General features: G+C 60.2%; 51 protein-coding genes and 2 tRNA genes (2 of these 53 cut by a window edge). 26 read left to right on the plus strand and 27 right to left on the minus strand.

Going from position 1 to position 57,671, the window contains the following annotated elements; all coding sequences use genetic code 11:
- From EET67_RS08960 to EET67_RS08970, 3 genes are all read left to right on the plus strand, one after another.
- On the plus strand, positions 1–1,141 hold the end of the coding sequence (locus EET67_RS08960; protein ID WP_128625801.1) for a hybrid non-ribosomal peptide synthetase/type I polyketide synthase. Its footprint begins 6,920 nt before the window's first position; 1,141 of the gene's 8,061 nt are visible here — the last part of the coding sequence; its start codon lies off the left edge, out of view; its stop codon occupies positions 1,139–1,141.
- Complete coding sequence (locus tag EET67_RS08965; protein ID WP_128625802.1) at positions 1,138–3,897, plus strand: condensation domain-containing protein; 2,760 nt, start codon at positions 1,138–1,140, stop codon at positions 3,895–3,897. The genes EET67_RS08960 and EET67_RS08965 overlap by 4 nt, the downstream gene beginning before the upstream one ends.
- A gap of 61 nt (positions 3,898–3,958) precedes the next feature.
- Positions 3,959–5,542 (plus strand): glucosamine inositolphosphorylceramide transferase family protein, encoded by a 1,584-nt coding sequence (locus EET67_RS08970; RefSeq protein ID WP_128625803.1) that lies wholly within the window; start codon positions 3,959–3,961, stop codon positions 5,540–5,542.
- On the opposite strand, the gene EET67_RS08975 is transcribed toward EET67_RS08970, so the two are convergent.
- Both EET67_RS08975 and EET67_RS08980 read right to left on the minus strand, forming a co-directional pair.
- Positions 5,543–6,286 carry a 4'-phosphopantetheinyl transferase family protein gene (locus EET67_RS08975; protein WP_128626147.1) on the minus strand — a complete coding sequence of 248 codons (744 nt, stop codon included), beginning with the start codon at positions 6,284–6,286 and terminating at the stop codon, positions 5,543–5,545.
- A 5-nt stretch (positions 6,287–6,291) separates the two neighbouring features.
- The gene (locus EET67_RS08980) at positions 6,292–7,452 is read right to left on the minus strand and encodes a DegT/DnrJ/EryC1/StrS family aminotransferase (RefSeq protein WP_128625804.1); all 1,161 of its coding nucleotides are present in this window, start codon (positions 7,450–7,452) and stop codon (positions 6,292–6,294) included.
- A 224-nt stretch (positions 7,453–7,676) separates the two neighbouring features.
- On the opposite strand from EET67_RS08980, the gene EET67_RS08985 reads away from it, so the two are divergent.
- Positions 7,677–9,338, plus strand: a complete 1,662-nt coding sequence (locus EET67_RS08985) for a GMC oxidoreductase (RefSeq protein WP_128625805.1) — start codon at positions 7,677–7,679, stop codon at positions 9,336–9,338.
- A 7-nt stretch (positions 9,339–9,345) separates the two neighbouring features.
- Here EET67_RS08985 and EET67_RS08990 read toward each other — a convergent pair whose 3' ends face one another.
- Entirely contained in the window at positions 9,346–10,197 is an 852-nt protein-coding gene (locus EET67_RS08990) for a TIGR04325 family methyltransferase (RefSeq protein WP_245450816.1), read from the minus strand.
- A gap of 3 nt (positions 10,198–10,200) precedes the next feature.
- Positions 10,201–11,709 (minus strand): oligosaccharide flippase family protein, encoded by a 1,509-nt coding sequence (locus EET67_RS08995; protein ID WP_128625806.1) that lies wholly within the window; start codon positions 11,707–11,709, stop codon positions 10,201–10,203.
- Between EET67_RS08995 and EET67_RS09000 the strand changes: the two genes are divergently transcribed.
- Entirely contained in the window at positions 11,699–12,088 is a 390-nt protein-coding gene (locus tag EET67_RS09000; RefSeq protein ID WP_128625807.1) for a hypothetical protein, read from the plus strand. The two genes, EET67_RS08995 and EET67_RS09000, sit on opposite strands and share 11 nt — an antisense overlap.
- A gap of 9 nt (positions 12,089–12,097) precedes the next feature.
- Here the strand turns inward: EET67_RS09000 and EET67_RS09005 are convergent, their stop codons facing one another.
- From EET67_RS09005 to EET67_RS09025, 5 genes are all read right to left on the minus strand, one after another.
- Positions 12,098–12,685 (minus strand): sugar transferase, encoded by a 588-nt coding sequence (locus tag EET67_RS09005; RefSeq protein WP_245450818.1) that lies wholly within the window; start codon positions 12,683–12,685, stop codon positions 12,098–12,100.
- A 257-nt stretch (positions 12,686–12,942) separates the two neighbouring features.
- Complete coding sequence (locus EET67_RS09010; RefSeq protein WP_128625809.1) at positions 12,943–14,256, minus strand: glycosyltransferase family 4 protein; 1,314 nt, start codon at positions 14,254–14,256, stop codon at positions 12,943–12,945.
- 3 nt (positions 14,257–14,259) lie between these two features.
- A complete protein-coding gene (locus tag EET67_RS09015; RefSeq protein WP_128625810.1) occupies positions 14,260–15,195 on the minus strand; it encodes a glycosyltransferase family 2 protein in 936 nt (311 codons plus the stop codon).
- Positions 15,192–17,585: a GumC family protein gene (locus EET67_RS09020; protein ID WP_165899844.1), complete on the minus strand. Its 2,394-nt coding sequence runs from the start codon at positions 17,583–17,585 to the stop codon at positions 15,192–15,194. The genes EET67_RS09015 and EET67_RS09020 overlap by 4 nt, the downstream gene beginning before the upstream one ends.
- A 64-nt stretch (positions 17,586–17,649) precedes the next feature.
- A complete protein-coding gene (locus tag EET67_RS09025; RefSeq protein WP_165899845.1) occupies positions 17,650–18,960 on the minus strand; it encodes a polysaccharide biosynthesis/export family protein in 1,311 nt (436 codons plus the stop codon).
- Between the two features lie 445 nt (positions 18,961–19,405).
- Here EET67_RS09025 and EET67_RS09030 point away from each other — a divergent pair, with 445 nt between their 5' ends.
- The 3 genes from EET67_RS09030 (at position 19,406) to EET67_RS09040 (ending at position 23,631) form a co-directional block, all read left to right on the plus strand.
- A complete protein-coding gene (locus tag EET67_RS09030) occupies positions 19,406–20,596 on the plus strand; it encodes a glycosyltransferase (RefSeq protein ID WP_128625813.1) in 1,191 nt (396 codons plus the stop codon).
- Positions 20,597–20,910: 314 nt separating this feature from the next.
- Entirely contained in the window at positions 20,911–22,548 is a 1,638-nt protein-coding gene (locus tag EET67_RS09035) for a GMC oxidoreductase (protein ID WP_128625814.1), read from the plus strand.
- A gap of 129 nt (positions 22,549–22,677) precedes the next feature.
- Positions 22,678–23,631 (plus strand): ring-cleaving dioxygenase, encoded by a 954-nt coding sequence (locus tag EET67_RS09040; RefSeq protein ID WP_128625815.1) that lies wholly within the window; start codon positions 22,678–22,680, stop codon positions 23,629–23,631.
- Between the two features lie 22 nt (positions 23,632–23,653).
- Here the strand turns inward: EET67_RS09040 and EET67_RS09045 are convergent, their stop codons facing one another.
- Positions 23,654–24,802 (minus strand): anhydro-N-acetylmuramic acid kinase, encoded by a 1,149-nt coding sequence (locus EET67_RS09045; RefSeq protein ID WP_128625816.1) that lies wholly within the window; start codon positions 24,800–24,802, stop codon positions 23,654–23,656.
- A gap of 99 nt (positions 24,803–24,901) precedes the next feature.
- Here EET67_RS09045 and tyrS point away from each other — a divergent pair, with 99 nt between their 5' ends.
- Positions 24,902–26,155 (plus strand): tyrosine--tRNA ligase, encoded by a 1,254-nt coding sequence (gene tyrS / locus EET67_RS09050; RefSeq protein ID WP_128625817.1) that lies wholly within the window; start codon positions 24,902–24,904, stop codon positions 26,153–26,155.
- An 11-nt stretch (positions 26,156–26,166) separates the two neighbouring features.
- Here the strand turns inward: tyrS and EET67_RS09055 are convergent, their stop codons facing one another.
- A complete protein-coding gene (locus EET67_RS09055) occupies positions 26,167–29,448 on the minus strand; it encodes a DUF3971 domain-containing protein (protein WP_245450820.1) in 3,282 nt (1,093 codons plus the stop codon).
- A gap of 218 nt (positions 29,449–29,666) precedes the next feature.
- Between EET67_RS09055 and EET67_RS09060 the strand changes: the two genes are divergently transcribed.
- Positions 29,667–30,134 (plus strand): peroxiredoxin, encoded by a 468-nt coding sequence (locus EET67_RS09060; protein WP_128625819.1) that lies wholly within the window; start codon positions 29,667–29,669, stop codon positions 30,132–30,134.
- A gap of 322 nt (positions 30,135–30,456) precedes the next feature.
- Positions 30,457–31,749 carry a M23 family metallopeptidase gene (locus tag EET67_RS09065; RefSeq protein WP_128625820.1) on the plus strand — a complete coding sequence of 431 codons (1,293 nt, stop codon included), beginning with the start codon at positions 30,457–30,459 and terminating at the stop codon, positions 31,747–31,749.
- A 36-nt stretch (positions 31,750–31,785) separates the two neighbouring features.
- Here the strand turns inward: EET67_RS09065 and EET67_RS09070 are convergent, their stop codons facing one another.
- Complete coding sequence (locus EET67_RS09070) at positions 31,786–32,643, minus strand: D-amino-acid transaminase (RefSeq protein WP_128625821.1); 858 nt, start codon at positions 32,641–32,643, stop codon at positions 31,786–31,788.
- Between the two features lie 203 nt (positions 32,644–32,846).
- Positions 32,847–32,923 (minus strand) — tRNA-Asp (locus EET67_RS09075).
- 195 nt (positions 32,924–33,118) lie between these two features.
- Between EET67_RS09075 and EET67_RS09080 the strand changes: the two genes are divergently transcribed.
- Positions 33,119–33,194 (plus strand) — tRNA-Val (locus tag EET67_RS09080).
- A gap of 189 nt (positions 33,195–33,383) precedes the next feature.
- On the opposite strand, the gene EET67_RS09085 is transcribed toward EET67_RS09080, so the two are convergent.
- Complete coding sequence (locus EET67_RS09085; RefSeq protein ID WP_128626149.1) at positions 33,384–35,258, minus strand: L,D-transpeptidase family protein; 1,875 nt, start codon at positions 35,256–35,258, stop codon at positions 33,384–33,386.
- A 239-nt stretch (positions 35,259–35,497) separates the two neighbouring features.
- Between EET67_RS09085 and EET67_RS09090 the strand changes: the two genes are divergently transcribed.
- Entirely contained in the window at positions 35,498–35,893 is a 396-nt protein-coding gene (locus EET67_RS09090) for a rhodanese-like domain-containing protein (protein WP_128625822.1), read from the plus strand.
- Positions 35,894–35,898: 5 nt separating this feature from the next.
- Here the strand turns inward: EET67_RS09090 and EET67_RS09095 are convergent, their stop codons facing one another.
- Positions 35,899–36,804: an alpha/beta hydrolase gene (locus EET67_RS09095; RefSeq protein WP_128625823.1), complete on the minus strand. Its 906-nt coding sequence runs from the start codon at positions 36,802–36,804 to the stop codon at positions 35,899–35,901.
- Positions 36,805–36,851: 47 nt separating this feature from the next.
- Between EET67_RS09095 and EET67_RS09100 the strand changes: the two genes are divergently transcribed.
- The gene (locus tag EET67_RS09100) at positions 36,852–37,304 is read left to right on the plus strand and encodes a MarR family winged helix-turn-helix transcriptional regulator (RefSeq protein ID WP_128625824.1); all 453 of its coding nucleotides are present in this window, start codon (positions 36,852–36,854) and stop codon (positions 37,302–37,304) included.
- A gap of 12 nt (positions 37,305–37,316) precedes the next feature.
- Here EET67_RS09100 and EET67_RS09105 read toward each other — a convergent pair whose 3' ends face one another.
- Together EET67_RS09105 and EET67_RS09110 are read right to left on the minus strand one after the other, a co-directional pair.
- Positions 37,317–37,928 (minus strand): pyridoxamine 5'-phosphate oxidase family protein, encoded by a 612-nt coding sequence (locus tag EET67_RS09105; protein ID WP_128625825.1) that lies wholly within the window; start codon positions 37,926–37,928, stop codon positions 37,317–37,319.
- A 51-nt stretch (positions 37,929–37,979) separates the two neighbouring features.
- Complete coding sequence (locus EET67_RS09110; protein ID WP_128625826.1) at positions 37,980–38,330, minus strand: gamma-butyrobetaine hydroxylase family protein; 351 nt, start codon at positions 38,328–38,330, stop codon at positions 37,980–37,982.
- A 234-nt stretch (positions 38,331–38,564) separates the two neighbouring features.
- Between EET67_RS09110 and moaA the strand changes: the two genes are divergently transcribed.
- The 8 genes from moaA (at position 38,565) to EET67_RS09150 (ending at position 45,907) form a co-directional block, all read left to right on the plus strand.
- Positions 38,565–39,560: a GTP 3',8-cyclase MoaA gene (moaA, locus tag EET67_RS09115; RefSeq protein WP_128625827.1), complete on the plus strand. Its 996-nt coding sequence runs from the start codon at positions 38,565–38,567 to the stop codon at positions 39,558–39,560.
- A 98-nt stretch (positions 39,561–39,658) separates the two neighbouring features.
- Positions 39,659–40,579, plus strand: coding sequence for a DMT family transporter (locus EET67_RS09120; protein ID WP_128625828.1), 921 nt, complete (start codon positions 39,659–39,661; stop codon positions 40,577–40,579).
- A gap of 3 nt (positions 40,580–40,582) precedes the next feature.
- Positions 40,583–41,791, plus strand: coding sequence for a multidrug effflux MFS transporter (locus EET67_RS09125; RefSeq protein ID WP_128625829.1), 1,209 nt, complete (start codon positions 40,583–40,585; stop codon positions 41,789–41,791).
- Positions 41,788–42,315, plus strand: coding sequence for a molybdopterin-guanine dinucleotide biosynthesis protein B (gene mobB / locus EET67_RS09130; RefSeq protein WP_245450822.1), 528 nt, complete (start codon positions 41,788–41,790; stop codon positions 42,313–42,315). Before EET67_RS09125 ends, mobB begins: the two co-directional genes overlap by 4 nt.
- A 205-nt stretch (positions 42,316–42,520) precedes the next feature.
- Positions 42,521–43,297, plus strand: a complete 777-nt coding sequence (locus tag EET67_RS09135) for an ABC transporter substrate-binding protein (protein ID WP_128625831.1) — start codon at positions 42,521–42,523, stop codon at positions 43,295–43,297.
- Positions 43,298–43,406: 109 nt separating this feature from the next.
- Positions 43,407–44,117, plus strand: coding sequence for an ABC transporter permease (locus EET67_RS09140; RefSeq protein WP_128625832.1), 711 nt, complete (start codon positions 43,407–43,409; stop codon positions 44,115–44,117).
- The gene (locus tag EET67_RS09145) at positions 44,114–44,944 is read left to right on the plus strand and encodes an ABC transporter permease (protein WP_128625833.1); all 831 of its coding nucleotides are present in this window, start codon (positions 44,114–44,116) and stop codon (positions 44,942–44,944) included. The genes EET67_RS09140 and EET67_RS09145 overlap by 4 nt, the downstream gene beginning before the upstream one ends.
- A 93-nt stretch (positions 44,945–45,037) precedes the next feature.
- Entirely contained in the window at positions 45,038–45,907 is an 870-nt protein-coding gene (locus tag EET67_RS09150) for an NAD(P)-dependent oxidoreductase (RefSeq protein ID WP_128625834.1), read from the plus strand.
- Between the two features lie 106 nt (positions 45,908–46,013).
- Here EET67_RS09150 and EET67_RS09155 read toward each other — a convergent pair whose 3' ends face one another.
- The 4 genes from EET67_RS09155 to EET67_RS09170 all read right to left on the minus strand — a co-directional run bounded on the left by EET67_RS09155 (position 46,014) and on the right by EET67_RS09170 (position 48,507).
- Entirely contained in the window at positions 46,014–46,505 is a 492-nt protein-coding gene (locus EET67_RS09155; protein ID WP_128625835.1) for an Lrp/AsnC family transcriptional regulator, read from the minus strand.
- A 108-nt stretch (positions 46,506–46,613) separates the two neighbouring features.
- Positions 46,614–47,285, minus strand: a complete 672-nt coding sequence (locus tag EET67_RS09160) for a uracil-DNA glycosylase family protein (RefSeq protein WP_128625836.1) — start codon at positions 47,283–47,285, stop codon at positions 46,614–46,616.
- Positions 47,233–47,844 (minus strand): glutathione S-transferase, encoded by a 612-nt coding sequence (locus tag EET67_RS09165; protein WP_128625837.1) that lies wholly within the window; start codon positions 47,842–47,844, stop codon positions 47,233–47,235. Before EET67_RS09165 ends, EET67_RS09160 begins: the two co-directional genes overlap by 53 nt.
- 45 nt (positions 47,845–47,889) lie before the next feature.
- Entirely contained in the window at positions 47,890–48,507 is a 618-nt protein-coding gene (locus EET67_RS09170) for a thermonuclease family protein (protein ID WP_128625838.1), read from the minus strand.
- Positions 48,508–48,583: 76 nt separating this feature from the next.
- On the opposite strand from EET67_RS09170, the gene EET67_RS09175 reads away from it, so the two are divergent.
- A complete protein-coding gene (locus EET67_RS09175) occupies positions 48,584–50,110 on the plus strand; it encodes a sensor histidine kinase (protein WP_128625839.1) in 1,527 nt (508 codons plus the stop codon).
- Positions 50,111–50,130: 20 nt separating this feature from the next.
- Here the strand turns inward: EET67_RS09175 and EET67_RS09180 are convergent, their stop codons facing one another.
- Positions 50,131–51,117, minus strand: a complete 987-nt coding sequence (locus tag EET67_RS09180; protein WP_128625840.1) for a nicotinate-nucleotide--dimethylbenzimidazole phosphoribosyltransferase — start codon at positions 51,115–51,117, stop codon at positions 50,131–50,133.
- Between the two features lie 145 nt (positions 51,118–51,262).
- Here EET67_RS09180 and EET67_RS09185 point away from each other — a divergent pair, with 145 nt between their 5' ends.
- The 3 genes from EET67_RS09185 to EET67_RS09195 are packed head-to-tail and all read left to right on the plus strand — an operon-like array spanning position 51,263 to position 52,575.
- Positions 51,263–51,496 (plus strand): DUF1289 domain-containing protein, encoded by a 234-nt coding sequence (locus EET67_RS09185; RefSeq protein ID WP_128625841.1) that lies wholly within the window; start codon positions 51,263–51,265, stop codon positions 51,494–51,496.
- Positions 51,497–51,542: 46 nt separating this feature from the next.
- A complete protein-coding gene (locus tag EET67_RS09190; RefSeq protein ID WP_128626150.1) occupies positions 51,543–52,214 on the plus strand; it encodes a TIGR02281 family clan AA aspartic protease in 672 nt (223 codons plus the stop codon).
- Positions 52,215–52,224: 10 nt separating this feature from the next.
- Positions 52,225–52,575 (plus strand): VOC family protein, encoded by a 351-nt coding sequence (locus tag EET67_RS09195; RefSeq protein WP_128625842.1) that lies wholly within the window; start codon positions 52,225–52,227, stop codon positions 52,573–52,575.
- A gap of 13 nt (positions 52,576–52,588) precedes the next feature.
- Here the strand turns inward: EET67_RS09195 and dusA are convergent, their stop codons facing one another.
- The 5 genes from dusA to EET67_RS09220 form a co-directional block, all read right to left on the minus strand.
- A complete protein-coding gene (dusA, locus tag EET67_RS09200; RefSeq protein ID WP_128625843.1) occupies positions 52,589–53,596 on the minus strand; it encodes a tRNA dihydrouridine(20/20a) synthase DusA in 1,008 nt (335 codons plus the stop codon).
- Positions 53,597–53,674: 78 nt separating this feature from the next.
- On the minus strand, positions 53,675–54,004 hold the full coding sequence (locus EET67_RS09205; RefSeq protein WP_128625844.1) for a hypothetical protein: 330 nt from the start codon (positions 54,002–54,004) through the stop codon (positions 53,675–53,677).
- 178 nt (positions 54,005–54,182) lie between these two features.
- Positions 54,183–54,980 (minus strand): FAD binding domain-containing protein, encoded by a 798-nt coding sequence (locus EET67_RS09210; protein ID WP_128625845.1) that lies wholly within the window; start codon positions 54,978–54,980, stop codon positions 54,183–54,185.
- Between the two features lie 12 nt (positions 54,981–54,992).
- Entirely contained in the window at positions 54,993–57,344 is a 2,352-nt protein-coding gene (locus EET67_RS09215) for a xanthine dehydrogenase family protein molybdopterin-binding subunit (protein ID WP_128625846.1), read from the minus strand.
- 129 nt (positions 57,345–57,473) lie between these two features.
- On the minus strand, positions 57,474–57,671 hold the 3' end of the coding sequence (locus EET67_RS09220; RefSeq protein ID WP_128625847.1) for a (2Fe-2S)-binding protein. The gene runs 312 nt beyond the window's last position; the window shows 198 of its 510 coding nt (coding positions 313–510); the start codon falls outside the window, past its right edge; its stop codon occupies positions 57,474–57,476.

A 57,671-nucleotide genomic window follows, 5' to 3' on the forward strand; every position in this document is an offset into this window, starting at 1 on the left:
GGTCAAGCGCATCGTCGAGAGCGGCGCCACCGTGGTCCAGGCCACGCCGACGCTGTGGATGATGCTGCTTGAGGCAGGGCTCAAGGACCAGCCTGGCCTCAAGATGCTGTGCGGTGGCGAGCCCCTGCCCCGCGATCTGGCAAACCGGATGCTCAAGGTCGGCGGCGAATTGTGGAATATGTACGGTCCGACCGAGACCACGATCTGGTCATCGCTGGCCCGCGTGGCGGCAGGCGATGCGCCGATCTCGATCGGAGAGCCCATCGCCAATACGCAGCTTCTCGTTCTCGATGAAGCCGGACGGCTGGCGCCGGTGGGCGTCATCGGCGAACTGCATATTGGCGGCGAGGGTCTGGCAAACGGCTATTTCGACCAGCCGGAACTGACTGCCAAGGCATTCGTCGAAATCGCCATAGGCGATGCGCCGCCGCAACGGCTCTACAAGACCGGCGATGTCGGCCGAAGGCTGGCGGATGGTTCGCTGCAATTGCTTGGCCGGCGCGACCAGCAGATCAAGCTGCGCGGCTTCCGCATCGAACTGGGCGACATCGAATCCGTTATCCAGACCGCTCCCGGCGTAAAGAACTGCGCGGTGGCACTGGCGACCGCCCGCAATGGCGACAAGCAACTCGTCTGCTACGTCGTGCCGCTGGAAGGCGCGCAGCCGACACCCGCCGATCTGGCCACCCATGCGGCTGCGAATCTGCCGACCCATATGGTTCCGGTTTCATGGGTATCGCTCGAAGCGTTGCCGCAAACCGCCAATGGCAAGTTGGACCGCAAGGCATTGACGACACGGCCTGCACCGCAAAGAGAGGCGGCCCAAGCCATCAAGATGCCGATGACGCCGATGGAAGAAAAGCTCGCCGGCATCTGGAAGGACGTGCTCAAGATCGATGATGTCGGCGTGCACGACAATCTCTATTCGCTGGGCGCGGACTCGCTGAGCATCTTCCGCATGGCGGCAAGGATGATGGATCAGGGGCTGGCGCTGGAGGCAAAGCACCTGCTGCGTTACCCGACGATCTCGGAACTGGCGGTCTATGCGCAGACGCAGAATATCGAGCTTCGCTCCGCCATGCCCTCGCTGCGGGACTTCCGTAACGGCGCACGGCGTGGCCTGGGGAGACTGCCGCAATGAAGCAGGACCAGTTCAGCAACATTGCCGGTGACACGCCGACGGTCGTGGGCGAGTTTCCCTGCACGCATACGCAGCAGCGGTGCTGGTTCCTCGACCAGCTCAATCCGGGCAATCCCGCACTTAACGTGGCCGTGCGCTGGGAAATCCGCGGCCGCTTCAAGATCAAGAGCATCGAATCCGCCTTTCAGCAGATCGTCGACCGGCATGAAATCCTGCGGACCCGCTTCATCGTCAAGGATGGCCAGCCGTTCCAGCAAGTGGTCGACAAGGTCGATTTCAAGATGTCGGTGATCGACCTGCGCAATGTGCCGGCCGAGCAGCGCGACGAGCGCGTTCAGTCGATCGGGCGGGAAACGGCAAGCATCCCGTTCGATTTGCGCAATACCGGGCTTTTCCGCATCACCTTCCTGCAGGTCGACAATGAGCGCGGCTTCATTCTGATCACAGCCCATCAGATCTGCTTCGACGGCTGGTCGATCCGCGTCCTGGGGCGTGAACTCGGAGAATTCGCTGCTGCCATCGACGAGCAGCGCCAGCCGCGGCTTGATCCGCTGCCGCTGCAATATGGCGACTACGCCATGTGGCAGGACGAATATCTGACCAGCTATGGCTTCGAGGCTGAAAAGACCTTCTGGCAAGAGCAACTCGGCGATGCGCCCTATTTCGAAGTGGCGCCGGATCATCCGCGCGGCGAACGCAAGAGCTATCGCGGCGACATCATCTCGCTGGTGCTGCCGAAGGATTTCGGCGAGCGAATGGACCGGGCGGCACGTGCGCGGCAAATGTCGATCTACGGCTATGGCAGCGGCGTCATCAGTGCCCTGCTCCATCGTTTCACCGGAGAGCGGGAAGTGCTTTTCGGCACGCAGATCGCCGGCCGTGACGATGTCGATCTGGAAAATCTCATCGGAGTCTTCATCAACAACCTCGTCCTGCGCTTCAACATCGCTGACGAAACGAGCTTTGACGCGCATATCGGACAGGCCAATGAAGTTGTCTCCAAGGCACTGAACCATCAGCGCATGCCCTTCAACAAGCTGGTAGAACTGGTCAATCCGCACCGCGATCCGTCGCGCAATCCGCTGATTTCGGTAAATTTCAACCTGCAGAAGGCATTTCTTGAAAACGCGCATTACGGCGATTTCGAACTGATTAGCGCCCCTTCGCAATCGCCGGGCGTGATCTACGATCTGAGCTTCATCATGATCGGCCGGCCGGACCACTGGCGCATGTCGATCGAATACAACACCGATCTTTTCGACAAGAGCACGGCCGAGGAATTCCTGCGGCTTTGGCAGGCGACCTATGAGCTGGCTCTGGAGAATCCGTCGGCAAAACTGTCGTCCATACCGATACGCCCCAGGCAGGCTCCCACGCCGGGCGTGGCGGAAAGCCAAGGCAGCCTTATCGAAAGACTACTTTGCCAACATCCGGCGGTGGCGGAGGCGATAACGGTTCCATTCCCAGGCAAACCCGGCGGAACCTATGCCTTCATCGTTCCCAGGAAAACTACAGCCGAGCGGCTCGAGGGCTTGCCAGCGAAGCTGCTTACCCATCTGAACGCCACCCTAGCCGGAAAGGATATGCCAATGGGCGTTAGCATAATCCTCGACTTGCCGAAAAACGAACAGGGCGAAATCGACCTTTCAAAACTGCCCATACCCGACGAACCGGCCCCTGAGGCAGCACCGATCCTGCGGGGTTCGCTGGAGGAAATCGAAAAGCAGGTGGCATCAATCTGGGCTGAAATGCTGAGCCTCGACATGGTCGGGCCCGAAGACGATTTCTTCGCTCTCGGCGGGCACTCGCTGCTCGCCCTGCGCATGCTGGCGGCAGTCAACGGGAAGTTCGGCATCCGACCGGACCTGGCGCTGCTGTTTCGTGCCTCGACCCTGCGCGACTTCGTCCAGACCGCGTTCGGCGCCGTCATGGCGCCATCGGACCCGAGCGTATCACCGTCGCACTGGGATATGAGCGTCTATCGCCCGGGAAACGACGGCACGGTGATTTACACGCTCAACCACCCGCTGCTTTATTTCCAGATGGCGCGGGAGATAGGCGGCGAGACGGGTGTCTCGAACGTCCATATGTTCAACACGACGATCACCGACGAGATGCGAAGCCTCTCTATGGAGGAAATCGCTGCCGAACTGATCCAGTCCATGCGCATCGACGAACAGGACGCTCCGATCGGACTGGTCGGCCTGTGCGTGAACGGCATCGTGGCGCTGGAAGTGGCCCATCAGCTGACAGCGCTTGGCAAGGACGTGCGCTTCGTTGCCATGATCGATAGCTGGGCGCCGGGATATGTCACCTCGCTGAACCGCTTCACGCGCTGGCGCTGGAACTTGGAAAAGCGCGTGAAGCGCGCCTTCTACTTCACCGGCAAGCTGCTGAGCGGCAGGATGCCGGTAACTGAATATTTCAAGGAGTTCCGGCTCAGCCTCAGCTTGCTCACGAAAATAGGCCTGATCGGCGCGCCTTCGCGCGAGGAGGTGCAAACCGTCGAGGTAACGGACTATCTGGTGGCGGCCTCGCGCCGGTACCATCCGAATCACTACCCCGGAAAAGGCCGGGTGCTTCTCTTCCGAAGCCAGGCAAACCATCCGCGCGCTGCCAGACTGCGCTTCGGCTGGGGCGAACTTCTGCCGAAAACCACCGAGGTGTTCGACCTGCGCGGCTGGCATGAGGATTCGTTGTCAAGCATCGGCATCAAGCGTCTTGCCGGTGTGATCTCCGAAAAGCTCGATGGCTAGGCTAGGAGTCCTCGAATAAAACCATGGGGCGGCGTCAACAAAAACCGGCAGGACAGCCACAATGCAGGATGAAACCGCTTCGCTTCGCATAGGAATACTGCTCCGCGAGCAGCGCCGCTTTGAAAATTGGGAGCTACGGCTCTTTGAAAAGCTGCTCGCGGATTCCCGCTTCGAACTGACCGCCTTCATCATAGAGGATCGGCCCCCGGCCACGCCTGAGCCAACCCGGCTCTATGATCTCGTATCTTATGTCGACAATCGCCTCTTTGCCCGACAGCCACGCGTCGAGGCTCCGCTTTTCAGGAGCCGCGAGGCACTGATCGAGCGGCTGCCGGTGACGCAGGTCGACGCGCAGGCACTGGACCGCCTGCACCTCGATTTGGTCCTGCGCCATGAGCCCGGCCTGCTGCCGGATACGATCGTTGCGGCACTTCCTTTCGGCGTCTGGGCACTGAGCTTTGCCGACACCCATTCCCGCAAGGCGGACTGGACCGCTTTTGCCGATTCGAGCAGCCACGCCCCGGTGACCAATGTCTCTTTGCGGGTGCGCTGCCGCGGACAGGCCAGACCCAAGACGATCGCTTCGGCCGCATACAACACCAAGTTCAGCGCTGCGCGCAATGCAGCCTTCGTCAAGGAAAAGGCCGTCATCCTGTTGATGCGCGAATTGCGTCGCCTTGCGGATACAAGAAGCATCCGGTCGGAAGCTATCGGCACCGTCACCCCCGGCATCGAAGCTCCGCACGCCGGCGAGATCGGCGCTTATATCCTCAAGACCAGCTGGTCGGCCGCAACCCGCCTGGCCAAGAGCGCACAGGCCAAACTGGGCCTTCGCTCGGCGATGTGGACGCTTTATAGCGGCTATGGCGGGGTGGACGATTTCGACCCGGCAAAGACGGTGGAAATTCCGCCGACGCCGGATTCGATCAAGGCCGATCCGTTCCTCTTTCAGCATGCGGGCGAAAACTACGTTTTCTACGAAAACTATACGACGCATGACAAACGGGCGCATATTGCGGTGGGCCGGCTGGAAGGCAACCGCATCGAGCCTTTGGGCAAGGCGCTTCAATGCGACTACCATCTGTCGTTCCCCTTCGTATTCTCGCATGGCGACGACATCTACATGATGCCGGAATCACACCAGGCGCGCCGCCTTGAAATCTGGCGTTGCGTCGAGTTTCCGCTGAAATGGACACTGCACGCCACCGCGCTGGACGGCCTGTCGCCCGTCGACAGCACCATGTTCCAGCATCAGGGCAAGTGGTGGCTATTGACCAACCTGTCGGACCATCACGCCTTCGAGGACCATTGCAGCGAACTCTACGTGTTCCAAGTCGATGGGCCGGCGCTGAAATCAGTCGTGCCGCACAAGACGAATCCCGTCGTCATCGGGAGCGCGATCGCCCGCAATGCCGGCCGCGTGGTCAGCCGCAATGGCAGGCTCTATCGACCCTCGCAGAACAATTCGCGCGGGATATATGGTTTCGGGCTGAACATCATGGAGATCGAACAGCTCGACCTGGAAACCTACCGCGAGCGCATGGTCCGCACATTAACACCTGACTTCAAGAAGGGCCTGTGCGGCTGCCACCACTTCGACGCCGCCGGCGGGCGTTTCATCCTCGATGCGCGCATGAACCACTGATCAGGCCGGAGCGGAATCCAGCAGCATTGCCTGATCCATGTCGCGCAGGCGGCGATACCTAAGCGAAATATCAGCCCCGCCAGTGTTTGCCACGACCGCTCCCGCAAGGTGCGGGGCGACACTCACATTCGCCATGCGCCAATGCATGGGAGCTTCGCCGTCGCCGGCCAGCCGCAGCAGGCGCGCGGCCTCGCCTTCCAACAGCGTCACATCGAAACTCGCAAGGTTCAGCGACAGGCCTTCGCCATGCGCCTTCACGAAGGCTTCCTTGCGCGTCCAGCAGCGGTAGAATGCCTCGATATAGTCCCGACCCGAAAGCTCGCGCAGTTCGCCATATTCGGCTGCCGAGAAGAAGCGGCGCGCGACGTCCTCCTTCAGCGGCTTTCTTTCCTCGATGTCTATCCCGATTTCATGAAGATGCGATACGGCCAAGGCTGCAACGCCGCCCGCATGGCTGAGATTGAAATGAAGTGACCACGCGCGCTCGCCGGTAAGCCAGGGTTTTCCAAAGCCGTTATAGGAAAATCGTAAACTTTCCGGCTCCTTTGCCAGGTAGCGGCCCAAAATCCGGCGCAAAACCGCCCTGCCGGCAATGAAACGATTGCGGTCCCTGTCGAACACAAAGCGCGCAGCGCGCGCATTCTCGTCTTCAGACAAAAGCGGCCGTAGCGATGCAAGTTCGGCTGTCGGCCGATCCAGATCCCAACGCCAGATATCCACCGGACAGGAATCGAGCGGACGCATGTCGGTCAATGCAGCCGATCGAAGCCACTGACCATACGCTTGGCCAATACCGCCATCATCGGCAGCGGATATTGTTCGCCAAGCGTGATACGGCATGTCCTGCCCAGCAGGTCGAGCGTCTTTGCGCATGAGCCTTCCGAATAGTCGATTTTGCGCGGAGCCCAGGAATAGGGGTTCATGTGCGGATGCACGCCACGCTGCTCGAGCACCGGCTGCCAATTGGTATAGACGTGCCGGCTGGAATCGAGGATGCGGTAGACGCCGCGCCGGTTCTGCTTGGCAAAGGCGATTGCCTCGTCAGCCGTGTCGAAGATGACATGCAGGCCGATGGCGTTCTCGACATCATTATGCGGCCCGACCCTGAATTTCTTCGAGGTGGAAAGGATGCTGGACATCTTGCGATAGCGCTTGCGCATGCGCTCGATCATCGGGTCGAGCTTGGCAAGCTGGACGTTGAGCATAGCGCCCTGCAACTGGCTGGCCTTGAGATTGACGCCGGGAAAATGCGGCTCGTTGTAGTTATCCAGATGACCGCGGAAGACGGCGCCGACATCGTGATACATACGTGCGCGGGCAAAATAGCGGTCGTCATTGGTCACAATGGCACCGCCCTCGCCAATATTGATGTTCTTGAACTGGTTGAAACTGAAGGCGCCGGCATTGCCGATGGCACCGACGCGCCGGCCCTTGTAAGTGGCGCCCACTGCCTGGCAGGCATCCTCGATCACGATGAGGTCATGCTCTTCAGCGATGCGCGTAATGGCATCCATGTCGCAGACCATATTGGCCATATGGACCGGGATGATCGCCTTGGTGTGCGGCGACAGCTTGCGCACGATATCGGCCGGGTCCATCGTCAGGGTCTCATCGACATCGACGAGCACCGGAACAGCGCCAACAGCCAGCGGCGCGGCAGCGGTCGCAATCCAGGTATAAGCAGGAACCAGCACCTCGTCGCCGGGGCCGACGCCAGCAGCAACCAGCGAACAGATCAGCGCGCCGGTGCCATTGCCTACGGCAAGCGTATGCTTCACGCCGAACTTGGCTGCGAAATCATGTTCGAACTTCACCAGCGGCCCGGGTTTCTGGCCGCCATAGCGTGCCAGCTGACCGCTGGCGATGACCCGGCCAAGCGCCATCCACTCCGCAAAACCCACCCTTGCCATCTATGCGCTCCAGCTTGCCCGCTCCGGACGAACCCCGCTCCTCACGAGCTGGGAAGTCGAGGGAAATTTCTTCTGCAAATGACTGATAAATAGATGAAATATAAGCCAAACTATCCACCCCAACTTAGGGGGAGGAACATTGGTGCATTTGGGTAGGCCAAAACTACCTAATCTGGGTTAGGCTTGACCTTTGACACCGGTTTACGGTTGTTCATAGTAGAATAATGAAAATTCGAGATATTCGAACGCTGCCGGCCGGCACTGTTGTCGATACTGATCTTGCTCTGATCGGTTCGGGTCCTTCGGGCATGACCATCGCGCGTGAATTCGCCGGGTCACACACGGATGTCCTCATCCTGGAAAGCGGCGGTATCGAACTTGATCCGGCAATCCAGAAATTGAACGCCGTGGAAAACATCGGCGAGCCAGGGCTGCGCAAGAATTCGCCCCCGCCCCATCGTGGCTATACGGGCGAATATGAATGGCTGAACGACATACAGGCCTTCGAATTGCGCAACCGTATCCTCGGCGGCAGCAGCCATACCTGGGTGGGGAAATGTGCCGCTTTCGATGAGATGGACTATGCCTGCCGGCCCTGGATCCCTCAGTCGGGCTGGCCGATATCGGGCAAGGAGCTTGCGCCCTATGTGGACCGCGCGGGGAACATCCTCAATCTCGGACCGAATATCTATGATGAGCGGTTGCGCAAATTCCTTCATTCTCCGCCCGAGGATTCAAAATTCGATCCCGCTCTGCTGCGGCCGTTTTTCTGGCAATTCAGCTATTCGCGCGGCTCGGCCAAGCAGCCTATGCGCTTTGCCGCCGAATACGGTCATCTCGACGCGCCCAATGTCCAGATCCTGACCTACGCCACCGTAACCGAAATCCGCACCGACGATATGGCCGGGCACATCATATCGCTGGAAGCCCGGTCCGCCGACGGTTCCAGGGTGATCGTTCGGCCCAGGCTCCTCGTCCTTTGCGCCGGCGGTATCGAAAATGCGCGTCTCCTGCTGGCATCGGACCGGCAGAACCCGCAAGGTATCGGCAACGGCCACGATGTCGTCGGGCGTTACCTTGCCGACCATCCCCGCACCGTCCTTGGCTATTTCCCTGAAGACCCCGCTGGCATGATTCAGGAGCGGTTCGGCTTTTACGGGCTCGTCGGCTCCGAAAAGCTTCACTACTACCTTCATGGCTTGGCTCTGAGCCCGCGCCTGCAGGAGGAAGAAGGCCTTTTGAACTGCGCTGCCTTCGTTGCGAAAACCCATGCGCAGGACGATCCCTGGTCAGCGCTGCGGCGGCTCGCCCACCGCTCCAGCAAATCCGCGCTTAACGATATAATGGCGATCGCCTCATCGCCGGGCATGCTCACGCGCGGCGCCTATAGCCGCCTCGTCAAGAAGCGGGGCGTGCTGCATAAATTCGACCAGATGCGGATCGAATGCATGAGCGAACAGCGCCCCGATCCAGACAGCCGGGTTTCGCTCTCAGCGAAGCGGGACAAGCTGGGCGTCCGACAGGCGCGGGTAGATTGGCGTATCTCGGCACAGGAAATCGCGAGCGCGGCCCGCCTGGCGCGGACAATCTCTTCGGAATTTGCCCGCATCGGGCTCCCCCGGCCCAATCTGGCCGATTGGATCGCAGCTGACGCCCCGGAAAATGCCAATTTCAGCGACATGGCCCACCCCGCCGGCACAACCCGCATGGGTCGCTCGCCCGAAACAAGCGTGGTTGACGAGAATGCCAAGGTCCACGGGGTGGAAGGGCTGTATATTGCCGGCAGCTCGGTGTTTCCGACTCCAGGACATGCCAATCCGACGCTGATGGTGGTGGCGCTCGCGGTCCGGCTGGCCGATCACCTGAAGTCCCGGCTTGGGCAATGAGGCTGATTCAATCCAGCCTGAGATAAAGCCCCATGCTCTGGCTGGCGCCAAGCTCCGGGTGGGTGTCGATCACATGTGAAAGCGACGGAATGGACCAGCTATCGACGACGCGGTAGCCGAGGCCGGCCAATTCCGCCATGAAATCCTGCCGGTTGCGGATCTGATACGGCACCATGGCTTTGCCGATTCGCTCCAGTGTCACCACTGTCTTGCCCTCCCGTACGGCAAGCTTGTTGATGATGAGATGACGGGGAAGCGATGGCAGGCGCCGCAACAGATCGCTCAGAGGCACATCCAGATATTGCAGTAGGCCCGAGGCAAGGAATAGATCGGCGCCTTCGACGGTCTTGAGGTCATCGGTGAAGGTGAGGCCGTTCAGCCCGTCCCTGGCTGCCTGCACGCGCCCGGCACGCACGATCGCCGGCAGATCGTAGACGATCCAGTTCACCCCGCCGTCGAGAGGCAGAAGCGGGCGGAAGGCCCGAAACTTGGTGCCCATATGGCCACCTGCATCGACAAGGCAGCCTATCTGCGGCAGCAGCCGCTCCAGCCAGAACAGAACCGGATAGTCCCAGACCATCACCTGGCACATCTTTTCGAAAGAGACCTCGGCAATCTCGTCGTGATCATATCCGGCGAGCCGGCCGGCGGCCGGTGACGACAGCGCCTGGGCGTGAGATGCATAAGCCCCGGAGAACCGCCGCGGCAAGGGCGACAGCAACTTCAACCGCCCCACGACCATGCGTGCAGGCATGAGGGCCGAGCGTGCTCCGTGCACAAGGCTTTTCACGCTTGCCATCACCTGAGGGCGGATGCCAGCGCGTGATTTGAGCACGTTCGCAGCGCTGTTGTCGCTCATCGCCTATCCTTTTCTCAGCAGCCAGAAGGAACGGAACGAAGCGGGCTTGAGCACGATCATCGCGCCGCAATAGATCACCACGCCGACGAGGATCTGCAGGGCCATCGTCGATGCCGGCTTGAATTCACGCGTCAAGGCAAAGGCGGTCAGACCGTAGACTGCAGCCACCATGGCGGCGATGGCAACGACGATGAAGGCGCTGTGGCGCAGGATCTGCGGCCAGTTCAACCGGCCGTAGCGGGTTTGAAGCCATATCGTGGTAGCCAGCGCGACCACCGCTGCGAGGCTTTGGCCAAGCGCGACCGCCAGCAGACCGAATGGCGACAGGACGACGATCAGCAGCACGGAGACCGCGCCGTTCAAAAGCGATATCGGCGGGATGTGCCGCACATTGCCGGTGACCGACAGCAGCGGCTCGGTGACATAGCTGGGGATGAGCAGCAATTGCTTGATCGAAAGGATGCAGATGACGATCACGGCCGGCTGCCATTCCGGTCCCAGCGCAAAATAGACCAGACCGTCGGCAACCAGCGGAAGGCCCAGATAAACCGGCGCGGCTATGGCCAGAAGAAGCGTCAGTATAGTGTTGCCCGCCTGGGTGAGCTGGGTCCCCTTGCCATCGGTCGTTTCGCGTTCAATGGCCCGGCGGAAGACGATCCAGCCGATCATGCGGGCGGGATCGCCCAGCAGCTCGGAAAAGGCAGCGACGATCCGTTCGGCGGCGCGGAAATAGCCCGCTTCCGCCATGCCAAGAAAGCTGCCGACGGCAAGCGTCGCCGCATAGGATCTGAAGAAGGTGACCATTCGGCTGGCAAGTATGTGGCGTGAGAATTCGAACAACTCGAAGGTGAAGGGCCGCCGGAGGTTGAAGGACGGCAGCCAGCGCAGCGCGATGGTGCAGCCGGCCAGGTTGATAAGTTGCGTCGTGAGCCGCGAGGCGACCAGCGAGAATATGCCATAGCCAAGCAGCAGGCCGCCTATCGCGACGCCTAGCCCGACGATCTCCCCCGTCATCCTGATGATCGCCTGGTCGCGCAGCCGGTTCCTGAAGACGAGAATCCCATCATAGGTGGTGACCAGCGCCGCCGGCAGAATCCATGCACTGAACATGGCAAGAAGGGTGGCCTCCATGCTCGCCTGAAAATACCAGTGCATGATGGCGGCCACGGCGAGAGCGATGAACGTGAAGGCAAGTCCTGTAACGAGCGAGGCCGATGCGACCTGATTGACCGTCTCCGGCCGGTCATCCGTCTTCATGACGAATTCGGCCCAACCGGCCTCCGCAAGCACGACAAGCAGGATGGCCACCGCAGACCCGAAGGCGAAATAGCCGAACTCGGTGGGAGACAAGATGCTCGCCGCCGCCAGGAACGCTGCGAGCTGGGAAGTCTGCGATACCACCTTCGAGGCGGCATTCCACAATCCGCTTCCGGCCAAGGCCGAAATACGCTCCCTGGACCCTTCTTTTACCGGCCGGGTTTCGTAAGCCTCGCCATCCAGCATGTCCGCCATTCTCTGTCCCGCTGCTGCCCGAACCGGGCTGGAACCGATGCCGGCCTATTGGCTCGGCAATCCGTCCCGGATGTTGCTGTTCATGAATTCCAGCCAGGAGTTAGGATCAGGACCTTCCTGGAATTGCGCTATGGTTCTTTTCCCGGAGCGGTTGGAACCACGAGAGATCGCATGTATTTTGGTTTCAACAGGTGGTGAAATGCTGGATTTGATTCGCTCGCGCAGACCCTCCGCCCCAACGAAAAAAGGTGATCCTGGTCGCATGAAGGCGCCGACGCCACCCGGCAGCATGATGTCGAAACTTATGGGCCGCTGGCTGGTCATCGTCTTTTGCCTGATCGTCTGGCTGGGCATCGTGATGGCGGTTGTAATGGCGTGAGGCGTCGCTTCACCCGACATTCCTCGCAAACAGGACGATCGCGACCGTCTGCAACATGATCTTGAGATCGAGATTGATCGAGCGGGCGCGAAAGTAATCGACATCAAAGGCCACCCGCGCCGAATAGGACGTGTCGCTGCGGCGACTGACCTGCCACAGGCCGGTGACGCCCGGAGTCATCGACAGGTAGAAAACGAAGTTCTCGCCGTAATGCGGCACCTCGTCGGTGATGATCGGACGTGGCCCGACAATGCTCATCTCGCCACGCAACACGTTGAGAAACTGGGGAATCTCGTCAAGGCTTGTGTTGCGCAGGAATTGTCCAACGCGGTGAACCCTTGGGTCCTGCTTCAATTTCTGGTTTTCGGCCCATTCCTGTCGAACGGCTTCATCGCGCTTGAGCAAGTCGGCTAGCACCGCGTCGGCATCGCGACGCATGGTGCGGAACTTCAGGCACCCGAACTCACGGCCATCGCGGCCAATACGCCTGTGCCTGTAAAAGATCGGGCGGCCGTCCTGGATCAGCAAGGCCAAGGCAATTACCGCAATCGCCGGAAGCAGGAAGACCAGAGCTGCGAACGAAAATAAAACGTCCATGAGCCGTTTAGCGGTCGCGTAGCCGGTCCGGCCTTTCTGCCGGGTCGAGCGGAGGTCTGATCCATCAACACGATCTGGAATGGCAAGCATCAAGCACCCCTGTCCAAAAAGACTCAACCCTTATCACAGATAACAAAGCGCTCTCGATGGGTAAACTTATCGTTCTGTCTATTCATTATGTCGCTAAAGCGGATAACTTATATTATTTGATTTCATAGTAATAACGAGGAATTAACTGTAATATTCATATAGGGTATTCATGTACTTCCAGATGAACTAGCACATTGCCCAAAAGGGTTAGGGCCTACCCTCGCCCTTTCAACTTCATTCGCCGGCGAAAGCTCACCCTTGCTGTCCAGTATCCGGCTATAGAGCGACAGCAGCGAATCGCCCCAACGCTGCGGGCTGTTTCCCAGCCGGGCAGCCTCCCGAAAGCCGTTTGCGCTCATCTCGCGCACCAGATCGTCGCTTGCGGCCAGCCTCGACATCGCTGCGGCGAGCGACCCGATATCGCCAGCCCGGAATGTGAGCCCGCAATGGGCGCCGATCATGTCGCTGGCAATCAGCGCTTCGGCTGGCAGGATGACCGGAATTCCGCTGCCAACAGCCTCGACCGCCGCCAGGCTGAAGGGTTCGGGCACGCGCGAGGAGACGACGACTGCACGAGCGCCGGTAACGAGGCGAGCCAGTTCGGCCTTGGATTTCCAGCCGTGAATGACAACGGACTGATATTTACGTTCAAGCAGTTCGCGGCCATCGCCGTCGCCAATTACCTGCAGGCCGACACCGGCGCGCCTTGCCGCCTCGGCGGCGTCTTCAAAGCCTTTTTCCGGTTCTAGCCGTCCGATGAAGAAGAAATCGCTGGCCAGCCAGGGGCTTGCCTGGCTCGCAAGCAATGGCTCGAACGGGTTCCGGATTGCCGTGATGTCGTTGCAAGCGACCCCCGCCCGCTCGAAATAGCGGATCATGGCCTCGTGGACGACGACGATATTGGCAGCCTTGTTGCGCAAGTCGAACAGGTTCTGGCGCAATGCGTGCCGCGCCGAACGCCACAGCTTTTGCGAATAGCCGCGCTTGTCGCATTGTGTAGCCAGGCACCTTGCCGACATCGGCACCAGCTCGCAGACATGGCGATCCGGATAATGGGCAAAGCCGCCATTGGGGCAGGCAAGGAAATAATCATGCGCATGCAGCACCACGCGCTGCCTGACACCTGCCAGCGCACGGAAGATCGACGGCGACAGGATCTTCGACCAGCCATGGACATGGTACAAGGTCGCATCGGTGTCGCGGCTGTCAATGAAGTCGGCGAGCAAGCGGAACGCCGCGCGATTGTACAGACCGTTGGAAAACGCAGAGACGCGGCTTTGCTGGAGAAGTGTCGCCCCACCGGCGCCCAGCACTTCGAAGCGATGCTGGCCCGAAACGGGCGTATCGCCGGCTATGAAGGTCACCGGCACACCCCGCTCCTCGATCAGCCTCGCGGAAAGCTGCGAAAGATGGGAAGCGCCGCCCACCGGCGCGGATCGATCATTGATGACCACGACACGATCGGGGCGCCGCGCGGTCATGTGCTATTCCAGCGTGAGGATGTTCTGTGGGGCGAGCCGCCCGCGCAGGAGATCGACAAAGGCGCGCAGATTGCCTCTCAGCCGCCCCCTTCGGTCGACCCAGGATTCCGGCTGTGCCGCCTTCACAAGATTGGCCACCACGTTGCGGAATATCTGGACCCCGGCATGGCGCGCGCTCATCGTGCGCTTGCGCATCAGATAAAGCGGATTGGCAATTTGCGAATAGCCCAGCTTGATCCCCGAGGTGCGCCCGCGCTTGGTGCCGAGATGTACCCCTCTCAACGCGCCGGAACGCACGATCTTGCCGAAACGTGCCATCTGCCGACTGAAATCGACATCTTCCAGCCATCCATAGAGCGGCAGGTTCTCGTCGAATTTCAGGCCGACATGCCGGACGATGCGCATGCGCAGGGCCATATTGCAGCCATATGCGTTGTAGATCGGCATCATCGATGGCGAACTGCCCGGCCCACGCGACGCTACATCGATGATCCTGACGCCTTCCGAAACCGGAATGCCCGGACCGGTGATGCCATCGGCCTCGACCGTTCCGGTGCAGACGACCACATCGGGCGCATCGAGGAAAACACGCTCCACTTCCATCAGATAGTTCGGCGTCAGCAGAAAATCATCGTCGAGAAAAAGCAGCACATCCGCATCCGGCACACTGCTGATGATTGCATTGCGCTGCCGGCACAGGCCGCGTTCCGCCTTGATGATGCGGATCGGCAGGTCGAGGCGCAAAACCGTCGATTTGTCGATATCGGTGTCGGCGGCAACACAGATGACGATTGCGTCTGGCGCCCGGGTTTGCGCCGCGAGATAGGGCAGCACCGCCTGAAGAATATCGCGCCGGCCGGTGGTGGCAATGCCGATCGCCAGGTTCAGCCGTGGGGCATAACCGTTTGCGCACCAATGATCGTTGGGAAGTTCGATCATCGCGACGCGCTCCGTTTCTGCTTGCCGGGCCGCATGCTCCTGTTGTGCCAGAGGCGCCTTATCGACCAGCCCCTCCGGCGGGTTGAACTTGCGTCACCGCTGCGATTGAGGATCGCACCGAGAATGCTCACCCTGGCCTTGCCATATCCGACCAGGGCATCGCTCAAGCGATCGAGCGTCATCTTCTTGGGATTACCCAAAACCAGCAGCACGGCGTCGGTGTAGGAGGCGGCGCTTTGCGCATCCGCCGACCCCTCAAAGGCGGCAAGATCAACGATGACGACCTTGTATTGGCGACGCAGGCCTTCCAGCGTGGTCTTCAGCGCCGGAAGGTGGCCGTATTTATGGTGCGGATCAGCCGCGTTCCTGATCTGCCCGACAGTCACAAGCGGCAGGAGTGCGCAGTCGGGTAGAGCCGAAGCTAAGGCAGGCTGTCCCTTGATTGTCTCCGCCTGAATTTCGGCAGTTTCGATCCCCCCACGCTCGCCATGATATTGCGGATGACGCAGGCGCCTGGTCGAGGCCTCCTGCAGGGACGGCGGTACCGGCGTAAGCGTCAGATTCAATTCATGGCTGCTACGGGTTGCAAGATTGCTCAGATGCGCGTCCTGGAAATTGGCATCGACCAGGACTGTCGGCACGCCTTCATTGAGATAAAGCTGAGCCAGATTGGTGGCGATCGTGGTCTTGCCTTCGCCGCTTGCCACCGACGTGACCCCGATCACCTTCACGTCATTCGACAAGAAGGCGGAATCAATCGCGTTCTTGATACCTCGCAGCGCTTCGGCAAAGTGTGAATAAGGCGAGTCAAGCACGCGCCGCAGAAGGCGCGTTTCCGGCATGGCGGTGTTGGCGACCGGCAGCTTGCCGACGGGCTGAAGCATTTGCGGACCCTGGTGCGGCAGCAGGTTCACCCGCGGAACATGCCCCAGAGATTGAAGGCCGAGCTCCCGGCCCAGCCGTCCACCCTCGCCGATCCGCCGGTCGGTCAGTTCGCGCGTCCCGGCCGCCAGAAGTCCGAATATCATGCCAAGGGCGAGCGAGAACGGCATGACGATGCTGCTTTTCGGCCAGGTCTTGGTGAAGGGGGTCGTGGCGGCAGTCACAATACGGGCATCGCCGACAGGAAAGGATTCCTTCTGCAACGTCGACATGAGCTGCTGCAGCACACTTTCATACATGCGCCTGTAGGTGCTGGCACGGCTTTCCAATTCGGCAAGCTCGACTCTGGCCATGTTCTTTTCGGAGCCAGATGCCACGATCATGTTGAAGTCTTGTTCCAGAAGACGCTCGCGAGTTTTCGCGGTTTCGACATTTGCCTTGTAGACTGACTGTATCCGCAAAAGCTCATTGCGGATTTCCTGCTGGAAAGCGGCAATCTCGCGCTCGGCAGCCTGAACGGCCGCACCGTCCTCTCCATAGCGGCTTTTCAAGATATTCAGCCTGGTGGTCGCTGCCAGCGCATCGTCGCGTAGCTTGTAGATCGACGTGCTTTTCAGCGCATCATCGACATAGCCATCCGGGAGGCCCCCGCTGACGAGGCGGTTGATGGTCGAAAGCTTCGCAGCTTCTGCCGCAGTGTTGGCCTTGGCGGCCAGAAGTTGCGAGTTGATCTCCGATACCTGCTGCTGTTCCAGCGACGAGGTGGCGCCAATCTGCGGAATATTGTTGCGCCCCCGGAACTCCTCGACCGCAAGTGCCGCCTTCTTCGCCTGGCGTCCGACTTCGATCAGCCGTCCTTCGAGCCAGTCAGCACCGCTTCGGGCAGCTTCCGACTTGGCGTTCATGCCGGTTTTTATATAGGCGTTGGCGATCGCATTGGCGGTACGCGCTGCCTTGGCACCGTCATTGGAGGTGTAGCCGATCTCCAGAACATAAGATTGTCCAACGCGCCGCACCGAAACCCGCGACAGAAAGCCAGCCATGGCCCGGCGCATCAGGTCCTCTTCGTCGATGGTCGTGTTGGTGTCCGCCTCCTCGCTCTCCGGTTCGAAAATGGACATGACGCCCGTCACCAATTTGCGGAGACTTGCTCGCCAAGAGGTGTTTTCGAAAATCTCTGGGTCTTCCGTCAGCTTCAACTGACGGATGACGGAAAGCGCGATCGCTTCCGACTTGACGATCTCCACCTTGCTGGCCACCTCGGCGGCCTCGATGATGATCGTTCCGGTATAGGCGTCTTGCGAAGTGATACGCGCCTGCTCGGGATCGATGACCAGACGCGCGATTGCCGTGTAGGAGGGCGGGGTCTTGAGCATATAGACCACCCCAAAACCGAGACCGGCGATGCTGACCACGCCGATCAGCACCATGTGGCGGCGCAGGAACGCCCAGATGTCGCGAAATGTCAGATATTGCCCGGCCGCGCCCGCACGATCCGCTGCCGTCATCTTGCGTATGTCCTGCACTACCATTCACACCTCGCTCGATGCGGCCGCGTATTGCCGGCCACACTCATTCCGTCGATACGGACCTTGCCGGTTCGATCGAAGACGTTTCGGCTGGCGGCGCCACCAGATCGACCTTCAGCACATCTCCAGGCAGCAACTGCGCGGCCTCCGAGGAAGGTAGCTCTTCCTTCCCGCTGTTACGGATGATGGTGAAGTTGAGCGGCACATCGTCCATGGCCGCACCCTTGGACTGCCGCAGCACTGCCGCCCCGGTCGCTATCAACACGGCCTGGGTGTTCTGGCGCTTCAATATCAGCTGCTCCATGTCGGCCTGAACCGACTGCAGATCCTTGGTGATCTCGGTCCGGCGCTGCCCCTTCAGCGTGGTGGCCTCGCGTTCCGTCTCGCTGATCTTCTGGCTTGCACGCATGGAAGCCAGCGCCAGATCCAGCCGGTCGCTTTGCAGGCCGGCCAGCAGGCGCTCCATTTCAGATTCGCGCGAGCGCGTAACGGTGCCCTTCTGGGCAAGCGCCGAGACGTCGTTCAACTCGTCTTGCGCAATCTTGATCTGGCGATCCATGCTGGCAATCTTCTCGGCCAGCACCTTCGTTTCATTGGTGAGCAGGATGCGCAGCTCATCAAGGGAGTCGAGCTGACGCTTGAACGCCTCCGCCCGCGCGACAAAGATGCTCTTTTCTTCATTGAGTATCTCTTTGACGTCGCCTTGAGCGGCAAGCAGTTCATTCGGGAACGCGATATCGGCCTGATCGTTCAGCTCCGCCTGCAGCCGTGCGCGCCGCGCCTGCATGCGCGGAAGGTCGATCTCGGTTTTCTGCAACTCGCCATAATAGCGAATCTGATCGACTTCGACGTCCAGGCCCGTGCCGTCGCGGCGTCGCGCCCGTCCACCCGCCAATGCCACGGCCTTCAAGACGGTCAAGCCGGGGGTGTAGGCATATTCGCCGGGACGTTCGACATGGCCGGTCACGAATATTGGCGGATAGGCCACGACCTGGACGGTGGCATCGGGCGCCTGCATCAGCCCGGTACGCTCCTTCAGGCCGTTGCCGATATCGGAGGCAAGTTCCGACGGCGTGCTCCCGACAGCTCTCAGCGTGCCGATCAGGGGAACAGAAATCTCGCCCGCATTGGAAACGGTGTATTCGCCGTTGAGGACGGTCCATTCCTTGTAATCGCCGGTGGAAGCGATCCACTCCAGCACGACGATACGCAGACGGGTTTGCGGCAATAGCCGGAAATCCTCATCGGCGGGAGCGGCCATTGTCACGGAGGCGAAGGCCAGCATGGCCAATGCGCATAGCATGCCAAGCCGGCGCATAAATCCAAGCGATATGTTCGTGCCTATAACCGGCATCTCGGGCGCCCCAAGGCTCACATGGCCCACAACTATACGAGCCGAGCCTAGGAGCGAGGTCGCGAACCGGTCAATACGACGCCCCGCACCCAATAAGGCGTACCGTCTACCCCTTCCAACCATGTGCCGAACATGGAGCCTGTCCATACTGGCTGGCCGTGGCCGCCGGCATACCAAGCAGGCGTTGGCAAACATGCGGGACCCAACAACGCCGAAGGAAAATCCAAAGCGATGACGCTCGTGCTACCCAGTTCGGAGCAGCAGTTGCTGCCCCCATGAGAGACCTACGACGTTAGGGGCAGATTGAGACAACTGCGGTAAGCCCTTCACCTTCGTTAGGATGAGCCGGTTCGGTCGCTTGACCTCGCAATATACTGTTTTCCCAACTTTTCCTGGCATCGACGCCGCACCTATGCTGCCCCGCACTTAATCGAGGGGTGGCACGGTGAGAGTTGCTTTTGTCCATTATTGGCTGGTGTCAATGCGCGGTGGAGAGCAGGTGCTGGAAGCGCTGAGCGATCTTTATCCGCAAGCCGACATTTTCACGCTTGTCTATGACGAGAAGAAAATCTCCGAAAAACTGAAACGTCACAAGATAACACCGTCATTCCTGCAACGGATTCCCGGTGCCGTCGCCCATTACAAGAAACTGCTGCCGCTGATGCCGTTCGCGCTCGAGAGCTTCGACCTGTCGAGCTACGATCTGGTGATCTCAAGCGAATCCGGTCCGGCAAAGGGCATCATTCCGGCACCCGACGCCGTGCATATCTGCTACTGCCACTCGCCCATGCGCTATGTGTGGGATCACTATCACACCTACCGCGCGAATTCCGGCACGGTTTCACGGGCGCTGATGCCGCTCTTTGCCCCGCGCCTGCGCCAATGGGATGTGTCGACGAGCGCGCGTGTGGACGTGTTCGTCGCCAATTCCCACCATGTGCAACATCGGATCGCAAAATATTACCGGCGCAGTTCGAAAGTCGTCAGCCCGCCTGTCCAGGTCCAGAATTTCCTGCCCGCCGAAGTAAGCGGCGACTTTTACCTCTGTGCGGGACAACTGGTTCGATACAAGCGTGTCGACCTCGCCGTCGAGGCATTCAAGCTTAACGGGAAGAAACTGGTCGTCGTCGGCGAAGGCGAGGAAATGGCACGATTGAAAGCAACGGCAACGCCCAATATCACCTTCCTGGGCCGGGTGCCGTTCAATAAGCTGAAGGAACTTTTGTCCCAATGCCGCGCCCTTGTCTTTCCGGGCGAGGAAGATTTCGGCATCACCCCGGTGGAAGCCATGGCCAGCGGCCGACCGGTTATCGCCTATGGTCGCGGCGGCGTGATGGACACGATAATACCCAACAAGACCGGAGTACTGTTCGAGGACCAGTCGACCGAAGGTCTGTTGCAGGCGATTGAATATTTCGAAGCCATGGAAGGCCAGTTCGAACCGCTGCTGATAAGACAGCATGCCCAGCAGTTCAGCGCAGAAGAGTTCAAAGGCAAGATGCGCACGATCGTGGAGGTCGAACTTGACCGGCGCGCCTCCCAAAAGGCGCACAACAGCGCATCTTTGACCGAATACTGGGCGCATGAACAATTCGAAGGCTTGTCGTCCGGGCCTAATGCAGCACTCGTTCAGTGAAACCGTTGTTAGAATTCGAGGCGCACCACGCTCCTTCCGTTGAATAGCGCGCTGCCCGTCCTGATTGCGTCGGAGAGAACCGACCCAAAATGCTCTATCTCCTCAGCCCGATTCCTACATCCGAATGAACCGGATACTCCCAACGTATAGCTCCCAAAATCTCAATCGATTTCTGGCGCGGAGCATGTATCGATGCACGGTGCTGCGCCCATGTCGCGGGCGCTGGTTGCGTTGGCCGTTATATACGGCAAGCCTTTATAATATCGTATTTTTGTCATGAGTTTCATGAATGCGCGTCGAGATGCGGACCCCCAATGACAATCGCTTCAGAGCTTCCGAAAGACGGACGATCGTTTGACGTTTGTATTGCCGGAGCAGGACCGGCTGGCCTTGCCGTGGCGCTTGAATGCGAGGCGAGAGGCCTTTCCATCATCATGATCGAGGCAGGTGGTCTCCAGCCTCGATCAACCGGACTCGTGTCGGAAGCAACCGATATTCTCGACAAGCTTCGTCACGGGCAAATGAACGTCGTCACAAGACAGGCGCTTGGGGGGACCTCCTGGGCCTGGGGCGGTGAGTGCATCCCCTTCGATCGTATCGATTTCGAGCCGCGCGACCACGTCCCGCATTCGGGATGGCCGATCGGCTACAAGGACATTGCAGCCTGGCATGGCGCTGCCGCCAAGTTCCTCGCCTGCGGCAGTCCGAATTTTTTCCGCGCCCTGTCCGGGTGGGAAGATCTCGCTTCCTGCAATGTCGACCATATAGGCCGGTTCTCCACCTCCTCGAACCTCGCCAACCGCTATCGCAACCGTCTCGAACGGTCGCCAAACATTCTGCTATGTGTCGGCAAGACCGTGACCGGCATCGAGATGGATGTGTCTGGAAGCACAGTATCCGGCCTCAATATCAGGAATTCGCTGGGCGGCGCGACGGAAACGCAGAAGGCGCGTTTTTTTGTGCTGGCAGGCGGAGGGGTGCGAACGACCCATCTCCTCTTGAACCTGCAACGGTCGTTCCCGCATTTATTGGGCGGCGATAGCGGTCCGCTCGGCCGCTATTATATGGGTCATATCGCCGGCGAAATCTCCACGATCGTCTTCAATGATCCCAAGGATTCGGTGGATTTCCTGTTCCAGCCGGATTCAAGAAAGGTGTATGCGCTACGGCGTATCAAGATCAAGGAAGGCGTCCAGAAACGGGAAGGTCTCCTCAACACCGCCTTCATGTTGCGCAACCCTGCCATCGGCGATCACCGGCACATGAACGGCGCGCTCTCGCTCATCAATCTGTGCCTGTCCAATCCATTGACCGGGCAGCGCTTCTTCTCGCGAAGGCTGTCCAGCCATTCAAACGTGCCACCGTCGCCGCAGCGATGGAAACATGTCGGCAATACGCTGCGCGCGCCTATGCGCACGGTCAAGGACATCAAGATGATCCTGCAGCAATTCCTGCAGGAGACCAAGATACCCGTCCTCATCGGCAACAATGCGGGCCGCTACACGCTGCGCTATCACGCCGAGCAGGTGCCGAACCCGGAAAGTCGCATCCGTTTGGCGGATCAGTTCGACCGCTTTGGCGAGCCGACATTGAAGATCGACTTTCGCTTTACCGATCAGGACGCCCGTTCCGTACTGCGCGCCCATGAAATTCTGGATCACGAACTGCGGATGACCGGACGCGGCTATCTCGACTATTGGTATCCGCTCAAGGAGCGCCTTGCAGCCATCATGGACATCGCCACCGACGGCTACCACCAGGCCGGAACGACGCGGATGAAAACCGATCCGCAGGAGGGCGTCGTGGATGAGTCATGCCGGGTGCATCAAATTCGCAATCTTTATATCGCGTCGAGCAGCGTCTTCCCGACCACCGGCAGCGCAAACCCGACATTTTCCATCGTCGCATTCGCATTGCGGCTCGCCGCCCATCTTTCAGGCGTGCAAGTTTAGGTCACGAACCTACAGCCCTTGATCGTTCGCGATTTGACTACAGACTGTCTTGTGGTGCTCTCTTCCATCAGACGTGTTGACTGCAGATATGCAGGGACGACACTTCTCGCATTTTTCCAGGAGGTAGCCATGAGCTTGCAACTGACAGGAATTCACCATCTCACTGCCATTACCGCCAATGCGCCCGGCAACCTTCATTTCTATACCAAGATACTGGGCATGCGCCTGGTCAAGAAAACGGTGAACCAGGACGATACCAGCGCCTATCATCTGTTCTACGCCGACGGCGAAGCCACACCCGGCAGCGACCTTACCTTCTTCGACTGGCCCGTAGCCCCAGAACGGCGCGGGACCCACAGCATTGCCCGTACCGGCCTGCGGGTTGGCAGCGAGGCGAGCCTGAAATGGTGGAATGACCACTTGACGGAAAATGGCGTCAAGACCGGCGAAATCACCGATATCGGCGGTCATAAGGCGCTGGATTTCGAGGACCCCGAAGGGCAGCGCCTGCGCCTGATCGACGATGGCGGTATCGGCCAATCCCACCCCTGGGACAAAAGCCCGATCCCGGCCGAACACCAGATCAGGGGCCTGGGGCCGATCACCATCAGCGTGCCTGATATCGCCAATACCGAGGCGGTGCTGACGCAGGTGATGAACATGCGCAAGGTGCGTGACTATTCCTCGCCCGATGGCGAAGGCCAGATCCATGTCTTCGAGATGGGCAATGGCGGGCCGGCGGCCGAGCTTCATGTTGCCGTCCAGCCAGGGTTGCCGGTTGCTGGTCAGGGTGCCGGTGCCGTGCATCATGTCGCGTTCCGCGCTCCGGATCAGGAAACGCTGCATCAGTGGACACAGCGGCTTCGCGACTTCCGCCTGCCCTCGAGCGGCGAGGTCGAACGCTACTACTTCCGCTCGCTCTATTTCCGCGAGCCGAACGGCATATTGTTCGAGATCGCAACGGACGGACCCGGCTTTGCCGTGGACGAACCGCTCGAAACCCTGGGCGAAAGCCTCTCGCTGCCGCCCTTCCTTGAAGGAAAGCGCGACTGGATCGAGCGCAATTTGAAACCCTTGTCCTGATGCAAACAGCCTGCCTGGGATTTCACCCCCCGGGCAGGCCCATTTTATCCGGCTGGGCCAGAATGCCGCCGGTCACCGCTTCGTGGCAGCCTGTGGTGGTCGGGAAAGTCAGCGGCAACCCCTTCAACGAACGAACGGCAAGGAAGGCCCAGGCTTCCGCCTCGGTCGCATCTCCGTCGAGGCCGGCGTCTTCGGCCACGATAACGGTGGCACCCATCTTTTCAGCACCTGTGCGCAGATCGCCGACGATATGAGGGTTTTTACGGCCGCCGCCGCACACGATCCACAATCGAGGCGGCTCCGGCATGTGCTCGGTAGCTTTCAGGATCGCTTTGGCCGAAACGGCGGCCAGTGTGCGTGCGCCGTCCGACAATTCCAGGCCCTCCGCGAGAGCCAGCGTGAAATCATTGCGGTCGAGCGATTTCGGCCCGGATTTAAGGAAGAAGGGGGCCGCCATATAGCGCTCGACCACTCCGGCCACGACATGGCCCTCGCTGGCGATCGCGCCATCCGCGTCGAATGGAACCCCACCCTCGCGCAACACCCATTGGTCGATAAGTGCATTGCCCGGGCCGGTATCGAAGGCGATGGGATCGCCAGCTGCCGGCACATAGGTGATGTTCGAAATCCCGCCGATATTGACGAACACGACGGGAAAGCCACCGGCATAAGGTTCGGGCAGGCAGCGCGCTAGGGCGTCATGGTAAGCCGGCACCAGCGGCGCGCCCTGCCCGCCATGCGCCATATCGTTGGCGCGCATATCGTAAACGACCGGCAGGCCGGTTTGCCGCGCCAGCAGCGCCCCGTCGCCCAATTGCACAGTGATACCGGCTTGCGGCCGGTGCAAAACCGTCTGGCCGTGAAAGCCGATGACCTCCGGCCTGCCCCAATCGCCGGCAGAGGAACTCAGGAATGCCTCGACAGCGCGTGCATGGCGGATGGTGATTTCATGTTCGAGCTCGACGAGTTCGCCCGGTCGCTCCTGCCGCTTCACGATTTGCCGGGCAGTTTCCAGCGATGCCTCGATACGCTTGCGGAATTCAGCTTCGTAAGGCACGAACAACGAGGGTCCGGCCTCGATTGCGCTCACCCCGTCCGTTTTCAGTATCGCGACGTCGATGCCGTCCATCGAGGTGCCGCTCATCAGGCCGATTGCGCAGATTGTCGCCATTTCTCGTGCCGTTCTTGTGATTCCCTGGCGGCGGATGCTAAACGGCCGGAACCACACTTACCACGGCCCGATGCGCCGCGGTGTTTCGGGAAACAGAGAATGTCCAGCTTCAAATCCGATTTCCTGCGCATCCTTTCCGAGCGCGGCTTCATTCACCAGACATCCGACGATGCCGGGCTCGACAAACTGTTCGCAACCGAAACCGTCTCGGCCTATATCGGCTTCGATCCGACGGCATCCAGCCTGCATGCCGGCGGGTTGATCCAGATCATGATGCTGCATTGGATGCAGAAGACCGGCCACCGGCCGGTCGCGCTGATGGGCGGCGGCACAGGCATGGTCGGCGATCCGTCCTTCAAGGACGAGGCGCGCAAGCTGATGACGCCAGAAACCATTCAGGCCAATATAGACGGCATCAAGAAGGTGTTTGCCAACTACCTGACCTTCGGCGACGGTCCGCGCGATGCGCTGATGGTCAATAATGCGGAGTGGCTGCTGCCACTGAACTATCTGGAATTTCTGCGCGACGTCGGCCAGCACTTCTCGGTCAACCGCATGCTGGCCTTCGATTCGGTCAAGCAGAGGCTGGATCGCGAGCAATCACTGTCGTTCCTCGAATTCAACTACATGATCCTGCAGGCCTATGACTTCGTGGAACTGAACAAGCGCTATGGCCTGCGTCTGCAAATGGGCGGTTCGGACCAGTGGGGCAACATCGTCAACGGCATCGACCTTGGCCACCGGCTGGGCACGCCGCAGCTCTATGCGCTGACCTCGCCCTTGCTCACCACCGCCTCGGGCGCCAAGATGGGCAAGTCGATGAATGGCGCGGTCTGGCTCAATGCCGACATGCTCTCGCCCTATGACTTCTGGCAATATTGGCGCAACACCGAGGACGCCGACGTCGAGCGCTTCCTGAATCTCTACACGACCTTGCCGATGGACGAGATCGCACGGCTCGGCAAGCTTGGCGGCGCCGAGATCAACGATGCCAAGAAGGTGCTCGCCACCGAGGTGACCGCGATGCTGCACGGTCGCGAGGCTGCCGAACAGGCAGCGGAAACCGCCCGCAAGACCTTCGAGGAAGGCGCGCTTGCCGATACGCTGCCGACGGTCGAGATCGGCAAGGACGATTTGCAGGCCGGCATCGGCATCCTCACCCTGTTCGTCAATGCCGGGCTTGCCGGTTCGAATGGCGAGGCCCGCCGTCATATTCAGGGCGGCGCGGTACGCCTCAACGACACGCCGATCACCGACGACCGGCGCGCGGTGACATCGGCCGACCTCACCGGCGACGGGGTACTGAAACTGTCGCTCGGCAAGAAGAAGCACATATTGGTGCGGCCGGTATAAAGGCGACCGCGTTACTGGAACTCGAAGATCGACCGGAAGATCCCCGGTGCGATTACCGATAGCGGGTTGATCTGCAGCGTCGGCGACTTAGCCTTGCCGGCAAGCTTGTAGGTCACGCCGATCAGGCCCCGGTCGCGGCCATTGCCAAGGATCAGCCCGACCAGCGGAAGCTCTCCGAAAAGCCGGTTGAGGCCATAGGCCGGCATGAAGGTTCCGGTCATGGCCATGTTGCCGTCCGGATCGTAAAGGGTTCCCTGGAAGGTGGTCCCGATTAAGGGGCCGCGCAATACGCCGTTTTCGATTTTCAAATAGCCGTCACCTTTTTCGAGACGCGCTGCGCCACGTTCGAACTGCACCCGCGATGTATCGATGTCGCGCTTGACTGCCTGATTGAGGCTGCGCTGATCTCCGGGCGGGGTTGTCGAGACGATCGAGGCAAGCTTGGGCTCGTTGACGAGCCAGAAATCGCGTGCATCGACCTGGCCGCGCATCGGTCCGTTGCCCTCCGCCGCCAGCGCAAGTTTTATGACGCCGCCTTCCATGTGCTCGTAAACGTTCAGGAAGCGCAAGATCGCGCCCGCATCGGCAGATTGCATCTGCAGCCCGCGCCGGCCGGCCTCCCGCGTGCTGCTGCGCACCGAGAGTGCGGCACCCGAGCCAAGAGCGGCGGTAGCGTCGAGACCATCCAGCCGTGCACCCTTACCGTTGTAGCTGAGCTTGACGTTGGACAGTTTTTCGCCGCCAAAGCCGGTGATCGTCTTCACCTCAAGACCGAGTGAAACCGCGGGGCTTTCGGTGGACCGGCCGCCTGCCCCGGTGCTGGATGTAAACTGCTTGATGATCGAACGGGCATCAAAGGCGCTGCCATTGACCTGCACGGCATAGGATTTTCCCTTGCGCTCGATTGCTACGGCAACATCGTCGCCGCGGTTCAACCTGACATTGGTGAACTTGGCCGACGCCAGTTCGCCATCCGCAAGCGTTACCGCTCCGCCAATGGCAAAGGATTTCCCCTCCAGCAGAAAGTTCGAAAGCGTGGAAACGCCATCCGCCGTTTTGAGCTTAAAACTGACATCCGCCTTGATGCCCGTCCCCTTCGACCAGCCGACCCAGGGGATATCAAGCCTAGCACCGGTAAGGTCGGCCGTGACGTTACGCTCGCCTTTGCCGGTTGCGTCAAGATCGACCCGAACCGTGCCCGAAACCAGGGCGTTGAGCCCCGGCGCGACTGCCTTGCGTGCCGCATCGTCGAGAACAAGCTGCACCTTGCGCTGGCGCTCCGGCCCATCCTGCCGCAACGGCTCGACCATGGATATCTCGGCTGGCACGCCGTTGAGCTTGCCCTTGGCGTTGATCAGCGCCTGGGCGGGCTCCACGACGATCGTGCCATCGGCCTCGCTCAGCTTCTGGCCATCCAGCGCCTCGGTTAGCGTCAAGCCCTTGTAGTCAAGCGCCACGCGCCAGGTCAGCTTGCTGGCATCGATACCTTTCTGCAGCGGTATCTGCGCCTTGACGTTGCCGCTCACCTGTCCGCTGAAATGTTCAGGCTTGAGCCCGACATGGCGCATGGCGTTGATCGGCTCGTAGGAGGCCAGTTCCGTAATGGCATCGGCATCGCCGACCACGTCCATGTCCAGCAGGCCGATCAATGGCGGGCGATTGGCGTGTTCGATGCGCAGCGTGCCTCTGGTGGCTGCAACCGAGCGTCCGCTCGGCATGTAGACGGTGCCGGTCGACAGCGAGATATCGACATCATTGCCGTGGAATTCGATCACGCCCACGGCATCGCGCACCGGCGGGATCAGCCCGGCCGTGTCGAAACGCGTATCGTCCACCTCGAAACGCCCCGACACTTCCTCGGCCGAGAGTGGAATGCCGTTGCCGAGCCGTGCCGGAACGACCTGAAAATGGATCTGACCATCAAGCACCCGCCCGCCAAACAAGTGGTCGAGCACCCATTTTCTCGCGCCATGGGCGGCAAACCACGGCCATAGCTGCTTGGCGTGGGAAACAGGCATGTCGTGGACGGTAAAGGCAAGCATGATTCCCGGTGCATTGCCTGGCGAAAATTCCAGCGAGGCCCGGCCCAGTGCCTCGCCCTGCCCGCTCTTGATCGCGATGTCGTCGGCCTTAACCAGATTTACATCTGCATCATAGACGCCCCGGATACGTGCCAGGAAGGCAAGCGCCGGCTCGGGCGATTCCTCCGGCGCCAGCCTGGTACGGGTAGTGACCAGTTCATAGCGATAGACCGGTTTCTCGCCGGCCTCGCCACTGGGCGGCTTTGGGCCGATGGCGCCGTTGAATTCCAGGTCGGTGCGGCCGCTCACCACACGCAACCTGTCGAGTTCGATCTTGTTCGTTCCTTCGACCAGGGAAGCATCGAGATCAACGCTCCCCGAAAACACGCCTTCCTTACCAAGGTCCAACACTGCGTCCAGTCGCAGCGCGGCCGACAGGCGGTCGGCGTCGTCGCCGATGCCTTCGCGGCCGGTGATCTTGATGTCGAAGGCCCCCATCTCGCTCCTGTTGCCGCCAGTTCCCGGCGCCTCGCTGGCGACGGGTTCGAGCGAAGGCGCGTTTACCGCCATATCGAGCCGGGAGATGCGGCGCGAAACGATGTCTCGAGCCGCGGTTCCGCCCAACGTCATTGTCCTTCCGTCGACCGCGATCTCGGCCGCAAAGGCCAGAATGCCCGGTTCGGATTCGGAAAGATCGGCGCTAACGATGTGGACAACCCGCACCTGCCCCTCCTCGGGAAGGGCAAATTCGACGTTCTCCAACTCGATTCGGCGCGTCGAACCGGCATTCAGCGCATCGAGAACCCGGTGAACCTGCCCGAAGATCAGCTTCGCCAGCTTGTCCGGATCGATCAACCCTTCGCTGTTCTTCAGGACCGCCGTCCAATCGCCGCGGTCGGCCAGCGGCATCGCCGCTATCGCAATCCGCGCATCGGAAATCCTGGCGCTGCCCAGACGGACATCGCCCGACAGAAGCGGCAGGAAACGCAGGCCGAAGCGCACCTGGCCGGCATCGACGACGCTTGCGCCATCGGCCGCCTTCACGCTCAAATCACGCACATCGAGCGCGACAAGGCGCGGACCGTCGAGCGAAATGCCTGTCGGCCCCATGGCAAGGCTGACATCTGTGCCCGCAATGACCTCTATGGCGCTCTCGGCCTGCGCGCGCAGCCGCTCCGTGCCCAGACCTGAAATACCGACCAGGAAAACAATGCCGGCAAGCAATCCCGTGACGGTGGCTGCTATCGCGACCGCCCCAACGACAACCCGCATTGCGCGCCGCATGAGCCCACGGCGTTTGCGTGCCACACCTACCGCCGACGGGAACGCGCCAAGATCTTTGATCTCGTCACGCCGAAAACGTATCTTTTCGTGCTTTTCTAGCTCTTGGCCCACACGTTGTCCCGTTGCGGCATTTCAATCGTGGACGAATCCTTGAACATCCTTATATCTCTGACCCGCGGCACATAGCATTAAACAAGGACATGGGTATGGCTGAACTGGAACAAGGGCAGATTGCGCCGAACTTCAACCTCCCGCGCGACGGCGGCGGCACGCTGGCGCTTGACGAGTTGCGGGGCAGGAAAGTCGTGCTCTATTTCTACCCCAAGGATGACACCAGCGGTTGTACAGCCGAATCTATCGATTTCTCCACCCGCAGATCAGAATTCGAAAAAGCGGGCGCAATCGTCATCGGCATGTCGCCCGATAGCATCAAGAAACATGACAAATTCAAGGCCAAGCACGGTCTTGAGATCGATTTGATCGCCGACGAGGAACGTAAGACGCTCGAGGCTTATGGCGTGTGGGTCGAAAAAAGCATGTATGGCCGTAAATATATGGGCGTGGAGCGTTCCACCTTCCTGATCGACGCCGGCGGCAAGATCGCCAAAATCTGGCGCAAGGTGAAAGTGCCGGGGCACGCCGAGGAAGTACTAGGCGCCGTTCGCGCGATCTAGGGTCAGGATCGAGCGGAACCATTCTCCGGCAGCGGCATTTGTCTTTCAACTGATGCAAGCCGGGAGAAAGTCAATGCGCAGTATTCTGCTCTGGTTGCTGGGAGTTCCGATCCCGATTATCATTCTGCTGTGGTTTTTCATGCGCTAGCAAGCATGAATCCAGCCAGATTTCAGAAAACCTCGCTTCGGCGAGGTTTTTTATTGTCACTCCATTTATGCAATCCAAGGTTGAATTAACCAAGAATGGTTGTCGGGAAAAGCTTTATTAACCCTAACAATGTGTAATCCCGCCATTGCTCTCTGGGTATGGAAGTTCGGTCCCGTGAAACAATCTGGTCAGGCGACGGTCTTCGGCAGGCGCAAAGAACCGCATATGGTGATCATCGCCCGTGGCAACGATATCCGGCATTTCACAGTCCGGCCCTGGATGGCGGCATTCATCGGTTCTGCCCTCGCGGCGGTGGCAATGGGTTATCTGCTAGCTACCTCCTACCTTGTCCTGCGCGACGACCTGATCGGCGCGACGACGGCGCGGCAGGCGCGCATGCAGCAAGCCTATGAAGATCGCATCTCGGCACTCCGCGCACAGGTAGACCGCATCACCAGCCGGCAACTGCTCGATCAGCAACTCGTGGAAACCAAGGTCGGCGAACTGCTGCAGCGCCAGTCGCAACTGACCATGCGCCATGGCCGGCTTGGCCCGCTGCTCGACAGGGCTGAAGCCGCCAGCACGAACCTGCCGGCATCCGCGCCGACGCCGATGGAAAAGCCCGAGATCCGTGCGAGCCTGGGTTTGGATATTCCAAACGCGCCTGTCCCCGAACTCGCCTATGCCTCCACCTCGGGGTCGGCAGCGGACCCATTCGCGTTCTTATCGGCACAAAAGGCAGATAGACCGGCGGTTCCTTCTTCAGCTGATCAGGCCGACAGGCTTTTCGTAGCTATTAACCAGTCACTGCGCTCCATAGAAAACGAGCAGATGGAGCGCATTACCTCGCTGGCACAGAACGCTTACGAAACCGCGGACGCGATTTCCGAAGCGCTTGAGACTGCCGGCCTGTCAGTCGATGTCGATATCGACAAGGACGCCATGGGCGGTCCGTTGATCGCTGTCGACAATCCGACCGCCTTCGATACCAAGGTCCGGGAACTCGATGAAGCGCTCGACATGCTCGATAAAATGAAGAAGGAGACAAGCCGGCTGCCGCTCGCCAATCCCGCGCCTGGCCGTTCGATTTCCAGCACATTCGGCGTGCGCAAGGACCCGCTTCTGGGCACGCCTGCGCTTCATTCCGGCATGGATTTCCGCTTGCCGGCGGGTTCGGCTGCACGCGCAACTGCTGCAGGAACGGTGGTCAAGGCCGGCTGGAATGGCGGTTATGGCAGGATGGTCGAAATCGACCATGGCGGCGGCTTTGCCACGCGCTATGCCCATCTGAGCAAGATCGAGGTGAAGGAAGGCCAGAAGATCGGCAAGGGAGAAGTTGTCGGCAGGGCCGGCAGCAGCGGCCGCTCGACGGGTCCCCATCTTCACTACGAAGTGCGCCACAATGGCACCGCGGTCAATCCCGTGCGCTTCCTAAAGCTCGGCAGGCAAGTCAGCCAGTATCTTTGAAAGAAGGGAGCCAGAGGGCGCCCTTCCCTGCTCAGGTCAGATTGCCGACTTGCGGCTTTCCTCGACATAGGCCTGCCGCAGCCGGCGAGCCACCGGTCCGGGCTGCCCATCGCCCACCGCGGCCCCATCGATTTCGATGACCGGGCAGACAAAGCCGGTCGCGGAAGTGGTGAAGGCTTCGCGGGCGGCTTGCGCTTCCGCAATGGTAAAGGGGCGTTCCTCAACCTTCATCTGGAGGTCGCGCGCGCATTTCAGCACGGCTGCGCGAGTGATGCCGGCCAGGATGTGACTTGAAAGGTCGCGTGTGACGATGGTGCCGTCCTGCGTCACGATATAGGCGTTGTTGGATGTGCCTTCGGTGACGACCCCATCCTCCACCAGCCAGGCATCGTCAGCGCCCTTTTCCCGTGCGATCATCTTGGCCATCGATGGGTAGAGCAGTTGCACCGTCTTGATGTCGCGCCGGCCCCATCTGATATCTTCGATCGAAACGATCCGTGCACCCCGATCAGCCAGCGGATTGTCGACGACCGCCTTGGACTGGGTGAACAGGATCAGGGTGGGCGGTGTTGCCGCAGACGGAAACACGAAATCGCGATCGGCCACGCCTCTCGTGACCTGGAGATAGACAAGACCCTCCGTCACCTCGTTGCGAACGATAAGCTCGCGATGGATCGACAGAAGCTCCTCCTGCGAACACGGCATCTCCATCTTGAGTTCCGCCAGCGATCTGCGCAGGCGCGCGGCATGCCCGGCGAAATCAACGAGCTTGCCGTCGATCACCGACGTGACCTCGTAGACCCCATCGGCAAACAAGAAGCCGCGATCGAAAACCGAGATCTTTGCATCCGGTTCGGGAACATAATTCCCATTCACATAGACTATGCGTTCCATCGAATTTTCCGTTTTGTGCCGAATCGTTTGGGCGTGATTTTATCTGCCAGCGTCGGCATAGGCTTGCGGCAATTTTGAAAGCGTATTCGTCCAGCAGCCTACTCGGGGTATTTGGCTGGCAGATCGGATCTATCGTGAGGAACAAGGACCAATGGAAACAAGGGCTAAGTTTCAGCCTAAAGGCCTCATACCCTTGTATCAAATGGCGCGAGTGACGGGACTCGAACCCGCGACCTCCGGCGTGACAGGCCGGCACTCTAACCGACTGAGCTACACCCGCGCACCGATGCTGTTTGCATCGTTGGGCGAGGCATTAAGGGGTTCGGTTGTAAGTGTCAAGCGGCCCCGCGCGCCATTTCCCAGCAATTCGCCACTGGTTCTTCCGGACGCATGTCAGACACCCTGATGACTGGCAAAATCAAGGTATTTCCGCTTGCGGTTCGAGGGCGAACCGCTTAAAGGTCCGGCTCGCATCGGGCGATTAGCTCAGTTGGTAGAGCGCTTCGTTTACACCGAAGATGTCGGCGGTTCGAGTCCGTCATCGCCCACCACAATCCCGGTAGCTTTAATCAGTGCGTAGAGAGCGGCAGGTTCGCCGAACCTCTGCCGTGTCCGTAAAACACACCCTGCTGCTCAGGCGACGGTCGAACACCATGCAGCCGGCGCACTGTTCCAACTACATAACCGGCGAAATTCTCCCGATCATTGACGGCTATTAAGGGCTGCGGACAACGCAGTTCTCAACTGCTCGGCCCGCGCTCGGCTTCGGTCTTCTCGATGGCGATCTGCAAGCGAGCGTCGCGATCATAGACATCGTCGAAATACTCCACCTTGCCGCTCGCATCCGGCCAGGCTGTGAAATAGGCGACATAGACCGGGATCTTGCGCGAAACACGCTCCGTCGAATGCCCCTGCTTCAGCTTGCCGGCTATATGATCGACATCTGTGCCCAGAACGGCGGCCGCCATGCCGCGCGGGTCCTGAAGGCGCACGCAGCCATGGCTGAAAGCGCGCGTATCGCGCTCGAACAATGCCTTCTGCGGCGTGTCATGCATGTAGATGGCATGCTTGTTGGGGAACAGGATCTTCAATTCGCCCAGCGCATTCGCCTCGCTGGGGGTCTGGCGCACGCTATAGGGAACCTTGGCGCCATATTGGCCCCAGTCGATCGATGAAGACGGGATGCGACGCCCCTTCGAATCGGTCACCTCATAGCCGGATCGGTCGAGATAGCCGGGATCGTTGCGAAGCCGAGGCAGCATCTCATTGACGATGATCGACTGCGGCACGCCCCAGTAAGGGTTGTAGTCGACCTGCTCGATCTCATCATAGAAGAAGCTGGTCTGGTTCGTCGGCTTGCCGATGACGACGCGCATCTTCAGCTTTTCCGCACCACCTTCGATGAAGCTGGCGGTATAGGCGGGCTGGTTGATAAAGACCCGCGGGTCACCGAGTTCGGACGGCAGCCAGCGCAGTTGCTCCAGCGCGTAGGTGACCTTGGCGATGCGGTCGGCCCTTGAGGTTCCGGCCAAGGCCGCAACCGTACGCGGCCCGATTACGCCGTCGGCTTTCAGCCCCGCCTTGGTTTGCGCAGCCTTGATCAACGGACCAAGCTCGTCGACATAGGTCTCGCTCTGGCCGAAGCGAGCCATCACGTCATTATGTTCCGCGCCAAGCTCCTCGCCATGATCGCGCGCGATCAGTTGCAGAAGCTTGGGCAGTTCCGGGCTGGATTCGCCAGGCTTCAACAAGAGCTTGGCGTCGACCACGATATCGTTTTCCGCACTGGCCTTCACGGCCTCGAGTTCGACGCGCAGCGCCTGATATTCCGGATTTTGCGGATGGTAGGATTCCAACAAGCCGCGCGCGTCTCTGGCGCTGGCGAATTGTTTCAGCACATTGACGCGATCAAGTGGCTTGACCGGAAAATCATGGTAGCCGGAAAGCCGGTTCGGATTGATGCGACCGCCTTGCGCATCACCGACATAGCGCAACACACGCGCCGACAACGTCATCTCGAAACGTATCAATTCACGTTGCCGGGCGGCCATATTGTCCATGGAATAGGCAGCCCGCGGCACCGTTACGGTGTAGTCCGAGGTTTCCAGACCATAGCCGCCGGCTTCACTGAGCACTCTCACTGCCTCGCTGGCCCGGCTGTTTGCCGTATGGCCCGAAACCCAGATGAAATCCGGATTGGCAGCATAATAATCGGCAAGCGCCTTTGCGACTTCCTTTTCGGCATAGAGGTTGAAATCCTGCAGTCCCGCCAGCCCCTCCCGGAAGACTATTCCGCTCAACATCGGTTCGAAGGCGGCAGGTCTGGGTGCGGCTGTTTCAAGCGCCGCAAAGTCTACGCGCACCAGGGGGGCGGCCTTGTATGTGTAATAGGAAGGTCCGCTGATCTTCGCCACGGGCGCGTTCTTGCGCGGCGTGACGATCCGCCGTTTGGCACTTGGGGGCGGCGGAAAATCACTGTGCGGCGAGCGCATCACGCCATTTCCGAACAACGTACTGAAAAGCCCTTGAGCATCGGCTTGAGGAACGCTGAGGGACAGCGTCGCAGCGAGAGCGGCAAGCGGGACAAGGGCGGCCTTTTTCGCGAAGACTGTCATCATTTCCCCGTTCAACTGAGCTGGCCGAGCCCAATCTCCGCGAAACCAATGAACTCGGCCCACTAGCGGATATAGAGCGCACTCCCTTCGATTCATACCGATTTGGTTAAGGCTTTATGAAGTTTGGCCATTGCTGTTGCCCAATGGCTTCACGAGATTGCGAGCCGTGGCCGGTGGCAGAGAGGCGTCGAATATGCATCAATGCTCGAACATATTGCTGGAGATATCGGAGTTCGCTCATGAAAAAAGGCTACAAAACACTGCTTGAAGAAGCCAATGCCGAAATCGTGGCGATACCACCGCAGGAAGTGGCGGCACTGCTCGAAGATGACGGCACCGTCGTCGTCGATCTGCGGGACCCGCGCGAATTGCAGCGCGAAGGCATGATTCCCGGCGCACAGCACTGCCCGCGCGGAATGCTCGAATTCTGGATCGATCCCGAGAGCCCATATCACAAGCCGATCTTCGCTTCCGGCAAGACCTTCATCTTCTATTGCGCCAGCGGTTGGCGCTCCGCCCTTTCAACCAAGACGGCACAGGACATGGGTCTTGAACCGGTCAAACATATTCAAGGCGGCTTCACGGCCTGGAAGAAGGCCGGGCTGCCCGTTGCTATGCCGGAAAAGAAGGGCTGAAAGGATCAGTGCGCCATTTCGTCGGCACTGCCGGCAAATCCAACCGCCAGTTGCACAACCGTGGGGTCCGTCAATATGCGCCGGTGGCCCAGCCCCGGTGCCCACTGCAGCCGGACATGGGAGCCAGCAGAGCCAAGCGCGCTGGCATTATCGGCCGAGACCTCACGATCGTCCGGCGCGTGGATCACCAGCACCGGCACCTTCAGGCGCTGCAGGAATTCGGACCCGACGAAATAGGCCAGCCGATGACCGGAAATCCGCTCGACCTGGCGATCAGCGGATGACGCAGAACGCGGGCCGATATTGATGTGCCTGCCAAAGCCCGCAAAAACGTCAGACATGGCATTGGGCGCGGCAACGAGCACAAGGCGCTGGACGGATAACGGGGCGATGCCCCGAATGGCGCCAGCCGCTGCGCTGAGCGCTACTGCCCCACCAAAGGAGTGGCCGACGACGCAGGTGAACGGCCCGAACCATTCATCCGCCACCCGCACGGCATCGACCGCATTGGCCATGGTGAGCCGCCGGCCCTGCGATGCGCCGTGTCCGGGCAGGTCAAGCGACAGGACGCGAAAACCCGCCCTGCGATACCCCTCGATCAGCAAGCGCATATATTCGGTGCGTGAACGCCAGCCATGCACGACCAGCACCGTTCCAGCCGCCAATCGGCGCGGCACCGGCTTAAACTCATGGACGGTTATACAGCCGGAACGCGCTTTCAGCCGATGATGGCGGGCTTCGCTCATGAAATCGGCGGCACTTTCCACGGCCCGCCGCTCGCCCGCGGTAAGCTTGCGCCGGTCCGGCGTGCGGCAAAACAACTCGAACGCCGCTCGTCCGCCGAGCCGCGGCGTCAGATGCTCGGCCGCCCCGAACATGCCACGGATGACCTTGAGGCCAATTGATGCCATATTAGCAATCCGACCAATGGTTCAATCATGAACATAATAGTTCAAGCATGAACGATAATCAACAGCTGCCGTGGGACAATCCGCGCTTCCGCAACTGGGTTGCGGTTGCCCGCGCCTGCCATTCCGTCGAGCGCGCGCTGGCGGCGGCACTGCAACCGCTCGACCTCAAGCCCGCGCAACTCGATGTGCTGATGAATCTATACCGCCATCCCGGCATGTCGCAGCACGACCTGGCCCGAAAGCTGCTGGTCGGCCGGTCCAATATCACCATGCTCCTGCCGCAACTGGAAGGTCGCCAGCTTGTCCGGCGCGAAAGTGACTGCAAGGACCGGCGAATCCTGCGGCTTTCTCTCACCAGCGATGGCGAGGCACTGCTGATGAAGGCTCTCGAAGTGCATATGGCACTGATCGAAAAGGTCATGGCGCAATCTTCCGCTACCGAATGCGACATGATCGGTGAGCAGATGAGGCGCATCGCCGACGTCCTCAAGATCGATTAGGGCATCAGGCCTTCACCACATGCTGGCTTTGGCACGCGCCGGCCAGTCGCGATCATAGGCATCCCCGTCGATGCGTCTCTTGCTTGCCTGTTCCAATATCCTGCCAGGTGAAGGCAGCGACTTCGCATCGACATGTTTTTGTGGATTCCACAAATCCGAGCGATGGATGGCGCGGGCACACTGGAAATAGACCACATCGACCTCAATCACGATCACGGAGCGCGGCGGCTTGCCGTCGACCGCAAACGACGCGCAAAGCTCGGTATCGATAGTGATATGCGCGTGGCCATTGACCCGCAAAGTGGTGCCGGAACCCGGAACGAGAAACAGCAGCCCAACCCTGTTGTCAGCGAGGATATTTTTCAGGGAATCGAGGCGGTTGTTGCCACGTCGGTCCGGGAGCATCAATGTTTTGGCGTCATGGATGCGCACGAAACCGGAAAGATCGCCGCGCGGCGAGCAGTCGAGCCCGTCAGACCCGCTGGTCGCCAGGACGGCGAAAGGCGAATTTTCGATGAAGACGGCATATTCGGGGCTTACATGATCCAGTTCCTTGATCAGTGAAGCTTCGCCCGGCTGGCCGTACAGTTCCTCAAGGGCTGCAATCGTGGTGATGACCGACATTCGTAGGCTCCCTTGGCTCGTGGGGGCATCAGCGATGCCGCTTACTTTATCCTATCCGCGTGACAGGCCCTTCTCGGCAAGTTCAGCCAGATAGGCGTTCCAGCGTTCATCCTTGTCGCGACCGAGTTCCTCCAGATAGCTCCAGCTGAAGATGCCGGTATCGTGCATGTCGTCGAAAGCGATACGGATCGCGTAGTTGCCGACCGGATCTATCGACATGATGGCCACGTTGCGTTTGCCGGGCACGGTGATGCGTTGTTCGGGCGAATGGCCCTGCACCTCGGCCGACGGCGACACGACGCGCAAGAACTCTGCCGACAACTCATATGGCTGGCGATCCGGAAAAGTGATCGTCAACATCTTGCGATCCTTGGAAACCCTCAATTCCTTTGGCGCCGTCATGATCCCGCCCTGTCCTTTGCTTCCGCAAGAACCTACGCGCCTTCTTTGCTCTCGGAAAGCCCACTGCGCCACTGTGCCACAAAGCTGGAACCGATTGGTTCCGGGCTTGGGATTGCGGTATCTTGGATCGGAATGCTACCAAATGGTTGGAGCACAGGGCTTGAATGCGCGGCGCGATTGCATGACATTGACAGGATTGGGCAATTCGGCCGGGGTGGAGCGGGAACGGCAGTCATGGACATGATCGATCCTTTTGGGCGCACCATAAGCTATCTGCGCGTGTCGGTTACCGATCGATGCGACTTCCGCTGCACTTATTGCATGGCGGAAGACATGACCTTCCTGCCGAAAAAGGACCTGTTGTCGCTGGAAGAACTCGACCGGCTGTGCACGGTGTTCATCGAAAAAGGTGTCAGGAAGCTGCGCCTGACAGGGGGCGAGCCGCTTGTCCGCCGCAACATCATGCATCTGGTGCGCCAGCTCTCGCGCCATCTCGACAGCGGCGCGCTCGAAGAACTGACGCTGACGACCAATGGTTCGCAATTGTCCCGCTTCGCGGCCGAACTGGCAGATTGCGGCGTCAGGCGCATCAACGTCTCGCTCGATACGCGCGATGCCGACAAGTTCCACGCCATTACCCGCTGGGGCAACCTCGACAAAGTGCTGGCAGGCATCGATGCAGCTCAGGAGGCCGGGCTGAAGGTGAAGATCAACGCAGTCGCGCTGAAGGACTTCAACGACGCCGAACTGCCCGACCTGATGCGCTGGGCACATGGCCGCGGCATGGACATGACCGTGATCGAAACCATGCCGATGGGCGAGATCGATGAGGATCGCACAGATCAATATCTGCCGTTGTCGCTTTTACGTGCCAACCTCGAGCGCCAGTTCACCCTGACCGACATTCCCTTCAAGACCGGCGGCCCTGCCCGCTATGTCGAAGTGGCCGAAACCAGCGGTCGGCTCGGCTTCATCACCCCGATGACGCATAATTTCTGCGAAAGCTGCAACCGCGTGCGCCTGACCTGCACCGGCACGCTCTATATGTGCCTTGGTCAGGAAGACGCCGCCGACCTGCGCGCGCCGCTACGGGCCTCCGAGGGCAATGAGCTTCTGTCTAGCGCCATTGACGAAGCGATCGGGCGCAAGCCGAAGGGACATGACTTCGTCATCGACCGCCGCACCAAGCGGCCCGCCGTCTCCCGCCATATGAGCGTCACCGGCGGCTGATCTACCCCTATCCAGTTCTGATCTATTTATTTTTGCCGTTTGCGGTTTCGCAGCCGGCTGCTACATGCGGCGTTTTGGTTCTAATGGAATCGGACGTCTTGGCTCTTTCTCATAATCAGCGCGGCGCCCTCTTCATGGTCGTGTCAATGGCCGGGTTTACGACCAATGACGCCCTCATAAAAATTACCACGGCAGATCTGAATGCCGGTCAGCTCATGTTCGTGCGCGGCCTGTTTGCGACGATTCTGATCACCCTCATCGCCTGGCATCGAGGCGCACTAAAGGTGCCGCGCTTTGCCCTCCATCCATTGGTTTGGCTGCGGGCATTGTGCGAAATCGGCGGTACGGTGTTCTTCATCGCTGCCCTCCAGCATCTGCCGATCGCCAATGTCTCGGCCGTACTGCAAGCCGTACCTCTCGCTGTCACCATGGGAGCAGCGCTATTTTTCGGCGAAGGCGTTGGTTGGCGCCGGTGGCTTGCGATCATCGCCGGCTTTATCGGCGTGTTGATCGTTGTGCGGCCCGGTGTCGAGGGCTTCAACGCCTATGCCGTTCTGGTCCTGGTCTGCGTCATGTTCACAGCCTTGCGCGATCTCGTCACCCGCAAGCTTCCCACAGCTATTCCCTCCCTCTTCGTATCGGTCTCGACGTCGCTCGCCGTCACGCTTGGCGGCTGCGCGCTGATTGCGCCGCTGGGCGGCTGGCAGCCTGTTTCGGGCGAAAACCTGGTCCTCCTCGGCTCGGCGGCCGTGCTGATCCTGTTCGGCTACCAGTTCATCGTCCTGTCGACGCGTGAAGGCGACATCTCCTATATCGCGCCGTTTCGCTATACCTCGCTACTGTGGTCGATCCTGCTTGGTTACTGGATATTCGCCGACATGCCGGACGCAGCAATGATCGTTGGCTCAGCCATCATCGTTGGCTCCGGTCTCTATACACTCTACCGTGAACAGGTCGTCGGAAAGTCCATGAACGCCACAAAAAGCACCGCACCGGGCATGACGCCGGATGGCCTGTGAGTAATGACACGACAATTCCTCAATCCGAAGAGCGCTCCGCATATCTTCACGCTCGTCGTGGCGACGGCGCTAAGCAATCTGTCGATGAATGTGTTCCTGCCCTCCCTGCCGGGCATGGCACGCTATTTCGAGGCCGACTATGCAGTCGTGCAATTGCTGGTCTCGCTCTATCTGGCTGCGATAGCAATCGTGCAGCTGTTCATCGGGCCCGCCTCCGACAGATACGGCCGCCGGCCGGTAATGTTGGTTTGCCTGGGCATATTCATCATCGGAACCCTAGCTGCCATCTACGCCCCGACCATCGAGTTCCTGCTGGCCTGCCGGCTGCTGCAGGCTTTCTCGGCGGCAGGCATGGTGCTGGCCAGAGCGGTGGTGCGCGACACGGTCGACGCGGCACAGGCTGCAAGCAAGATCGGCTACATTACCATGGGCATGGCCCTGGTGCCGATGCTGGCGCCAATCGTCGGCGGCTTCCTGGAGGAGATTTACGGCTGGAAATCGACCTTCCTGTTGATGCTGGTGTCCGGCCTGCTCACTTTTGCACTTGTCTGGTTTGATCTTGGCGAAACCAACCACGTCAAGTCCAGCAGCTTCCTCGCACAGTTCCGTGCCTACCCTGAACTGATCGGCTCACCGCGTTTCTGGGGCTATACCGCAACGGCCGCGTTCACTTCGGGCGCATTCTACGCCTTTCTTGGCGGCGGCCCTTACGTCGCAACCGATGTCCTGAACCTGTCACCTTCACAATACGGCTTCTATTTCGGCATCATCTCAGCCGGCTATCTGCTAGGCAATTTCCTGTCGGGACGCTTTTCAAGCACCATCGGCATCAATCGGATGATGCTCTACGGCAATCTCATCGCCATCTTCGGGATGGCGCTTTCCCTGGGCTTGTTCCTGCTTGGCGTGGACCATCCGCTTTCGCTCTTCGGGCCGATCTTTTTCACCGGCGTCGGCAATGGCGTGACCCTGCCCAGTGCCAATGCCGGTATCGTCAGCGTGAATCTGCGGCTGGCCGGTTCGGCATCCGGGCTCGGCGGCGCGCTCCAGGTCGGAGGCGGTGCATTGCTGGCGGTGTTGGCCGGCGCGCTGCTGACGCCGGGCACCGGCCCCTACCCGCTGATCGTCGTCATGCTGATTTCATCCTTGGCCGGTGCAGCATCGACACTTTTCGTGATATTCACCAAAAGCCGGGGGGAGGATGAATGGTGAGCGCCAACAAGACAGGCAATCGCGTTTTCGGCATCGTCGGCTGGAAGAACTCCGGCAAGACAACGCTGACCGAACGGTTGGTAAGTGCGCTGACCCGACGCGGCTACAGCGTTTCCACGGTCAAGCACGCCCACCATGCCTTCGATATCGACAAGCCGGGCACAGACAGTTTTCGCCATCGCGCTGCCGGCGCCGGTGAAGTCGCCATCGTCTCGGCAAGCCGCTGGGCGCTGATGCATGAACTGCATGACCAGGACGAGCCCACACTGGACGACGTGCTGGCACGACTTTCACCTTGCGACATTGTGCTGGTGGAAGGTTACAAGCGCGGGCATCACACCAAGATCGAGGCGCGCCGCCTCGAGGCCAAGGAACACGCATCACTGGCGGTGAAAGATCCGCACATCGTTGCCGTGGCTGCCGACCATCCGGTAACCGGCGAAGCCCTGCCGATATTCTCACTCGACGATATCGAGGCAATCGCGGATTTCATCGAGACTGCAACCGGTCTGAAAAAAAACTGACGTTACGGAAGCTCCAAGCCTAATTTTCAGGCAAGGCAAAGAGTTCGCATGAATTGGTGAAACAGGCGCCAAGTCATTTGCCGGGAGCTGTTTTGCAGTTGCTTTTTTGTCGCGAACAATGGGAGTATCCGCCGCAGCGGAGAGCCTGAAGCGGCTTCCAGCGATGCCGCAATGATTTGCGGCGGGCATCAACAGGGGGAATATCATGAGAATTGCAATGCGTATCGCCCTTGCGGCGTCGACCATCGCTCTGGCGATCGGGTCCGCCCAGGCACAACAGCTGAAACTCAAGATCGGTACGGAAGGCGCCTATCCGCCGTTCAACAACCTGACTTCCGACGGCAAGCTCGAAGGCTTCGATATCGATATCGCCAGGGCCCTGTGCGAGGAAATGAAGGCCGAATGCGAATTCGTCACCCAGGACTGGGACGGCATCATCCCGGCCCTCCAGGCCGGCAAGTTCGATGCCATCATTGCCTCCATGTCGATCACAGACGAACGCAAGAAGCAGGTCGACTTCACCAACAAATACTACAACACCCCGCCGGCCATCGCCGTGCCGAAGAACAGCGACATCAATGGCATCACGAAGGAAGACCTGGCCGGCAAGAGCGTCGGCGTGCAGGGTTCCACCACCCATTCCAACTATTCGGAAACCACCTACACTGACAGCGATGTGAAGCTCTATCCGACGGCCGAAGAGTACAAGCTCGACATCATCAACGGTCGCCTCGATGCGGTGAACGATGATATCATCGTCCTCCAGGAATGGCTGGCAACGCCGGAAGGCGAATGCTGCAAGATTGCCGGTGCAATCACGCCGGTGGAGACGATTCACGGCCCGGGCGCGGGCATCGCCATCCGCAAGGGCGAGGCCGAACTGGCGGAAAAATTCAACACCGCCATCGACGCGATCCGTGCCAACGGCAAATACAAGGAAATCAACGATAAATATTTCGACTTCGACGCCTATGGCAGCTAAGCATTTTAGTTGCTGACAGCGTGAGTTCCGGTGACGGCGGAGACGCTTCCGCCGTCATCATTGCCAGTATTCTGCGCCGTCCAGCCCGTCACGGAGTTGCAACCGACATATGGATGTGTGGACGCTCATCAGTTTCGGACCGGACGGTTGGGGCGACGATATCGCCTATGGTGTCCTGGTTACCGCCTCGCTGGCGCTCGCAACGCTTCCGCTCGGGCTCTTCGTCGGCTTCATGGTCGCCTTGGCGAAACGATCGCCGGACAAGACGCTCCGGCTCGCCGGCGATATCTACACCACCATCTTCCGCGGACTGCCTGAACTTCTGACGCTGTTTCTGGTGTTTTACGGAGCACAGATCGGCATCCAGCAGATCGTGCGCGTGTTCGATCCCGGTGCGAGCATCGAGGTCAACAGTTTCGTTGCCGGCATGGTCGCCCTCGGCGCGGTCTTTTCCTCCTACGCCAGCGAGGTCTTCCTTTCCGCTTTCCGCGCCATTCCAAAGGGCCAGTATGAAGGCGGCTATTCCATTGGCCTGTCCAAAGGACAGACGATGCGCCTTGTCGTGCTGCCGCAACTCATCAAGATCGCCCTGCCCGGCCTGTCCAATCTGTGGTTGATCCTGCTGAAGGATACCGCGCTGGTTTCAGTGATCGGGCTTGCCGACATCCTGCGCCAGTCGAGCATTGCCGCGCGCGTAACCAAAGAGGCGTTCCTCTTCTTCGGTCTGGCCTGCCTGATCTATCTGGTGCTCGCAATCATCTCTTCTGTCGGCATCGGCGCCATTGAGCGCGCGGTCGGCAAGGCGGATATACAACGATGAGCCTGGCCGGCAGTCCAAGCGAAACCATCGATCCGCCGCCGCCACCGGCCCGAGGCTGGCCGCGCGAGCGCATCGTCGGGACGGCCCTGCTCGGGCTGTGGACGCTGCTCGGGCTTGGCATCATCCTGTTCCTGATCCGGTCCTGGGACCCGGATCTCTTCGCCAAATACGCGCCTTTCTATCTGAGCGGTCTCGGCGTAACGCTGGCCCTGGTGGCGATATCGAGCCTGATCGGTGCCGTGCTTTCCATACCGATTGCTTATGCGCGCATGTCGAAAAATCCGCTGCTTTACGGACCGGCCTACGCCTATGTCTATTTTTTCCGTGGCACGCCGCTTCTGGCCCAGACCTTCCTGATCTATTACGGCTTCGGCTCGTTTCGGCCGCAACTCGAAGCCATCGGCCTGTGGGGTTTTTTCCGCGAAGCCTGGTACTGCGCAATCCTGGCATTCTCGCTGAACACGGCCGCTTATCAGGCCGAAATCCTGCGCGGCGCGATTGAAAGCGTGCCGAAAGGTCAATGGGAGGGCGCAACCTCGCTTGGCCTCAGCAAATTGCAGACGCTCTACAAGGTCATCCTGCCGCAAGCACTGATCGTAGCGCTGCGGCCCTATGGCAATGAAATCATCCTGATGATCAAGGGCTCCGCCATCGTCGCCATCATCACCGTCTACGATCTGATGGGCGAGACACGCCGGGCCTATTCACGCACCTTCGACTTCCAGACCTATATCTGGGCGGCATTGATCTATCTGTCAGTGGTCGAGACATTGCGCCATGCCATCGAATGGATCGAACGCCGCATCACCCGGCACCTGAAGCGCTGAGCCAGAAATTTTATGCTTTCGGCGGCTTGACCTGACGCATCGATCGCATAGACCAGACACGAATCCTTCCAGCAAAACTCATGAGGTTGTGACATGGCGTCGGTGGCATTTCTCGGACTTGGCGTAATGGGCTATCCGATGGCCGCGCATCTGAAGAACAAGGGCGGCCACGACGTGACCGTCTATAACCGCACGACCGCCAAAGCCGAACAATGGGTTGCCCAGCATGGCGGGCAGCTCGCGCCGACACCGCGCCAGGCCGCCGAGGGCAAGGACTTCGTGTTCAGCTGCGTGGGCAATGACGATGACCTGCGCAGCGTCACCATCGGTGCCAACGGCGCGTTTCAGGCGATGAAGAAAGGTTCGATCTTCATCGACAATACGACTGCCTCGGCCGAAGTTGCCCGCGAATTGGCGGCGAAGGCCGATGCTTCCGGCTTTGAATTTCTCGACGCACCTGTGTCGGGTGGCCAGGCCGGCGCCGAAAACGGCGTGCTGACGGTAATGGTCGGCGGCAAGCAGGAAGTGTTCGACCGCGCACGGCCGGTGATCGATGCCTTTGCCCGCATGGTCGGTCTGATGGGCCCGGCCGGCTCGGGCCAGCTCACCAAGATGATCAACCAGATCTGCATCGCCGGACTGGTGCAGGGACTGGCCGAGGGCATCAATTTCGGCAAGAAGGCCGGCCTCGACATCGAAAAAGTGGTTGAAGTGATCTCCAAGGGTGCTGCCGGGTCCTGGCAGATGGAAAACCGCCACAAGACCATGAATGCTGGCAAATATGACCATGGCTTCGCCATCGACTGGATGCGCAAGGATCTTGGCATCTGCCTGGAGGAAGCTGATCGCAACGGTGCCGCCCTGCCCGTCACCGCACTGGTGGACCAGTTCTACAAGGAAGTGCAGCTTATGGGCGGCAAGCGCTGGGATACGTCCGCCCTGCTGGCGCGGCTTGAAAAATAGGCCCCCACGTAAAGAAGCATCGTCCTACCTTGCGGGACGATGCTTCAACCAGAATCTGAGTACGACTCATCCCGGATTGTTGCCTTGACGGGTGGAAAATGCCCGATCATGCGGCGTTTGAACTGCTTTCCTTGTCCAGGATCATATAATCCAGCGGCAGTTCGGTGGTGTATTTGATCTGCTCCATCGCAAAAGACGAGGAGACGTCGCGGATTTCGATCTTGGCGATGAGGCGCTTGTAGAAGGCGTCATAGGCGGCGATATCCGGCACGACCACACGCAGCAGGTAGTCGACGTCGCCACTCATCCGGTAGAACTCGATGACTTCCGGAAAATCCTGGATGACTTCGGAAAAACGCTTCAGCCATTCGTGACTGTGCGAATTGGTACGGATCGCCACGAACACGGTAACGCGCGTATTGATCTTTACCGGGTCGAGGACCGCCACACGCCGTTTGATGACGCCTTCCTCTTCCAGCTTCTGGATACGGCGCCAGCAAGGTGTTGTCGACAGCCCCACTTTCTTGGCGACGTCGGCAACTGCAAGCGTAGCGTCTTCCTGCAGAAGGCGTAAGATTTTTCGGTCGAGGCGATCCATGAGGTCTCCGATAGAAAATTATTCTATCATACTCGCCGGGCCGATACAATTTCACAAGCAAGAAATTCTCGGCGCGCGGGCCATCGGAAGAACCAAACTGTCGTCAAATCAGGAAATGCGAGAGCGGATTTCTGCTCTCAGGAAAGGCAGCAATTCCATTTCAAACCATGGATTCTTCTTCAGCCAGCCGGTGTTGCGCCATGAAGGGTGCGGCAGAGGGAGAACATGGGGCTTGCCCGACGCTGCATAGATCGCGCGCCAATCCATCACCGTTTCGCTCAGCGAAGGCCGGCGCTGGGTCGGCATGTGCCAGGCCTGCGCGTAAAGACCGATCACCAGCACGAGGTCGATCTGCGGCATCAAGTCGAGCAGCGATTTGCGCCAGGCAGGCGCACATTCGCGCCGCGGCGGCAGGTCCGAGCCCTTTGCATCCTGCCCCGGAAAACAGAAACCCATCGGCACGATCGCAAGCTTGTGCGGATCGTAGAACTCCTCGCGCGACATGCCGAGCCAATCGCGCAGGCGGTCGCCGGAGCGGTCGTCAAACGGAATGCCGCTCAAATGCACCTTTGTTCCCGGCGCCTGGCTGGCAATCAATATGCGCGCGGTCGTGGAGGCCACTACGACCGGGCGCGGCTCATGCGGGAGCGGCCGCCCGATGGGCTGCTCCACGCAGATGCGGCAGGCACCGATCGCCCCAAGCAGATGTTCGAGATCCGCGCTCACCTCAGGCAGCAGCGCTCGGCCGGCTGGAAACCGCCTGATACCAGCGGCCGACATGGCGCAATTCCTCAGGCAGCGCTATGCGAGCGGGCCTCATGAAGTCGATGGCGATAAGCCCCGTAATATCGGCGATGGAAAATTCGTCGCCGGCGACGTATTCGCGACCTTCAAGCTCGTCATCCAGCAATTTCAGGAATGCAAGGGCCTTCGGCTTGTTGGCTTCGCCCCATTCGGGAATTTGTGGAACTTCCCAATCCTTCATCGCCGGATGGATATGGCGAAAGGCCTGCGCCACGCAAAACAGCAGATTGAGTTCCATCCGCCGCTGCCACATTTCGACCTGTGCCTTGCCGAGCGCGGCGCGCCCGAACAGCGCCGGTTCGGGGTGCAGTTCCTCGAAATAGCGGCAGATCGCCACCGATTCCGTCAGGACCGTACCATCATCGAGTTCCAGCACCGGCAGGCGCTGCAGCGGGTTGCGGGTCGTGACCTCCGGCCCCCTGTGCTGCATGGCCCCCATATCGACCGGCACAAGCGGGATTTCGATCCTCTTTTCCGCCAGGAACACGCGGACACGCCTTGGATTTGGTGCCCGCCCGCCATCATAAAGTTTCACAAGCTTCTCCCGCCTCAAGATCTACGCCTGACTATAGGCCCACCATCAGGAAAACCGAAGGATTTCGCGCACCCAGTTCAACATCGCGCCGAAATAATCATGATTGCGCTCCACCATGCCGCCATGGCTGTCGCGCCAATGTCGTGGAACGTCGAACTCGCCGGCCCAAAGGCCCAGCCGCTTTCTGCGCGCGGTCTTTTCGACCTCCTCATAATCGCCATAGGCAACGGCCCAACCCTGCTCCACCTGCCTGCGGTTCAGGTCCACGCCATCCGCCGTGCAGACAGCAAGCAGCCGCCCATAACGATCACGCTCCCAGCCTGAACAGGTGATGCTGCGACCCGAAGCAAGCTTTGCCAGAGCCTCGCGCGCCTGGCGGCCACAGGCATAGTCGGTGCCATTCCGGCGGCAAATCTGCCCGTATTCCGGAGCATCTATGCCTACGAGCCGAATGCGCTCGGTTCCAAGCGTAATGGAATCACCATCGTTGATTATCGCAACACCGCCAATCCGCCGGGTTTCGACACGGTCCAGCCGGGCACTCACCAGAACCAGAAGGCCGAGAATCGCAGCGGCAAGACAATAGTCCAGGAACTTTCCACGCCGGTTGCGCCTTCGCGCCGGGCGTCTGCGCTGCCGCCCGCTCCACAGCATTCGATTCATATGGAAAACAAACTCTTAAGCTTTAGGGCTTAGCCTGCGGAATCGAACCGGTTGCTCGCACAAGTTGAAGACATTCATGCCGTTGCTGCGCTCTAACACAGCGGACAAATTCATTGTGGACCGCAGGAAGCCTCATCGCAACAGCGACGTGGCCCGTGCGGTGCGCAGATCACGCGATCGGCTCTCCCAACGCCATGGCACCCCCGTATTCGACCGCGAGCTTTTGAAGCTGCACGCACATGCCATTGTCGGCAGCGCCGCGACCATACCCCTGCTTGTGCTGATCATCACTGCAGCCGGGCTGCTTGGCGGCATGGCCGGCGACATAGTGGTCTGGGCATTCCTGACGATGACCTGCTATGCCGGGTTAACCTGGGTGGCCCACCGCGTGCGCAAGGCTGACGCGAGCCGGCTCAACACGATCTCAACCAAGCGCAACCTTCTTGCCGGCCATTTCATCAGCGGTCTCGGCTGGGTCTATTTTGCCACGCTTGGCTGCGTCAACTGTCAGGTCGAGCAATTCCCGATCATCAAGGCCATCGTCCTGCTTCTGGCCATGGCGGCAACCGCACTGATCACCTCATCGCTGCGCGGTGCGCTGCTGGCTACCTTCGCCCTCCCCGTCGCCGCCTACGCCTATATCGGCATCAATTCATGGGCGCCGATCGAGCTTGTCATGACCGGACTGCTGGCGCTCTCGCTGCCCTTTTTCAGCTATGTCGCTAGCCACTTTAACCGCTCGTCGGTGATGCTGCTATCATTCCGTTCGGAAAAGGACGCTCTGATCGCCGAACTGGAGACGGCAAAGTCGATGTCCGACGAGGCACGGCGGCGTGCCGAAGAGGCCAATATGGCCAAGTCGCGCTTTCTGGCCTCCATGAGCCATGAATTGCGCACACCGCTCAATGCAATCCTCGGCTTTTCGGAGGTGATGTCCAACGAAGTGCTGGGGCCGATGCAGAACCCTACCTATCGCGACTATGCGCGCGACGTGCATGATTCAGGCCAGCATCTGCTCGACCTGATCAATGAGATACTCGACCTGTCGCGCATCGAGGCCGGGCGTTACCAGCTCAACGAAGAGCCGGTGCGGTTGCTGCATATTGTCGAGGAATGCTGCCATCTGATGGAGCTAAAGGCGCATAACAAGGATCTGCGCATCATCCAGGAATTCGAGCCCGAACTGCCGCGCCTTTTCGCCGATGAACGCGCCTTGCGGCAGGTCACGCTGAACCTGCTGTCGAACGCGGTGAAATTCACCTCGACCGGTGGTGAAATCCGCGTGCGAGTCGGCTGGACGGCAGGTGGCGGCCAATATGTGTCGATCAAGGATAACGGGCCCGGCATTCCGCCCGACGAGATTCCGGTCGTGCTGTCCGCCTTCGGCCAGGGCTCGATCGCCATCAAGAGTGCCGAACAGGGCACCGGCCTCGGCCTGCCGATCGTGCAGGGTCTGATCCATATGCATGGCGGCGAATTCGAGCTCCATTCGAAGCTGCGCGAAGGCACCGAAGCAATTGCGATCTTCCCGGCCTCGCGTGTCATGGAAGTGCTGCCGGCGCTGCCGACACGCAAGGTCGCGGCCGGCGGACGCAGGCGCTGAAACGCCGGAGCTTCATGGCTTCAAAGTGCTGCGGCCATGCCGGTGCTGCACAGGGCAGCCGCCTTGACCAGCCCGGCAGCAAGGCCGGCCCCAACGCCCTCGCCATGCGAAAGATCAAGATCGAGCAGTGGCCGCATGGCCAGTCTTTCGATCGCCTGGCGCTGGCCGGGCTCGGTGGAAAGCTGTGCGATAAGGCAGTGATCGAGCGCATGCGGATTGGCGGCGTGCAGAACGCTGGCGGCGGCAATCGCAGCAAAACCATCCAGGATCACCGGGATCTTCTCCATCCGTGCGGCAATAATCGCGCCGGCAATCGCCGCGGTTTCACGTCCCCCCACGCGGCGCAGCACTTCCAGCGGGTCCTTCAAATGGCTGCCATGCAGCGCAAGCGCTGCATCCACCGCCTCGGCCTTCCTCGCAACCATGGCCGCATCGGCGCCTGAACCCGGACCGATCCAATCGGCCCCGGAGCCGCCATAGAGCGCGGCGAGGATCGCCGCAGCGACCGTCGAATTGCCGACGCCGAGATCGCCGATGCAAAGCAGGTCCGTGCCCGATATCGCTTCCATGCCAAAGGCCATGGTCGCCGCACAGCCGCGCTCATCAAGTGCTGCATCCCGCGTCATGTCGGCGCTCGGCAGATGCAGCGCCAGATCGAAGACCTTCAGCCCCAGATCATAGGCAAGGCAGATCTGGTTTATGGCGGAGCCGCCGGCGGCGCTGAGTTCGACCGCGCGTGCGGTCGCCTCCATCGGACGCGGTGAAATCCTCCGCCCGACAACCCCATGGTTGCCGGCAAAAATCGCCACCAGCGGACGGTTGACGGCGGGCGGGCGGCCGCTCCAGGTCGCCAGCCATGCGGCAACTTCCTCCAGCCGACCAAGCGACCCCTTGGGTTTTTCGGCCCTGGCAAACTGCGCGCGAACCCTTTCGCCGGCAGCCTCGTCGCCGGCCGGCAGCCGGGCCAGCAAATTGCGGAAGTCATCAAAGGGAAGCGCACTGGTCATGTCGTCAATGCTCGCTAAGATCGTCGTTGGCAGCGGCATAGCCGCGATGGTCACGTGGCACAATGGGAGTATGGTTGGATAGTGACAGGGCTTGCATCCGCCTGTCGTCTGACCCAATTGAAAGATGGCACAACAGGACTGCTACATGGCGGCAATTGAATCCCCCTGCATTCTCATATGCTCGATCGATATGAAGACCGGCTACTGCTTCGGCTGCGGCCGCACGCAAGGCGAGATTTCCGCCTGGATCGAGATGACGTCACAGCAGCGCCGCGAGATCATGGCCGAACTGCCGGCCAGACTGGAAACGGTCGAGCGCCGCCCACGCCGCGAAACCAGGCGTTCACGCCTGGCGCGCGGGCGCGAAGCAACGGGTTGACCCACTCTTGAGATCGGGTCGTTTCATCTGGGTTATTCTGGCGGTGATGGGCATCGGGCTTGCCCTGCTCATCTTCAATGACGCCAGTGGCGATGCGTCCGGCATTTCCAGCGACACTCTGGGTCGGGTTTTCTATCTCGGCGTTCTGGGCGCTGTGATCGGCGCCGGCATACTCGCCTCGCGCCATCGCTTCGGCGACATGGCCCGCAACCTCGCACTTTGGCTGTTGGTCGTGCTGTTGCTCGTCGCGGGCTATCAATATCGCTACGAATTGCAGGACGTCGCCAACCGCGTGACCGTTGGGCTGGTGCCGGGCAGCCCGCTCTCTGTGACTGATTCGGAGGGCCAAAACACGGTCACGCTTGAAAAGCTGCCCAATGGTCATTTCGAGGCACGTCTTTCCATCGACGGCAAGCCGGTTCGAGTGCTGGTCGATACCGGCGCGACCAGCACGGTGTTGACCACGCGCGACGCCGAACGTGTCGGCTTCGATGCGGAAAAGCTCGCCTACACCATCCCGATCTCCACCGCCAATGGCAACGCCACCGCCGCCCGGGTGATCGCCGGCGAGATCAGGCTTGGAGCTATAACGCGCCGCAACATGCCGTTGCTGGTCGCCGCGCCGGGCATGTTGGAACAAAGCCTGCTCGGCATGAATTTCATCGGCGCGCTATCGGGATTCGATGTCCGCGGGGATCGCATGATCCTGCGCGATTGAGGGAGCGAAGATGCGGGTAAAACGGATCGTCGCCAATATCGACACCAGGAACATCAGCGCAGCCAGACGTTTCTATCACGATGTGCTCGGTCTCGATCTCCTGATGGATCACGGCTGGATTGCGACCTACGGATCTGACGAGAAGGCAAGGGCCCAGGTAAGCTTCGCCTCGGAAGGCGGATCAGGGACCCCGGTTCCCGATCTGTCGATAGAAGTCGATGATCTTGACACCGCCCTTCAGCGCATGAAAGACGCCGGCTTCCAGATCGAATATGGACCGGCCGAGGAGCCCTGGGGCGTAAGACGGTTCTACGTACGCGACCCGTTCGGCAAACTGGTCAATATCCTCACCCATATGTGATCGGTAGGCGCGCTCACGCTGCCCGGCGGGCCGGATCAGAATCGACCTCGGCAAAGGCGTCGCGCAAGATATCTGCACCGGCTCCGGGCCGCGTCGCATTGGTTGAAAGAATCTGGCGGAAACGCCGCGCCCCCGGCAGGCCATGGAAAAGACCGACCATGTGGCGGGTGACATGGCCAAGCCGCCCGCCCTGTTCAATATGACGTTCCGCATAGGCGACCATGCGCTCGATCAGCCGCCCGAAATCAAAATCACCGTTGGCGTCGCCGAACAGGCTGGCGTCGGCGTCCGCCAGGATACCCGGCGTGTGATAGGCCGCACGGCCAAGCATCACACCGTCGACTTTCAGAAGATGCGCCTTTGCCTCATCCAGCGTCTGAATACCGCCATTGATGCCAATGAATCGATTCGGGCTTTTCGCCTTGAGGCGATAGACACGCTGATAATCCAGTGGCGGGATATCGCGATTTTCCTTCGGGCTGAGCCCGTCCAGCCAGGCTTTGCGTGCATGCACCCAGAGTGCGTCCGCACCGGCCGCAAAGACGCCATCGGCAAGCGTATCCAGCGCAACTTCCGGGTCCTGGTTATCGACGCCGATACGGCATTTGACAGTGACCGGGATCGAGACCGCTGCCTTCATTGCCGCGACGCACTCGGCGACGAGGTCGGGCGTCTTCATCAGACAGGCGCCGAAAGTGCCGGACTGGACCCGATCCGAGGGGCAGCCGACATTGAGATTGATCTCGTCATAGCCGAAATCTTCGCCGATACGCGCAGCCTGCCCCAGCTTGGCCGGGTCCGAGCCGCCGAGCTGAAGTGCGATCGGGCGCTCTTCGTCCGAAAAGCCCAATAGCCGCTCGCGCGCGCCGTGGATCACGGCATCGGCGACGACCATTTCGGTATAAAGCAGCGCGCGCTGGGTCAGTTGCCGGTGAAAATAGCGGCAATGCCTGTCTGTCCAATCCATCATGGGGGCGATGGCAAGGACTTGGCCGGAATAGATGCCGGTCGTGCTGTGCATAGAGCGGTCTCAATCGTCCGATCGTTTCGGCCTGTCGTATCCGTTGGGGCATCCGGCTGTCAAACCGACGCCCCCGCATCATTCCACGACGGGTTCCCCGCAGGGGCGGTAAAGCAGGTTGATCCACCATGAGCGGTTGGTTAGCCCCTTGCCGCCACCGCGTTCGGCCAATGTATCCACACCGACGCACCATTCGACCAATCGCGGCGACAGGCCGAACTCCTCGGCAAGATATGATGCTGCTTCCTCGATGCCTTCAGTGCAGGCTTCCGTTTTGCACAGATTGGCCTGGGTGGCGATATCAAGCAGCGCCTCATGGCCCAAACTGCTGGTGCGATACCAGACACCGAAGGCAGACAGGGCAATGACAAGCAGCAGAGCAATTGTGATTTTTATGAAAATTTTCAATCCGCACTGCCTGCATCAGGATAAGGTGCCGCAACCGGGTGAAGATTTAGTGCTACTGCTGAGGCAAGTCAAAGCAGGCCCGAAGCGGTTGTCAGGCATCATTGCCGTGTAACGAGTGGACAAGTCCCAAAAAGAAAAAGGCCGGCAGCATTGCCGGCCTCTCCCCTAGCCCAAAGTGTCAGGCATTCGCAGCAGAAACCGCCCGCTTGGCCATGACAACGATCAAATGTGCGCGATATTCAGCCGAAGCGTGCATGTCACTCATCAGGTCGGCAGGCGAAAGCTGCAGCCCGTCAAGCGCCGAAGCATCGAATTTCTTCGTCAGCGCCGTCTCGATTTCCTTGGAACGGAACACGCCGTCATCACCCGCTCCGGTGACTGCGACCCGCACACCGTCCTTGCCCTTGGCCACGAACACCCCGGTCATTGCATAGCGCGAGGCCGGGTTGCGGAATTTCTCATAAGCCGCCTTGGCCGGCGCGGTGAAGGTAATGGAGGTGACGATTTCGCCATCCTTCAACGCGGTCTCGAACAACCCCTTGAAGAATTTGTCGGCGGCAATCTCGCGCTTGTTGGTGGCGATGGTCGCACCGAGCGCCAGAAGGGCGGCGGGATAATCCGCAGCCGGATCATTGTTGGAGATCGAGCCGCCGATCGTGCCCCTGTGACGCACCGCCGGATCGCCGATCAATCCGGCAAGATGTGCTACCGCAGGTGCGACCTTCTTCAGCTTCTCGTCATTGGCCACCTCGAAATGAGTGGTCGCCGCGCCGATCGTCACCGTCTTGCCCGAGACCTTGATGCCCTTCAATTCGGCGATATGGGCAAGATCGACGAGATCGGAAGGGGCGGCAAGCCGCGCCTTCATGGCCGGGATCAGCGTCATGCCGCCCGACAGGAACTGTGCATCGCCGGATTTTGCGAGTTTTGCAGCCTCCGCCACAGAAGAGGCGCGATGGTAATTGACCTGATACATCTTCGTCCTCCCTCAGTTCCTGGCCGACGCGCGCAGGGCTGCCCAGACCTTTTGCGGCGTTGCCGGCATAGTGATGTCCTCGGTGCCGATCGCATCGGTGATGGCGTTGATGACTGCCGGTGGCGAACCGATCGCACCGGCCTCGCCACAGCCTTTCAGGCCGAGCGGATTGGAGGGAGACGGCGTGCTCGTGGTCGAAACCTGGAAGGACGGCAGGTCGTCGGCGCGCGGCATGGTGTAGTCCATATAGCTGGCCGTCAGCAGCTGCCCGCTGTCATCGTAATGCGCCCCTTCCAGCAGCGCCTGACCGATGCCCTGGGCGACACCGCCATGGACCTGCCCCTCGACGATCATCGGGTTGATGATATTGCCAAAATCATCGGCAGCGACGAACTGGATCACTTGGGTTTGGCCGGTTTCAGGGTCCACCTCGACTTCGCAGATGTAGCAGCCGGCCGGGAAGGTGAAGTTTGCCGGATCGTAGAAGGCGGTTTCCTTCAGGCCGGGCTCCATCCCGCCAGGCAGGTTGTGGGCGGTATAGGCCGCAAGCGCAACCTGGAACCACGGCACGTTCTTGTCCGTGCCGGCCACCTTGCAGGCACCGTTCTCGATAACGATGTCGCTTTCGTCGGCTTCCATCAGGTGGGCAGCGATCTTGCGCGCCTTGGCTTCGACCTTGTCGAGCGCCTTGGAGAGCGCGCTCATGCCGACCGCGCCCGAGCGCGAACCATAGGTGCCCATGCCCATCTGCACCTTGTCGGTGTCGCCATGCACGATGGACACCTGATCGATCGGCACGCCCAAGCGCTGGGCCACGAGCTGGGCGAACGTCGTTTCATGTCCTTGACCGTGGCTGTGCGAGCCGGTCAGCACCTCGATCGTACCGACCGCATTGACGCGGACCTCTGCCGATTCCCACAAGCCCACGCCGGAACCGAGCGAGCCGACCGCGGCGGAAGGCGCGATGCCGCAGGCCTCGATGTAGCAGGAAAAGCCGATGCCCCGCAGTTTACCTGCCTTCTTGGCCTTTTGGCGGCGCTTTTCGAAACCGTCATAGTCGGCTGCTTTCATAGCGGCATCCAACGAGGCGCCGAAATCGCCGGCATCGTAGTTCATGATGACAGGGGTCTGGTGCGGGAACGATGTGATGAAGTTCCTGCGGCGCAGTTCCGCCGGGGAAATGCCGAACTTCCGTGCCGATACTTCCAGCATTCGTTCGACATTGAAGGCAGCCTCGGGCCGCCCTGCCCCACGATAGGCATCGACCGGCGCGGTGTTGGTGTAGATCGCCTTCACATTGGCGTGGATCGCCGGAATGTCGTACTGGCCCGACAAAAGCGTGGCGTAGAGGTAAGTCGGCGTCGCTGAGGAAAACAGCGACATATAGGCGCCGAGATTGGCCTTGGTCTCGACCTTGAACCCGAGGATCTTGTAATCCTTGTCGAAGGCCATGGCACAGTGGCTATGGTGGTCGCGGCCATGCGCATCAGTAAGGAAGCTTTCGGTGCGGTCGGCCACCCATTTGACCGGAACGCCGGTCTTCTTCGATGCCCACAGGCAGACAATCTCTTCCGGATAGATATAGATTTTCGAGCCGAAGCCGCCGCCGACATCGGGCGCGATGACGCGCAGCTTGTTTTCCGGCGCCACATTGTAGAAGGCGCTCATCACGAGGCGCGCCACATGCGGGTTCTGCGAGGTGGTCCAGCATGTGTAATGGTCTTCGGCCTTGTCATAGTGGCCGAGTGCCGCGCGCGGTTCCATGGCGTTGGGAACCAGCCGGTTGTTGACGATATCCATCTCGACGACATGCGCGGCCTTCTTGAAGGCAGCTTCTGTCTCGTCGGCATTGCCGATATCCCAATCGAAGATGAGATTGTTTTCGGCCTCGGGATGGATTTGCGGCGCGCCCTTGTTCATGGCCTTGGAGGCGTCCGTAACCGACTTCAGTTCCTTGTAGGTGACCTCGACGGCTTCGGCAGCATCGCGGGCCTGCCCCTTGGTGTCGGCCACCACGATGGCAACCGCGTCGCCGACATAGCGAACCTTGTCGAAGGCGAGCGGCGACCACGCGCCCATCTTCATCGGCGTGCCGTCCTTGGAATGGATCATCCAGCCGCAGATGAGATTGCCGATGCCGTCCGCCTTGATTTCTTTGCCGGTAAGCACGCCGATGACGCCCGGCATTGCCTGCGCCGCCTTTACGTCGATCTTCTTGATCTGCGCATGCGCATAAGGGCTGCGCACGAAGGCTGCATGCTTCATTCCCGGCACGACCATGTCGTCGACATAGCGGCCGGCACCCGTGATGAACCTCTTGTCTTCCTTGCGCGCCACGCGAGCGCCAACACCTTCGATGCCCATGGATGTTTTCCTCCAAGATGAGGCATTCGGCAATCAGCAGTCGGCAGTCGGTTCCGAACCGTATGTGCCGTCCTGATACCGATTTCCTCCCTTTAATCCTATTGCCGACTGGCTACTGCCGATTGCCGCTCAGGCCGCCTTCTTCGCTTTGCTCGCAGCCTTGCCCTTGCTCCTCGCCATTGTCTTGGAAGCAGCAAGGATAGCCTTGACGATGTTGTGATAGCCGGTACAGCGGCAGATATTGCCTTCCAGTTCCTCGCGCACCGTTGCCTCGTCCAGCCCCTCGGGATGGCGGCGGATCATGTCGGTCGCAGTCATGATCATGCC

Source organism: Borborobacter arsenicus, from assembly GCF_003934165.1.
Classification (GTDB): domain Bacteria; phylum Pseudomonadota; class Alphaproteobacteria; order Rhizobiales; family Rhizobiaceae; genus Pseudaminobacter; species Pseudaminobacter arsenicus.

Bases quoted from the DNA above. Each gene is read 5' to 3' on its own strand.
- EET67_RS09005 (WP_245450818.1), bottom strand. From the start codon at position 12,685: ATGGACGTTTTATTTTCGTTCGCAGCTCTGGTCTTCCTGCTTCCGGCG.
- EET67_RS09180 (WP_128625840.1), bottom strand. From the start codon at position 51,117: ATGACCAGTGCGCTTCCCTTTGATGACTTCCGCAATTTGCTGGCCCGG.
- EET67_RS09155 (WP_128625835.1), bottom strand. From the start codon at position 46,505: ATGGATCGCCTCGACCGAAAAATCTTACGCCTTCTGCAGGAAGACGCT.
- EET67_RS09010 (WP_128625809.1), bottom strand. From the start codon at position 14,256: ATGACCGCGCGGCGCCCCGATCGTGTCGTGGTCATCAATGATCGATCC.
- EET67_RS08980 (WP_128625804.1), bottom strand. From the start codon at position 7,452: ATGGCAAGGGTGGGTTTTGCGGAGTGGATGGCGCTTGGCCGGGTCATC.
- EET67_RS09095 (WP_128625823.1), bottom strand. From the start codon at position 36,804: ATGGCATCAATTGGCCTCAAGGTCATCCGTGGCATGTTCGGGGCGGCC.
- EET67_RS08985 (WP_128625805.1), top strand. From the start codon at position 7,677: ATGAAAATTCGAGATATTCGAACGCTGCCGGCCGGCACTGTTGTCGAT.
- EET67_RS09060 (WP_128625819.1), top strand. From the start codon at position 29,667: ATGGCTGAACTGGAACAAGGGCAGATTGCGCCGAACTTCAACCTCCCG.
- dusA (WP_128625843.1), bottom strand. From the start codon at position 53,596: ATGCACAGCACGACCGGCATCTATTCCGGCCAAGTCCTTGCCATCGCC.
- EET67_RS09110 (WP_128625826.1), bottom strand. From the start codon at position 38,330: ATGACGGCGCCAAAGGAATTGAGGGTTTCCAAGGATCGCAAGATGTTG.
- EET67_RS09175 (WP_128625839.1), top strand. From the start codon at position 48,584: ATGCCGTTGCTGCGCTCTAACACAGCGGACAAATTCATTGTGGACCGC.
- moaA (WP_128625827.1), top strand. From the start codon at position 38,565: ATGGACATGATCGATCCTTTTGGGCGCACCATAAGCTATCTGCGCGTG.
- EET67_RS09100 (WP_128625824.1), top strand. From the start codon at position 36,852: ATGAACGATAATCAACAGCTGCCGTGGGACAATCCGCGCTTCCGCAAC.
- EET67_RS09160 (WP_128625836.1), bottom strand. From the start codon at position 47,285: ATGTCGGCCGCTGGTATCAGGCGGTTTCCAGCCGGCCGAGCGCTGCTG.
- EET67_RS09040 (WP_128625815.1), top strand. From the start codon at position 22,678: ATGAGCTTGCAACTGACAGGAATTCACCATCTCACTGCCATTACCGCC.
- EET67_RS09025 (WP_165899845.1), bottom strand. From the start codon at position 18,960: ATGCCGGTTATAGGCACGAACATATCGCTTGGATTTATGCGCCGGCTT.
- EET67_RS09085 (WP_128626149.1), bottom strand. From the start codon at position 35,258: ATGACAGTCTTCGCGAAAAAGGCCGCCCTTGTCCCGCTTGCCGCTCTC.
- EET67_RS09105 (WP_128625825.1), bottom strand. From the start codon at position 37,928: ATGTCGGTCATCACCACGATTGCAGCCCTTGAGGAACTGTACGGCCAG.
- EET67_RS09035 (WP_128625814.1), top strand. From the start codon at position 20,911: ATGACAATCGCTTCAGAGCTTCCGAAAGACGGACGATCGTTTGACGTT.
- EET67_RS09170 (WP_128625838.1), bottom strand. From the start codon at position 48,507: ATGAATCGAATGCTGTGGAGCGGGCGGCAGCGCAGACGCCCGGCGCGA.
- EET67_RS08975 (WP_128626147.1), bottom strand. From the start codon at position 6,286: ATGCGTCCGCTCGATTCCTGTCCGGTGGATATCTGGCGTTGGGATCTG.
- EET67_RS09135 (WP_128625831.1), top strand. From the start codon at position 42,521: ATGAGAATTGCAATGCGTATCGCCCTTGCGGCGTCGACCATCGCTCTG.
- EET67_RS09195 (WP_128625842.1), top strand. From the start codon at position 52,225: ATGCGGGTAAAACGGATCGTCGCCAATATCGACACCAGGAACATCAGC.
- EET67_RS09020 (WP_165899844.1), bottom strand. From the start codon at position 17,585: ATGACGGCAGCGGATCGTGCGGGCGCGGCCGGGCAATATCTGACATTT.
- EET67_RS09055 (WP_245450820.1), bottom strand. From the start codon at position 29,448: ATGCGGGTTGTCGTTGGGGCGGTCGCGATAGCAGCCACCGTCACGGGA.
- EET67_RS08995 (WP_128625806.1), bottom strand. From the start codon at position 11,709: ATGGCGGACATGCTGGATGGCGAGGCTTACGAAACCCGGCCGGTAAAA.
- EET67_RS09015 (WP_128625810.1), bottom strand. From the start codon at position 15,195: ATGATCGAACTTCCCAACGATCATTGGTGCGCAAACGGTTATGCCCCA.
- EET67_RS09140 (WP_128625832.1), top strand. From the start codon at position 43,407: ATGGATGTGTGGACGCTCATCAGTTTCGGACCGGACGGTTGGGGCGAC.
- EET67_RS09045 (WP_128625816.1), bottom strand. From the start codon at position 24,802: ATGGCGACAATCTGCGCAATCGGCCTGATGAGCGGCACCTCGATGGAC.
- EET67_RS08965 (WP_128625802.1), top strand. From the start codon at position 1,138: ATGAAGCAGGACCAGTTCAGCAACATTGCCGGTGACACGCCGACGGTC.
- EET67_RS09150 (WP_128625834.1), top strand. From the start codon at position 45,038: ATGGCGTCGGTGGCATTTCTCGGACTTGGCGTAATGGGCTATCCGATG.
- EET67_RS08990 (WP_245450816.1), bottom strand. From the start codon at position 10,197: ATGAGCGACAACAGCGCTGCGAACGTGCTCAAATCACGCGCTGGCATC.
- EET67_RS09145 (WP_128625833.1), top strand. From the start codon at position 44,114: ATGAGCCTGGCCGGCAGTCCAAGCGAAACCATCGATCCGCCGCCGCCA.
- EET67_RS09000 (WP_128625807.1), top strand. From the start codon at position 11,699: ATGTCCGCCATTCTCTGTCCCGCTGCTGCCCGAACCGGGCTGGAACCG.
- EET67_RS09125 (WP_128625829.1), top strand. From the start codon at position 40,583: ATGACACGACAATTCCTCAATCCGAAGAGCGCTCCGCATATCTTCACG.
- EET67_RS09070 (WP_128625821.1), bottom strand. From the start codon at position 32,643: ATGGAACGCATAGTCTATGTGAATGGGAATTATGTTCCCGAACCGGAT.
- EET67_RS09190 (WP_128626150.1), top strand. From the start codon at position 51,543: ATGGGCATCGGGCTTGCCCTGCTCATCTTCAATGACGCCAGTGGCGAT.
- EET67_RS09210 (WP_128625845.1), bottom strand. From the start codon at position 54,980: ATGTATCAGGTCAATTACCATCGCGCCTCTTCTGTGGCGGAGGCTGCA.
- EET67_RS09215 (WP_128625846.1), bottom strand. From the start codon at position 57,344: ATGGGCATCGAAGGTGTTGGCGCTCGCGTGGCGCGCAAGGAAGACAAG.
- EET67_RS09185 (WP_128625841.1), top strand. From the start codon at position 51,263: ATGGCGGCAATTGAATCCCCCTGCATTCTCATATGCTCGATCGATATG.
- EET67_RS09090 (WP_128625822.1), top strand. From the start codon at position 35,498: ATGAAAAAAGGCTACAAAACACTGCTTGAAGAAGCCAATGCCGAAATC.
- EET67_RS08970 (WP_128625803.1), top strand. From the start codon at position 3,959: ATGCAGGATGAAACCGCTTCGCTTCGCATAGGAATACTGCTCCGCGAG.
- tyrS (WP_128625817.1), top strand. From the start codon at position 24,902: ATGTCCAGCTTCAAATCCGATTTCCTGCGCATCCTTTCCGAGCGCGGC.